Origin of the sequence: Frankia sp. ACN1ag, assembly GCF_001414035.1 — a bacterium.
Classification (GTDB): Bacteria; Actinomycetota; Actinomycetes; order Frankiales; family Frankiaceae; genus Frankia; species Frankia torreyi.
Genome location: NZ_LJPA01000027.1, coordinates 57,672 through 108,703 on the forward strand (window position 1 = coordinate 57,672; position 51,032 = coordinate 108,703).

Below are 51,032 nucleotides of genomic sequence, written 5' to 3' on the forward strand. Positions count from 1 at the left end.
GTTCTCCAGCACGACGTCCTCGTATTCGAAGATCACCTGCACGCCCCAGGAGCGCAGGGTCGCGATGTTCGCGAGGAACGCGGGATGCTTCGCGTGGGTCGGGTTCGGCGGCAGCCCGATGATGATGGGGATTCCCGAGCAGATGGTCTCGTTGAGCAGGCTCAGCGCGAGGGTGTCCGAGATCCCACCGGCGAACTTGTTCACCGTGTTGAAGGTGGCTGGCGCCACCACGATGGCGTCGGGTACCGGGCGCTCCTCGTTGTCGTCCTCGACCAGTGCGTACTCGCTGCGCACCCCGTGGCCGGTGAGGCTGGCGAGCAGCCCGGTGTCGATGAACTTCAGCGACGACGGGGTGGCGACGACCCGGATGTCCCAACCGGTGGACTGCGCCTGCTTGACGAAGACCGGGAGGTCGTCGGCGGGATACCCGCCGCCACAGACGACGATGTAGAGCGCGCGATGTCCGACAGTCATGGCGAAGAAACCCATCTCGAGGCCGCGGAGATACCGGAAGCATTTGTTCCAGCCGTCATTCTCCCGGCGATTCGGCCACTTTCCGGGCGGAGCTGCCGAACGTCGGGTGCGGACGGTCCGAAGGTCCCGCCGCACCCGGGCACCGGCAGGGGGACAGGGACAGGGGCAGGGGCAGGCGCGGTTGCGGGTCCGCCGCGGTTGCGGGTCTGCCGCGGTTGCGGGTCAGATGCGGGTGAAGGCCTCCGCGTCCCGGCGGAAGCGGTCGAGTTCGGTCAGGCTGATCGTCGGTCGGGCCTGCCGGGCGGCGTCGAGCAGGTCCTGGGTGCCCAGCGGCGTGGTGGCGGGATTCTGACCGCCGTCCGGGCCGGCCTCGTCCGAGCCGGGCTTGCCGTGCAGCCAGGTGTCGTCGGCGGCCCGGTGGAAGGCCGCCGCGGCCGAGCGCTGCACGACCGCGGAGAGGTCCGCCGGGGTGAACAGGTCGGTCGCGGCCACCACCGCGTCCAGGTCGATCTCCGCCTTGTTGGCGACCCGCTCCAGCAGCCCTGCCAGCAGCACGCGACGCCCGCTGGCGTCCGGCGGCCCGACCGGAAGTACCAGGTCGAACCGGCCGGGCCGAACGAACGCCGGGTCCAGCGCCGACACCGCGTTCGTCGCGCAGATCAGCAGCCGACCCTGCACCCCGCGGAACAGCGGGATCGCCTTGAGCAGCTCGTTGACGACCGACTGGTTCTCCGGCCGGGTCTCGCGGGACTGGGCGATCTCGTCGACCTCGTCGATGAACACGACGACGCGCTCGACGCCCATCAGGTCGTTGATCGCCGACCGCAGCTCGGCGGCGAGCCCGGCCGCCCCCGAAGCCAGCCGCGACGGCAGCAGCTCCACGAACGGCCACTCCAGCCGGGCGGCGACCGCGCGGGCGAACGACGTCTTGCCGGTTCCCGGCGGCCCGAACAGCAACATCGCCGTCGGGATGACCACCCCGTACGCCTCGGCCAGCTCGCGTTCCCGCACCGGCAGCAGCAGCCGCTGCTCGATGAGCTTGCGCTCGTCCTCCATGCCCGCGAGGTTCGACCACTCGGACGTGCTCAGCAGGGCCCCGCCCCAGCGCTCGACGGTCGACACGTCCGCCGGGCGCAGCGGGATCTGCTTGTCGTAGAGCACCTGCCCGGTGGCGCTGAAGCCGCGGTTGAGGAACGCCTCCTCCCCGGACTGGCCGGGAGTGATCAGCGTGGTGATCCGTCGGCAGCCGGCGTGCAGCAGCAGGTTTTCCACGCTCTGCAACAGGCCTGAGCCGATGCCGTGATGGCGCCAGGCCGGCGCAAGCGCGACCGTGAGAACCCGACCCGCGCCGCCCTCCTTGCGCCCGATCGCGGCCCCCACGATGTGCTCGCCGGCGACGGCGACCACCACCGGGGACTCGGTGTCGGGCGGCTCGTGCCGCAGCGCCAGCACGGTGTCGGTCAGGTTGATCGGCGGCCCGCCCGGGGTGCTGTGCACCTCTTCGAGTAGCCGCACGGTGGCCGCGTAGTCGACGGTCTCGTAGGGACGGATGTGCCAGATGGGCACGCTGGCTCCTTCAGGTCGGTCACCGACGGATCGTCGAGACGACTCTGCCTGGGCGGTCGCTGCGAACCCGTCGGGACTGATGGAGCTTTGCGGGGGGACCTAGGGACCGGCACCCGTTGACGAAGGCAGTCCGTGTGCCCGGGGGTGCTCCCCTGAGAAGGGTCGCCGTCTCGTTGCCCGAGGGCGCCCGACGGTGCCCGCCCGGCTGCGTGGCCGCTGGTGGTCGCGCGGCACCGAGCGATGGTGACGCTGCTCGCCAGGCACCTTCGACGGGCGGCCCGGCGACGCTCCTTCGGGCGCCCACATCGTGGACCCCGCCACGCCCGTCCGGGGGAGACCGGTCCTTCCCGGGCCCCCCGAACGGGTGAATCGGCCGGTGCTGTGTATGGGAGCGGCGCAACCTGTCTCCTCCACAGGGACACAACGGATGCCGAACCCTGTGGAAGAGACATGGAGGCGCTGTCCCACGCATCCCGCGGGAGCGGTCGGTGTCAGGGCAGGGGCGCGGCGAGGGTGAGCACGCGGGTGATCTGGGCGGCGGCGAGGTTGTCGTCACTGATCAGCGTGAGCGTCGCCGGGCCGCGGCCGGCCGGCGGCGCCGCGGCGACGGCGAGGCCCTCGTAGTTGTCGAGCAGCGGGTTGAGCTGCGGTTCCCGGCTGGGCGCGCCGAGAGTCGGGCAGCGGACGAGGTCCGCGACCGGCCGTTTGGCCACGATGTCGGCGGCCGGCGCGGTGGCGAGATCGGCGATGCCGCCGACATCCGGTGCCCGGTCGGCGCCGGTGACGGCGTAAAGGGTCGCCGTGTTGCCGACGTTCGCCGTGAACGATGCCTCCAGCACGACCAGCCGCCCGTCGCCGTACGCCGTCGCCTCGGCGATCCGGTTGCCCGGGTCGACCTGATAGCCGATCTGGCGGGTCAGCCGGAACCCGCCGGGCGTGCCGGCGTCGGCGGCGTAGACGAGGATCCGGCGGAATCGGGCCTGGCCGCTCCCGGGTTGTCCGGCCCCGGCCGGGGCGTCCCCGGCGAGCGTGCCCTCCATCGCGGCGTAGACGAACCGCCCCGACGGCGAGATCGACAGGCCCTCCAGGGTGGCGTTCGCCGTCGCCTCGCCGGCGGGTGCGACCGCGAACCGGGCCGGCACCGTGAGCTCCCCGGCCTGCCGGCCGTCCCGCCCGAACACCCGCACCGACGGCTCCGTCTCCGAGCTGACCAGGAACCGCCCGTCCGGCAGGACGGCGACGCCCTCCCCGTCGAAGCTCGCCGCGTCGTACGGGGTGCCGTCCGGGCGGCGCAGGGTCAGCGTGCCCGTCAGCCCGGGGTGGCGCGGGTCGCGGAAGAAGAACAGCCGAGCCGGCTCCGTCCCGCTGTGGTCCTGGACCGCCACGTACCCGCCGCTGCGCCGATCCGCGGCGAGCCCCGACAGCCCCCCGACCGTCACGCCGTCGATCGACGCCTTGTCCAGCGCGTCGCTGAACCCGACCGCGACCGCGGTGGGCGGGCAGGCCCTCTCCCACGGCACGCTCGGCGCTGTGGCGGCACCGGCCGCCGCGGGATTGCCGGTGGCCGTCGGTGCGGTGGCCGTCGGTGCGGCTGCCGTCGTCGGTGAGGCTGTCGTCGTCGCCGCGGCTGCGGCCGTGGCGGCGGAACACGCGAGTGCCGCTGCCGCGGCGGCCGCCAGGACGGTGCGACGGATCGGTGTCATACCGTCACACTTTCCGGGTGGGGGTGACCGGCGGAAGACCTGTGAGGTGAACGGCGTCCGAACAGACGCCGTCTGTCCTTGTCGGCCAGGCGGGGGTACTCACGACCAGCCTTCGGCGGCGAAGTTCTCGCCGCGTCGGAACAGCTCGATGCCGGTACGGGACGTTCCATAGGTCCGCGCGGGGATCGCGTCGAGGGGGAACCAGGCGATTCCGGCGCACCTGTCCGGCTCGGCGTTGACCGGCTCACCCGTCCAGCTCGCGGGCCGGAAGACCAGGCCGACGCGCGCGATGCCGCGGTCATTGCGGGAGTGGATCGTGGCGGTGAGGGAGAGCCTGGACCGGTCGAGGACGAGGCCGGTCTCCTCGTGGGCCTCGCGCACGAGGGCGCTGGCGGCGTCCTCGTTCTGTTCGAGTTTTCCGCTGGGCAAATTCCACCAGCCGTCGGCGAACCCTGTTCCCGCGCGCAGGGCCAGCAGCACCTGGTCGTCACGAACCAGGAGCAGTAACACGTCCACGGGACTCGTGTAGGTCATCGGATGTCCGGGGCCGGCGGATTCAGTTCTCGTCGACCGCGGGGTCGGCGGGGGAGCCGAGCAGGGCGGTGACGGAGGCGGGGATCTGGAAGCCGATGGCCTGGCCGGACTGGTCGTCGTAGACGGCGTCCAGGAGCGGCTCGGCGTCGAGCGGGATGCGCCCGCGGCCCTGGAAATAGGCGACGATGCGGCGCACGGGACGGGTGAAACCGCGCAGGCTGCGGTCCGCCTCGTAGCCGGCGATCCGGTACACCTCGTCCCGACTGATGAAACCGTCGGACGCGGCGGCCCGTTCGATCGCCCGTGCCTGCACCGCCGCCTCCTGGCGCAGCCGGCCGAGGACCGCGTCGACCGCCACCGCGGTCCAGCCGGGCTCCTGGTCCTCGGGCTCGTCGTCCCGATCGTCGCGCTCCTGCTGGAGTTGTTGGACGCGCCCGACGTCGGCCAGGGCGGCGGCGGGAACCTCGACGCTGAGTACCTCCCCGGCCAACCTGAGCAGCTCGTCCGGCCGGACCATGAACAGCGCGCACTCGGCGGTGTCGAGCAGCTCCCGGACGAGCTCGGGCCGCGGGCCGATGGGGAGTCCCTGGTCGAGGCGCCACCAGTCCTCCTTGACGTCCCCGGTGACGAAGAGGACGGGGCGGCGTCGCGTCGCGGCTTCCACCTGGATCTGCTTCCACAGCACGTAGTCGCCGGCCGGAGCGGTGCCCTTCTTCGCGCCGTCCTTGTAACCAGGCGGGATCTGCTGCTCGACCCGGCGCAGTCCCTCCTCGAGCGCCGCCTGATGCTCGGGGGGCGCCAGCGCGGGGCCGACCCGCCCCTCAAGGATGGTCGCCAGTCGCTTCACGACCGGGTCGAGATTGGAATCGGTGGAATACCGGGCCATTTCGCGGTCGTGGGCGGCGGCGATCTGCTCTGACACGTGATCGAATCCGGCGGTGAGCGCCTTGCGCAGGTCGGCTGCCTCCGCGGGATCGAGGGACAGCCGCTTGGCCCAGGTGCGGATCACCTGCTCGGCCTGGCCGCGCAGCTTGTCCAGGTCGTTTCGGGTCGCCGTCGTGCCCCGCGGATCGCGCAGCACATTGTTGCGCTGGGTCCAGAACTCCGCGATGACCTGATGCGGTGCCCAGACCCGCTCCCCGAGCCCGGTGAGCACGTCCAACAGGTTGTCGCGCGCATCCGGGTGATAGCGGTACAGGTTGAGCAGGACATTGGTGTCCGGCACGACCATCCCGGTGGTCAGGACTCGCCGGTAGTCCTCGACCGACGGCGTGCGGTACGCCTCGAACCCGTCGAACAGTCCGCCCTTTGACGGTGCACCGGGCGCCGAACCTCTCGAAGCCGTGATCGATTCCCCCATGTTGAAAGTCTAGAATATTGCTAGAAAGACAACGGCGGGGAGTCTCCCTGCATGGCCCGGTCGCTCAGCCTGGCGCCCAGGGTCGCGTCGATTATCTTGCGAATGAGTCGCTCCCGGTTCTCCTTGGCCAGATGCGGGATCCGCAGGGCGTCGGCCAGGGACGTCAGGCGGGCCACCGTGCCGAACCGATCCAGATGATCATGCGCCTCGGCGCGGCTCGCCATCGTCAGCAGCGTGCCTCGGACCGCGGCCGCCTCCTCCGCCAGGACGGGAGCGGCGGACCGACGCCCGGTGGTCAGGCGGTTGGGGCGCCCCGGTCGGCTCTCCTGACGCGGCGAGGCGGCCGGGGCGGTGCGGCCGGAGTGGGCCAGGTCCGCGGGCCCGGCGCTCGCCTCATCCGTCCGGGCTTCCACCGGTGTCGTCGGCGCGCCGAGGATCAGCTCGCGTCGGCCGGAGATGAGGTCCTGCAGCCCGTCGTCATCGAGACTCCCCACGAGGACGGCCAGCCGGTGCAGGAACGCCGCGAACGCCGCTGACCGATCGTCAGGCATGGCCCAGGGCCTCCAGTCGTTTGGTGAATTCCGTGGCCAGCCCCTGCCACTGCTCAAGCAGGTCGCCGGCCGGCGGCGGATCGGTGAGGACCAGCGGCACATTCTCTGCTGCCGCCCTTGCGTACGGGACCGGATTGTCGAAGATGACGGACTCGAAAGTCGGGTACTCCTCTCGCACCATGTGAATGAAGGTGCGCAGCGATGCGGACACCTCGTTGCCCCGTTGGCGGCGGGCCATCGTGAAGACCACGCCGAGGATTCGCGGCAGCAGCCGGGTGGGCATGCCGCGGCGGGCGGCCGCGCTGCCGCCCATGGCGTTGTACCGGGCCTGGAAATAGCCGAGACGCTCCCGGAGATGGCCGATTGCGAGCCTGGACAGCTCGTCCGGGCGGGCCGGCACCACGAGACCGTCGCTGGCGACGACCGCGGCGCGCGTCAGAACGCCGAAGTTCGGCGCACAGTCGAGCAGCACGAGGTCGTAGCCTGCGGCCCGCACGGATGCCACGGCGGCGACGAGCCGTCCGTAGACCCGTAGGAAAGGCGTGCGCGGGGGCGTCGGGCTGCCCAGTTCGTAGAGGAGCCGCTCCTCGGCGTCGCTGAGCTGGAGATCGGCGGCGACGAGATCGAGCCGTCCGCCGTCGAGGTAGAAGTTTGCCTGCTCCGGGGTCACCACGACGTTGGTCAGGCCGGGTGGATCCCCGCGGGATCGCCACGAGTTCAGCCAGTGCGCGATCGTCCGGTTCGGTCGCAGGCGATCGCCCCAGTGCTCGGGCGGATAGAAGGACAACGTGAGGCTGGACTGCGGGTCCAGGTCGATGAGGAGGACCTTGCGGCCCTCGCGGGCGAGCTGGGCGCCGAGATTGGCGGTGACGGTGGTCTTGCCGACGCCGCCCTTGTAGTTGACGACGGTGACCACCCGCATGTCCGCCTCCGACCGTGCCGCCCCCGCAGCGGGCCACGGGCCGAACGCTAATCGGCGGAGCCGGCGGCGTTCGGGCGTTCGGATCAGCCCGGACGTCAGTGTCATCGGGTGCCCGTTTGGCGCCCTATGCGCCTGTTTCAGGCGTGCGGATGCGTGAGATCTGTCGCTGCGGAACCGTCGACGGCGCGTGCCCTGCCGGTCAGTCGCCTTTGGCGCGGGCGATGACCTCCTCGTCGGTCAGGGGGGAGGCGGGGTGGTGGGTCAGACACAGCGGGGTGCGGATCTTCTCGAAGGTCAGTGCCTCGCTGGTGGCGTAGAACTCGCCGACGCCGAGCCGGCCGATGTCCGCCGCGTCACCGCCACTGGCGCGCGCCATCAGCCGGGCCGCGTCGATCTGGGTCGGGCTGTTGAGCCGGCCGAACAACTGCGTGGTCGCGTTCCCGGGGATGCCGTTGTGCAGGTTCTTCGGCGCCTGGGTCGCGAACACCAGCCCGAGGCCGTACTTGCGGGCCTGGGCGGCGAGCGCCAGCGTGCTGGCGGTGCAGGCGGTGGTCGGCCCGGACGGGGCGAACGTCTGCGCCTCGTCCATGACGAACAGGCCGCCGAGGGGACGCGCGCCCGCGGGGTTGCGCTTCACCCAGGCGAACAGGGCGAGCTGGAGCTGGTTGACGAAGCTCTGCCGCTGCTCGTCCCGGGGCAGCCCGATCAGGCTGATCACGGAGACGCGGGCGCGACGTCCCGGGGCCGGGCGAAGCAGCGCCCCTGGATCGACTGGTGCGCCCTGCCCGCCGAACAGCGGGTCGTTCACCATCGCCGCGCGCAGCGTCTGGGCCAGGCCCTTCGCGAGCTTGTCGGCCGGGTCGAGGTCGGTTACCCCCCCCGGCAGGTCCGCGAGCAGCTCGACGAACGCGGAGAGACCCGATCGGTTCCCCCCCGCGAAGTGCCGCACTGCGGCGGTGAGGATCGCCCGGCCGATGCTGGCCCGGGACGTTGTACCGGTCACTCCCGCGCGCGCCGCCAGGGTGGCCACGGCCGCGTCGACCGCCGTCTGGAACTCGTCCGGATCGTCGCGCAGGCCGGCGAAGTCGGGCAGCGGCTGGAAGCTCACCGGTCGGCCGCCGTCGCGCCGCGGTGTCCAGATGACCACGTCGGTGCCGGTGAGGTACTCGTCGGCGAGGCTCTTGTCCTCGTCCCGCCAGCCAGCCGGCGGACTCGGCCACGCCTCGCCCAGCCGGGCCAGGTCGTTGTTCGGGTCCAGCACGATCGAGGACACGCCCCGCAGCGCCGCCTCCTCGACCAACCGCCGGATCAGTACGGTCTTGCCCGACCCGGACCCGGCGAAGATCGCCACGTGCCGGCGCAGGACGGCGAGGTCGAGCCGGGCCGGCTCCGCCGAGACCAGCGAGGTGCCGAGGACGAAGGCGGACGGCGCGCTCGTCCGCCCGGCGGGGGCGGGGATGTCGGCGACCCGATCGGGGGAGCCGTCCGTCGATGCCGACCGGCCGGCCGCCGCACCTGTCCTGCCGTCCGTCCGACTCGCGGCGCCGACCCCGGGGTCCGCGGCGCCACCGCCGGGCAGGTCGCCGCCGCCGGGCAGGTCGGCGGCGGCGTCCTCAAGGGCCGTGCGCAGCAGGGACGTTCCGCTGGCGGGGCGGCGCGCGGTCAGCCATTCGCGCAGGTGGGGATGCTGGCGGTCGAACAGGGTCCGCAGCGCCGCGAAGGTGGCCAGATCGTCGCGGTCGAGGCGGTGCACGATGCCGCCCGCGGCGGTGAAGGCGGCGAGCGCCTCGTGCGTCTTCGCCCCGTGGCCCCAGGCGGTGTTGCGCAGCAGGAACAACCGTCGGCGCGGGTTGCCGGCGGCGATCCCGGACATGACGCAGGCGCTGGTGATGCGGGGCAGGATCGCCCGGCCGTGGCCGGAAGTGATCGCCCGGAACGACCACTGCGCCTGCTCGCCGGTCTCGGCGTTGAGGGTGTGGGACAGCCGGGCGTGCAGCGGCGGGCGGGCGCTCGGGCTCGGTTCGAGGCTGAAACCGCGGCGTGTCCCGCCGTTTTCGGTGATCCAGGCGGTGAGTCCCGCGTTCAGCAGCTCCGGCATGACGATGTCCTCATTGGCCGGCGTCACGCTCGGCACGGTCGCGACCAGCTCAGCGAACACCGCGTCAAGCTCCGCCAGGTACGGCCCGGCCGGCGGCGGTGTCACCGTGACAGGGGCGGGTTCGGCCGAGCTCTCGTCGGGATCCTCGGCAGGGGTCGCCTGCTCCTCGCCGGGCGGCAGGCCGGCCGACTTCTCGGCGCCGGCCTTCTCAGCGCCGGCCTTCTCAGCGCCGGCCTTCTCGGCGCCGGCCTTTTCGGCGTCAGGGGCGAGCGGCGTGGCGAAGTCGTCCAGCTCGCGGACGACGCCGGCGGACAGGCAGGTCTCCAGGTGCCGGTCGATGCGTTGCAGCAGCTCGCGCGGGGTGTAATGGGGGGCTCGGTCGAATGCCGCGCGCTTCACCGGCCAGGTCGGGTAGGGCGGGGTGAAGCCGATCCGGTCGAAGTCCTCCCGGAACCGCCGCTCGATGATCCGGACGGTGATCGCGGGATCCTCCAGCCGGTTCAGCGGCATGATCTCGTGGAAGCGGTCGCGCACGGACGTCACCGCGTTCTCCCGGAACAGGATCCAGCTCGCCGGCAGGCAGGCCAGCAGGCATAGCGTCCGCTCGGTTCGCTCGTGCAGCATGAGCAGCCCGTCGGCGAGCACGTTGAACGCCACCGACCCGCCGCGCCGCCCATCCGGATCGTCGTCACGGACCGCTGCCTCGGCCACGACCGTGTCGACCTGGTCCACCGCGATCACGCTCGGCCCGGTCAGGGCCAGCAGCCGGGACAGCTCGTGCACGATGTCGGCCGGGCGGCGGGTGGCGGGCCGGATGCCGCGGCGGGCCCGCTCGCCGGGCTCCTGTTCGTCCATCGATCGCAGGTAGGTCTCGCCAACGGTCAGTTCGTCGTAGTCGTCGGAGTTGTACAGCGTCAGGGCCCGCAGGGTGTGCTGGCACTCCCGGGCCAGCGCGCGGTCGTGGTCGCCCAGCGCGACGATGAGGTCCTTCAGGTATCCCGGCTCCAACGCCGTCTCGCCCACGACGGAGGCGGTCAGCTCCGCGGGCACGCGCAGTAGCTCGCACAGCGACCGCAGGAACCGTCGAAGCTGGGTCTCCCCGTCGACGGGCCGGAACAGGTCGGACAGCATCGACCCGACGACGCTGGCATGGAACGCCTCGCTGCTCGCGTGCCCGACCAGGAAGAAGTACCCGCCGAGTTCCTGGACCTGCTGACGGACCCAGCCGAGCAGGTGCGTCTTGCCCGCGCCGGCTTGGCCCTGCACGACGACGCCGAGCGGCTTGTNCGTGTCGGCCTCCATGAGGGAGGCGAGGATGCGTCGCCGCGGCTCCGTGTGCAGGCCGTCGACGTGGACCGGGGAACTACGCCAGACGTCCTCCAGTGCGTGCACCCAGTCCAGCCTGATGGCGGCCAGGGCGTCCAGTTCGGTGATCATGACGGTCCGATCAGCAGCAGGTGGTTGTCGTGCTCGCCGATGCGGACCGCCGCCGCGCGGTCCGCGGCGTTCAGCGACTTCTGGTCCTCGTCGGGCACGACCCGCACGTCCGGCTGGCGCGCCATCCGTCGCAACGCCTGATCGACCTGTGCCTTGGCCGTGCCGCCGAGAAGCGGGCGGACCTTTGCCAGCCGCACCCAGTCGTACGGCCCGGCGGCGAGACTGGCATACGCCGCCCGAATGGCCGCCTCGATGGCCACGCCGCCGTCCTCGTCGACCGTGCCCTCCGCGAGCCGGCCGCTGTCCGCAGGTCTGGCGTAGCCCGCGGGCCTGGCGTAGTCCGCGGGACCGGTCTTGTCCGCGGGCTCAGCGTCCGCGGTTGCCATCGTCGCTGTCGATGGAGCCGGCGCAGTGCCCGCGGCCGGTTCCGTGCCCGGGTCGGGCGGTGCTGGTGTCGTGGCACTCGCCGGCGGGGAATCGGCCGGCTCGGGCGGATCGGCGCGGAACAACTCCCCGATGGTGATCCGCTCCCTCCCGAGGAACCGGTGCAGGCCCTCGGCGACGGCGAAGAAGACCCCGGTGGGCAGGCTGCCCGCCTCGATCGCACGCGGCGCCAGCTCCTGCCGACCGCGCGCCCAGCCAGCGTCGGTGACCTGGTGGAACAGGAAGTTGCCGTGGCCGGGCACCTTGCCGCTCTCGACGAGGCGGAGCTCGTTGAGCCGGCGGCGCTCGGCGCCGACCAAGGTGAATCGGAACCGCTCGCGCAGTTCCTCGTTGGAGATCGGCCGGTCCTGTGCGAGCAGGGCCAGCAGGATCGCCGCCTCCCGGGCGGACAGGGCTGAGCGGTCGCGGCTGGCCGAGCCCGTGCGGCGCGCCGTGGCCGGGCGGCCCGCAGAGCTCTTGGGGGCCGCCGAGCTGGCGGGGGCTGGGGAGCTGGCGGTGGTCGGGGAGGNGGCGGGGGNCATGGTTCTATGCCTCTTTCGGAGTCTTCCGGCGTGCCTCAACGCATCGTTCGATCTGGCTCGCGACGGCGTCCACGTCGTCGAGCACCTGGTCGTTGGTGAACCGCAGGACCGCAAAGCCGTCGAGGACGAGTTCGGCGTCCCGCCGGCGGTCCGATTCGTAGTGCGCGACCCCGCGGTGTTCCGGACCGTCGACCTCGATGACCACCCGCTCGGCGGACCAGACGAGGTCGAGGTAGTGCAGCCCGGTCAGCGGGCCGGGGCGGTGGGGCTGGTTCCAGGCCCGCCCGTGCGCCCACTCCCGGGCGCGCAACGCGCCTTCGAGCCGCTTCTCCGCCCGGCTCGCCGGATGCGGCCGGCCGACGACCGCGGGCAGCACCACCCGCTCCTGTCGGCCATCACCGCCCGCTGGCGTAGCCGGCTCATCCGTCGCCGTGGCCGTCGCCGTCGCTGGCGCCGGCTCCGTCTGGTTGATCTCGGCCGGGGTCCGGGCCGCCCGGGTCGGCGCTGCGGCCTCGCCCGGCAGCGGGGACGCCGTCGTCTCGGATGCCCGGTCGGCCGGGGCCGGGCGCCCGCTTGCGGGGCAGGACACGGTCCTGGCCCGGTCGGCGTCCGGGCCGTCGGGGAGCCCGGTCAACCACACGCCGACGCGTGCCGTGTAGGCGAACCAGGCCAGTGCGTCGAGGGCGGTCCGTCGGTCGCGGGGCCGGCCCCCGGATGCCTCCGGATCGACGAGCAGTGCCAGCCGATCACGGCCGTACCCGGCGGCAATGGCCTTCGCAACGCCCGCGGCCCGCACCTCGACGGTGAACCGTGTCCCCGTCGGCACCCCGCGCAGCGACCGCTCGGCCAGATCCGCCAGGTACGGCCCGAATACATCGAGCGCGGCGGCGGCACGGCCGGCGAGGGCCCGCGCCGCGGCCACGCCGGCCCCGCCCGCCGACTCGATCACCTCGGCGCCCGGCAGCCAGCCGGGGAACAGCGCCACCGCGACCGACTCCAGATCGGCGAGTAACGCCCGTTGGCAGGCGGCGAGCGACGGCCGCGCGGCCGGACGGTAGCCGAGGACGGCGGGCGCGTCGGCGGGCAACGGGTCCAGCGCGGCGCGGACCGCCGGTTCGACCGTGTCGGCCAGCCGGATGACCCGATCCGTGGGCAGCATCGCCCAGGTTCCGCCGCGCCTGACCCGGGGCCTCGCCGCCGGCCGACCTGACTCCTGCGGCGGGTTCGCGCGTGGTGCGTCGCGGGCGGCCTGTTCTGGATTGCGGGTAACTGAGCCTGAGCCTGGGCCTCGGGCGGCAGGGCCTGGGAGCGGGGAGGCTGGGGCCGCGTCCGGAAGGGAAGACGCCGAGACAAAGCCGCTGCCCCCCGGCCGGATCGCCAGCATCGTCGCGGGCCGCGGCTGCGTGGTCCGGGGCGGACCGCCGGGTGCGGCGGCCGGGGGGCGAGGAGTGTCGGCAGCCTGGTTCGCCCTTCGCCGCCACGCGGACGCCGCTCTGCCGGTCGGCGGTGTGGCCGGACTCCCGGCCTGGGAGCCACCGCCAGCCGAGGCCGGCGGAAAGGCGGGTTCGGTCAGCCGGGTTTGCGCCCGGGCTGGGAAGGCCGGTTCGATGCTCGGCTTCGCGCGTCCATCGATCGCGTGCCGGACCAGGGCGATCAGCGTGTCACGAGCGGAATCGGCGGGATGGTCGAACAGGTCGATGGGGGCGAGCTGCTTCAGCAACCCGGGCAGCTCGCATTCCTCGACCCGGACGGGTAGGAGTCGCCGGCCGGCTCCGGACGGGTCGGCGGCGAACGCCGCCTGCCATTCCGGGGTGTCGTCCAGGGAGCGCAGATACGCCGGCGACAGCACGACGATGGTGCGTTCCGCGCCGACGACGCCCTGCTGGAGATGCAGGCTCCAGTTCGATCCGGGCACGAAGTCCCAGGCCCGGATGAGCACCCGGTAATGCGCGGACTCCAGCTGCCAGGCGAGCCACTCGGCCCACTGGCGATCTTCGGCCGCATACGAAAGGAAGAAGTCCCATCGTCCCGTGGCCGACACGCCGTCCTCACCCCCGTTTCGGACTCGGCGACGATTGTGCCACCGGGCCGCAAGGCCCGTGACGGCCGGTGGTTCCGGTACCCGCGGGCCCGCCTGTAGCCCGCCGGCCGCCACCCGCCGCCGGCTGTCGAACGGCCCGTGCTATCGCGGCGCCTTCTCCCGCGACCCGACCGATGCGGGGTTCCTGGAAACCGTCAAATTCCGATGTGAAAAGCTCGGGATGTTTGCTGGGAGAACAACGGCGGGGGAGTCATCCCGTACCGCGTGGATGTTCCGCCGAACGCATCCCGCCCGCTTCGGGGACCGCGGATAGGACACCGACGGTAATCCCCGGCCGGCCACGGGCGGTGGATCATGCTGACGGCCAGGTCGGTACCGGCAGGTGATGCTGAGTTTCGGGAAACGCTGGTGGCCCCAGCCTGGGAACGCGGACGCGAAACTGGTCCTCGTCGCCCACTCCATGGGCGGTCGCGGCACCCTCACCGACCTCTCGCCCGGCGCCTGAACCCTGCACGCCGGCCGGCCGTTGCCGGGTGGACGGCTCGTCGACACCCGTCACCGTCCCCGTCGTCGTCCTTGCCCCGCGACCCCGACCGCTCGGCGGCGGAGCGGCCGGAGGGGCCGGAGGGGCTCGGTTATAGTCGGCTCACGGATGATCCCGGCCTGGTGGCGGGCCGGAGGCGACGGGGGAACGCGGCGGACGCGGGGTAGCGCGTGATCGTGCAGGGGCACGTCCAGGCGGTGCTGCCGGACTACGAGATCGGGGCCGAGCTCGGCCGGGGCGGGTTCGGCCGCGTGTTCGCCGCCCGGCATCGCCGGCTCGACCGGGACGTGGCGGTCAAGGTGCTGGCGGTGCCCGCGCCCGCGCCGGAGCTGCCCGCCGACGGCGTCGACGCCGAGGCGCGGATCGTCGCGAGCCTCGACCATCCGCACATCGTCCGGGTCTTCGACTACGTGCGCGACGCGGACATGGCGCTCATCGTCATGGAGCTGCTGCCCGGCGGGACGCTGGCCCGGCGCGCCCAGGCGGGGCTCGCGCCGCCGGCCGCCTGCGCCATCGTCGCGGCGGTCGCCGTCGCCCTCGACCGGGTGCACCGCGAGGGCCTGCTGCACCGCGACATCAAGCCGTCGAACATCCTGTTCGCCGCGGACGGGGCGCCCAAGCTCACCGACTTCGGCATCGCGCGGCTACTGGAGGCGACGGGCACCGCCACGCCGACGAGCGTGGTCGGCTCGACGCCATACCTGGCGCCCGAGCAGTTCGACCTCGCCGCCGCCGGGGTGGCCGCCGACGTCTATGCCCTCGGCGCGGTGCTGTACGAGCTGCTCGCCGGCTCGCCGCCGTTCGGCGCCGACCCGCGGCCGCACGTCATGGCCGAGCGGCACCGCCACGCCGTGCCGCACCCGCTGCCGCGGATCCCCGCCGAGGTGGCGGCCGTCACCCTGCGGGCCCTCGCGAAGGATCCGGCGGACCGCCAGCCGAGCGCGCTGGCCTTCGCCGCGGACCTGATCGCCGCCACCAGGTACGCGTTCGGACCGGACTGGCTGGCGGGCACCGGGATCAGCTTCCGCGGCGACGAGGACCTGCGCCGCCGCAGCCGCGGCCCGCTCCCGCCGACGCGGCGTTACCGGCCGGCCGATGCCCGCCTCTCGGCCGATGCCCGCCTCTCGGCCGACGGTCGGCTCGCGGCTGCAGGTGGCGGCGGGTCCGGCTCGCGGTACGCCGGGGTCCTGCGGTCCTTGCGGGACCGGGTCAGGCCGGTGCGGGCGCGGGTGGGGAAGCCCGGCTGGTCCGCGTCGGCGCTGATCGCGGTCGTCCTCGCCGTCGCCGTGCTGCTCGCCACCGGCGTCCTGCGCGTCGGATCGGGCGGCGGCGGACCCGCGGCCGCGCCCGTCCGCCCGAGTGCTCCGCCGGCGTACCCGGTCAGCGCGCCGCTGCCGCTGCGTGGCCTGGTCAGCCTGGCGGCGGACGGCGGTGGCGGCATCCTGCTCGCCGACTCCAGCCAGCACGCGCTGACGCTGTTCGTCCGGGGGACGGCCGGCACCGTCATCGGGCGGGCCGCCGCCGACCGCAGCGGCCAGCCGGGACCGGCCCGGGACGAACCCGCCGCGGTCGCCGCGCTGCGCCGCCCGGCCGGCATCGCCGCCGGCGGCGGGTCCGTCTTCGTCGCCGACGAGTGGAACTGCGTCGTCCGCCGGGTCTACCGGCCGGCGGGTCAGCCGTGGCGGGTCGAGACCGTGGCGGGGCGGCCGTCGACGGAGGCGGTGGACCGGGTGCTGGCGGGGGCGGCCGACCGCGGCAAGTCGGTGGCGCCGGCGACGATCTGCCCGGCGGGTGGCGCGGACGAGCCGAAGAACGTCGGCGCGCAGATCGGCACGCCGACCAGCGTCGCGGTGAGCCCGAGCGGGATCCTGTACTTCACCACCGGCTACGCCGGCCAGGTCTGGAAGATCGATCCCGCTGCCGGGACCGGTGACTACCGCACCACCGCGGCGCGGCTCGTCGCCGGCACCGGCATCGCCACCGGCCGCGGCTACCGGGCGGCCCACGAACGCCGGTACGACGACGGCACCGACCGGGCGACCGAGGTCCCGCTGGCCAACGCCTACAGCGTCGCGGTCGACGCCGCCGGCCGGGTGTTCGTCCTGTCCTACGCTGACGGGCACGCCCGCATCCACGTTGTCGAGAACGGAACGATCAGGACCGTCGTCGACCGCGGCCTCGACGACGCCGACATCACCAGCCTCACGCCGGCCCCGGGCGGCGGGGGAGTGCTGTTCACCGACGCCCGGCACGGAACGGTGTGGCAGGTGACCGACCGACCGGGCGGCAGCGGCAGCGGCACCGCCGGCCCCGACACCGCCGCCCCCGGCTCCGACACTGCTGCCCTCGCCCGGCCCGTCCTGCGGCAGGCGTGCGTCGGCGACACCGAGCGGTTGTTCGGCGTCCTCGCCGACCCCGGCGGCGACCTGTACTACACCTGCAACGACGCCACCCAGGCGTCGCTCTACCGGGTGTCCGCGCGGGCGCTCGCCGCCGGTGGATCCGGTCCGGGCCAGCGCATCCTGTACTGATCGCGGGAGGGTGGTCATGACAGCCGACGGTCGGGTGCTCTACCTCGTCGCGTGCGGTGGGTATCCCGCGGCCGAGCTGCCGGCGTTCGTCGAGCATGCCCGGTCCGCCGGGTGGGACGTGTGCGTGATCGCCACGCCGGCCGCGATGGCGTTTCTCGACGCCGGGCGGCTGGCCGAGCTCACCGGCCATCCGGTCCGCTCCGCGTACAAGCGGCCGGGGGAGCCCGACGTGCTGCCGCCGGCCGACGCCTTCGTCGTCGCCCCGGCGACGTTCAACACCGTCAACAAGATCGTCGCGGGCATCTCGGACACCCTGGCGCTGGGCCTGCTCAACGAGGCTCTCGGCGCGGGTCTGCCGATCATCATGGCGCCGTATCCGAACAGCGCCCTGGCCGGTCACCCCGCCTACGCCGCGAGCGTCGAGGCGCTGCGGTCCTGGGGCGTGCGCCTCGTGTTCGGCCGGCCCGGCGACCCGCGCGGTGGCGCCGACCAGCCCGGCCGGGAGAACACGGCCTTTCCCTGGGACGACCTGCGCGCCGTGCTCGCCGCCCTCCCGCCGGGTCGTGCCGGGGCGGGCTAGTGGTCGTCGCCTCGGAGGTTCGTTTCCTGTCCTGCTTTCACCCGTGACGTCGCGGTGTGGCTGCGACTGGGCGCTACAGGGGCGACGGCCCGCGGTTCGGGGCGGATGCGTGGGAGAGCCGCCACCGTGGTTCTTCTGTATGGTTCGGCGTCCGATTTGTCCATGCGAAGCAACCACGTGGCTCCGCTCCCATGCACGCCTCTCGCGGAGCGGTTCCGGCGGACCGTCCGGCGGCGAGGCGAGCGCCGTCGGACATCGCAGGCCGTCACCGAGCGGAAAGGCGCATGCGAGCGGCTGCAGCAGTGCTGTGACCGGGTCGCTTCTGCGGGTGCATGAGGCGGGCTGCGGTGCGTTGCGCACGGTCCGCCAGTGTTTGGCGGCGAGCCCCCGCGGAATGCCAGGGGTATCCGTTGCGACCTCCCGGAACTGCGAGAAGGAGGCATCTCTGATGGCGACTGGTGAGACCGGGTTCAGTGACATCGTCCACGACCTGATCACGGTGCAGTACCACGCCCTGAAGGCCGGGCACGACTACGACCAGTTCATCCGCGATGCGGAGAACGCCGACGAGCGGGAGATCGCCGAGTTCTTCCGCACTGTGATGAAGGAGGACGCCGACCGCGCGAGGGCCTGCCATCGGTACCTCGCCCACCTGTCCGGCACCCCGGCCGCAGGTTCCGCCGTGACCTGACCGGTTCCGGTTCCGGTTCGTTCCGGTTCCGGTTCCGGTCCGGTCCGGTTCGGTTCGGTCCGGTTCGGTCCGGATGAGGCCAGGCTCCCGCGCCATACCCGGTCGATCCGGTCGAATTCGGCGACCCCGGGAGGCCGGGCGGGGCGGATGCTGCGACGATGAGCCGTGCGTCGGCGCCGACTCATCCGTCTTGTGGCCTATGTCTGTGTGATCGGATGCGGGTTCGTCCTCGTGGGATGCGTCGGTGGCACGCCCCCGCCGCGCCGGTCCGAGGCGGCCCGCCTCCCGACGACCGGCCCCGGCGGCGGCCCGTCCGGAGGCTTCGATGTCCGGGCCGAGAACGCCCGCCCGGGGGCCGAGTGCGGCCTGAGTCAGCTCGGCCCGCAGAACGCGGTGGAGGGCTGGCTCGACCACGCCAGCATCGCCGCGGGCACGCCGGTCCGACTGTTCGCGTCCACCACGGCCCCCTCGCTGACGATCTCGGCCTTTCGCACCGGGTGGTACGGCGGACGGACCTGCCGCCTGATGACGACGGTCGGGCCGCTTCCCGGCCGCCGCCAGGCCGGCCAGACGCACAGCCCCGCCACCAACACGATCTCCGCGGCGTCCTGGGCGCCCACCACCACCTTCGCCACCGCCTCCTGGCCGCCCGGCGACTACCTGTTCCGACTGGACGCCTCCGACGGCAACCACCGGTACGTGCCGCTGACCGTCCGGGGGCCGTCCGCCGCGGGACGGGTGGTGATCCTCAACGCGGTGACCACCTGGCAGGCCTACAACGCCTGGGGCGGTTACAGCCTGTACCACGGTCCGCGCGGTTTCGCGGACCGGGCCAGGGTCGTCTCGTTCGACCGGCCGTACGACTACGGCGACGGCGCGGCGGACTTCACCGGCAACGAGGAGCCTCTCGTCGCCCTCGCCGAGCGCCTCGGCCTGCCGGTGTCCTACGCCACCGACCTCGACCTGCACGCCGACCCGCATCTGCTCGACGGCGCCCGGGCGGTGATCTCGCTGGGCCACGACGAGTACTACTCCCCGGCGATGCGGGCCGCGCTGAGCGCCGCCCGCGACCGCGGCACGAACCTCGCCTTTCTCGGCGCGAACGCCGTGTACCGGCGGATCCGCCTCGACCCGTCGCCGCTGGGACCCGACCGGCTCGAGACGGCCTACAAGGTGGCGCAGGAGGATCCCCTCTACGGCCGCGACGACGCCCACATCACCGCCAACTGGCCCTCCCCGCCGAACGCGAGCCCGGAGAGCTCGCTGACCGGCGGGATGTACCAGTGCAACCCGGTCCACGGTGACATGATCATCGCCCGTCCGCAGTCGTGGCTGCTCGAGGGCGCCGGGCTCACCGCGGGCGCCCGCCTGCCCGGTCTGATCGGTTCCGAGTACGACCGGGTCAACCTCGCCTACCCCACCCCGCGGCCGATCGAGGTGATCGCCCACTCGCCGATCACCTGNCGCGGCGTCCACGACTTCTCCGACGTCAGCTACTACACGACGCCGTCCGGGGCGGGCGTGTTCGACAGTGGGACCAGCGCCTGGGTCTGCCCGCTGGCCGACGTCTGCGGGCCCGGCACCGGTGGCCCGGCCATCCAACGGGCGATCACCCAGATCACCACGAACCTGCTGACCGCCTTCGCCGCGGGTCCCGCCGGGCTGCGCCATCCCGCCGTCGACGCCATCCCGGCCGAGGACCACGGCGGCACCGCACCGGGAGAGAAGAACTGACCGCCCAGAGTCGGGCGCGGTAGCGGGGGCCGGCGGTGTATCTGGCGGGACGGCGCCCGCTGCCCGAGCCCGCACCCAGCCGGACGGGCCGTGCCGACGCCGGCGACGACCTGAGCGGCGAGGTCGATGCCAAGGCCGGCGCGGGCGCCGATGCCGGCGCCGGCGCTGGCGCTGATGTCGATGCCGGCGCGGGGGCCGATGCCGGCGCGGGGGCCGCGGCGTCCGCCGTGTCCGGCAACGTCCTGTTCCTCGGGCTGACGAGCCTGGTCACCGACCTGTCCGCCGAGATGGTGGCCTCGGTGCTGCCGCTGTACCTGACGGTGCGCCTGGGCTTCACCGCCCTGCAGTTCGGCGCCGCCGACGGTCTTCTCCAGGTCGTCGCCGCGGTCACCGCGCTGGCCGGGGCGCTGCTCGCCGACCGGTGGCGGCGCTACCGCGAGGCGGCCGGCGCCGGGTACGCGCTGTCGGCGGCCTCCCGGCTGGGCCTGCTCGGGGCGCACGGCTGGCTGCCCGTACTGGCCTGGCTCGGGGCCGACCGGCTCGGCAAGGGAATCCGGACCGGTCCCCGCGACGCGCTCATCTCGCTGTCCGCACCCCGCGGGCGGCTCACCGAGGCGTTCGGGCTGCACCGGGCGTTCGACACCGGCGGTGCGCTACTCGGGCCGCTGCTCGCCGTGGCCCTGCTCGGCGTCGCCCCCGGTTCCTACTCGACGGTGTTCACCGCGGCGTTCCTCATCGCCGTCGTCGGCCTCGCGGTCCTGGCCCTGTTCGTGGAGAACCGCCGACCCGCGGACGCCGCGCCGGAGCCCGCGATCGCACCGGCCGGCAGGGCGCCTGGGCGGTTGTGGACTCCTCTCGCGGAGTTGTTGGCGAACCGTGCGCTGCGCCGGCTGCTCGCGGTGGCGGCCCTGCTGAGCCTGCCCGCGGTGAGTGACTCGCTGCTGTTCCTGGCGTTGCGCCACCAGGCCGGGGTGGACAGCCGGTTCTTCCCCTCCCTGTTCGTCGCCGAGTCGCTGGTCTACCTGCTGTTCGCGGTGCCGATGGGTCGGCTGGCCGACCGCGTCGGCGCCGGGCGGGTGCTGCTTGGCGGCCAGGCGGCGCTCGGCGGCTGCTTCGCCGTCCTGCTCGCCCCGGCCCCGTCCGGGTGGAGCGTGCTGGCCCTGCCCCTGCTGCTCGGGATCTACTTCGCCGCCTCGGACGGCGTGATCGCCGCCCTGACCAGTCAGACCGTGCCCGCGTCGGCGCGCACCACGGGGCTCGCCCTCGTCGGTGTCGTGCTGGCCGCCGGGCGGGGGACGGCGACGTTCGGCTTCGGCGCGGTCTGGACCCGGTCCGGGCCGGGCGCCGCCCTCGCCGACGCGCTCGTGCTGACGCTGGTGAGCGGGGTGTTCGCGGCGGTGCTGCTGCATCCCTTCCGATCCGGACACCCGGCGCCCCACCCCGCCGACGCCGTTCTCGCTCCTCGGCCCCCCGCATCCGCGATCCCCGCGTCCGCGATCCCCGCATCCGCCGTTGTCGCGTCTGAGTTCTCCGCGTCAGAGTTCTCCGCAGCCTCCCCGGGAGCGCCAGTCCGCGGCCAGGGCCTGGTGCGGGGACTGCGCTGGCCGTCGGGCCCGCGGGTGGGGGCTTTTGCCCTGGTCGTCGCGGTGTGCCTGACCGGTGTGGTGGCGGTGAGCGCCCGGGACAGGCAGCGAGAGGCGGCCGCCACACAGGCGTCGGCCACGCCCCGGGCCGCAGGCTCGGCGTCGCCCGGCGCCGCCCGCCCGGTGCCGATGACCGCGTCGCTGCCGGCGTTGCTGGCCCGCCCGCACCTGCTGGTGCTCGACGCCGCCGAAGGTGCGGGCTTCGGCCGGGTCGAGGCCGCCGACGTGCGTGATCCGGCCGGGCCGCGCGCGTCGACGGCCCTGACCTGCGACCGGGTGGACGAGCGGGCCGGGCGCGGCCTCTGCCTGCGCGACGACCGGGCGTCCGCCCGCGCCGGGATCGCCGTGTTCGACGACCGGCTGCACGTGCTGTTCCGGCTGCCGATCGCGGGGCTGGCCAGCCGGACGCGGGTGGCGCCGGACGGGCGGATCGGCGCGGTGACCACCTTCGTCGTCGGCGACGCCTACAACACCGACTCGTTCTCGACCCGGACGCTGCTCGTCGACCTCACCGCCGGCCGGATCGTCGCCGACCTGGAGGACTTCGCCGTGACCCGGGCCGGGCGCCGGCTGTACGCCATCGACGAGAACCTCTGGGGGGTCACGTTCGCGGCGGATTCCGACACCTTCTACGCCACCCTGCACACCGGCGATCACTACTACCTGATCCGCGGGCACGTGCACGACCGGCGGGCGGAGATTCTCCGCGACGGCGTGGAGTGCCCGTCGCTGTCCCCGGACGAGCACCGCATCGCCTACAAGTCCCGGTTGAGCCACGGCTTCGCCCCCGCCACCTGGCGCCTGCACGTCCTCGACCTCGTGACCGGCGCGGACCATCCGCTCGCCGAGACCCGCAACGTGGACGACCAGGCCGCCTGGATCGACGACGACCACGTCAGCTACGCCGTGGCGAACCTCGGCTCCGGCGTGCCCCTCGCCGACACCTGGACGGTCCCGGCCGACGGCACCGGGCGCCCGCGGCTGCTCGTCCCCGCCGCCCAGTCCGTGGTCCCGGTCGCCCCGCCCGCGCCGGGCTGATGCCTGCCACCTACCGGCGGGCAGCCCTGCCGGCGTCGGTCAGGGCCGCAGCCTGGGGTAGTAGTTCTCCGGGCCGACGGCGCGCAGGTCGTGTTCCATCGAGCTGGTGTAGCGGTCCGGCTGGCCGTCGGGGCCGTATTCGAAGCGCCAGGCCTGGCGCTTGTAGGTCCAGTTCAGCGGCTGCAGCTCGTGCGCCCGCCGCCAGTGCGCCACCGCGGCGAGGTGGTCGCCGTGGCGTTCGAGATGCTGGCCGAGTTCGAAGTGGGCCGCGGCCGTCGCGACGTCGGGCGGGCGGGGCGCGGAGCGTTCGACGACCTCGTGCGGCGCCAGGACGTACTCGCTGCCCGCGCCCTTGTCCGCCCAGTCGAGCAGCATCCGCAGGTACAGCTCCGGTTCGGCGTGGTCGGCGATGATCCGGGTCATCTCGACCAGCGAGACGGTCGAGTCGGACAACCCGTCGTCGCTGCGCAGGACCTCGCGCATCCGGTCGAGGGTGCCGGCGCTCGCGGCGGCCTCGCGTTCCAGATCGGCCTTGCGTAACTCGTCGAAGATGACGACCCGGCCGGGGAACGCCGGCTCGGCCGGGCGCACGATCATTCCCGTCTCGTCGATCCACACCCCGCTCGGCACGTTGACGACGCCGAACAGCCGGCCGAGGCTGTGCTCGGCGTCGATCGCCGCCGGGTGCCGCGGCGCGGCCCGCTCCACGAACTGCCGCCCGGCGTCGGGACCGGCGACGTCCATCGCCACCGTGACGATCTCCAGGTTGTTCCCGCGCAGCCGCTCCCGCAGCGCGGCCCACAGCGGCAGGTCGTGGGCGCAGCCACACCAGGACGCCCAGGCGACGAGCAGCACCTTCGTTCCGCGCAGCCGCGAGAGCTGGAACGTCGCGCCGTCGAACGTCGGCAGCGTCAGCTCCGGCGCCTCGGCGGTGGACAGCATCCGGCCGGTGACGGCGGCCTCGGGGCCGACCGCCGTCAGCCCGTGCTCCGCGTCGACGACGAGCGGCATCCCGAGCCGGCGGGCGACCACCTCGACGACGACGTCACCGGCCGCGTCCCGGGCCTCGGCCGGCAGGGGCACGCAGTGCTCGCCCTTGCAGGCGCCCTGCGGTTTGATCGACCATCCGGTGCCCGCGGTGAAGACCGCCGGGTCCATGGTGTCCGTGCTCACCAGCATGCGTTGCTCCCTCGGATCAGGGCTGGCGTGGGGTCGCATCCAGGCTCGGGCTCGCGTCCAGGCTTGGGGACGCGCTCGGGCTCGGGGTCGCGTTCAGGTTCAGAGGACGACCTTCGCGAGCGCGTACTGCTCGAGCCGCTGCCGCATCGGGACGGCCTCGGCGACCCGCGCCTCGGTCTGGGCGGCGAAGTACTCCAGCAGGGCGAGGTCGTGCTCGGGCCCGGCGGCCAGCACGAACCGCTCCAGCTCGGCGTCGGCCGCGGCCTGGTCGGCGGGGCGGTGGCCGAGCAGGACGGCGGCCTGGTCGAGGTCGCGCTCGACGTTCGCCGCCCCCACGGCGACCATCGCGGCCGCCCACCGGGCCAGGGCGAGCGCCGCGCTCTGGTTGGCCTCGTCGACCGGCGTCGCCGGCACCATCCGCCGCACGGTGCCCTCGAGCACCGTGGTGATCCGGGCGGGATAGCCCGTCGGGAGGGTCACCGGCGGCGCGGGCTCGATCTTGACGCCCTCGACCTCGGCGATCGCCCACAGCATCGCCCGGCGCACCATCAGATCCCAGGTCAGGTACTCGGCCTGCTGATCGGCGGGGCGCAGCTCGGTCAGCGGCCCGCTGAGCGCCATCACCGCGGTGAGCATGTACGTGGCCGTGTAGAACGACAACGCCGAGGGGTCGACGGTCGTGCCGGCCACCCGCTGGTAGTGGCGGATCATGTGCTCGATGTCCGCGCCGAGCGGCTCGGTGCCGGCCCGGGTGCGCAGCCCGGCCAGGTCGGACAGCGGGTCGCCGATGTGCGCCGCCTCGAAGTCGTAGACGCAGGTGATCCGGCCGTCGACGAACAGGAACTGGCCGGTGTCGCCGTGGATGAACCGGGCCCGGTTGCCGGCGGTGGGCAGCCGGCGTCGCGCCCAGCGCAGCGCCCACTCGACGAGCGGTTCGGGAGCCTTCTTCGTCCGCCGGTACAGCCGCTCGTTGGCGTCGACGAAGGCGAGCTGCGCGCCCTCGGGCGTGGTCGGCACCTCGATGCCGGCGGCGGCGAACTCGGCCACGTCGATGCTGTGCATCCGGGCGAGGATCTCCATGTACTGCTCGGCGATGCCCCGGCGCTGGGCGTCGTCCGCCGCCTCGGCGACGTCGCGGGTCCCGGGCACCCGGTCCATGATGATGCCGATCGGATCGCTGCTCATGCCGTGGACGTGGGGGACCGGGACGCCGTTGCGCTCCAGGATCCGCAGGATCGCGGCCTCGCGGTCCAGCCCCGGGTAGGGCTCGGCGTCGATCTGCTTGTCCCCGCGGACGTACAGCGCCAGCTCGATGCCGTCCCGGTCGACGGTGAGGTACCAGGCCTTGCGCCAGCGGGGCTGGCGCTCGATCGCGGTGACCGTGCCCCCGATCAGCTCCTCGACCCGGGCGACGAGGCGGTCTTCCTCCGCCGTCCTGGTCACGGCTGGATCTCGGGGTAGTAGTTCTCGGCGCCGAGGGCGCGGACGTCGTCGAGCCAGCCGGTGCCGTAGGCGTCGATCGTCCGCACGGACTCCGGTTCTTCGAGATTCCAGGCCTGGCGCTTGTACGTCCAGTTGTCGGGCTGCAGGCGGTGCGCCTCGCGCCAGTGGGCGACGGCGGCGGGGTGGTCGCCGGCGCGGTGGACGTACTCGCCGAGTTCGAAGCGGGCGGCCGCCCGGCTGACGGCGCCGTCGCGCGGGCGGGCGCGGTCGAGCACCTCGTGCGGTTCGAGGGCGTACCGGCTGGCCCGGCCGTTCGCCACCCAGTCCCGGATCATCGCCGGGTACACCGCCGGGTCGATGGCCATCTTCCCGATCTCGGCGCGGACGTCACGGTGGTCGGCGGGCAGCTCGTCGAGCGACCGCGCGGCAGTCTCGGAGCTGGCGTGCGGATCCTCGATCCACGCCGGCTCCGCCGGCCGGACGATGACGCCGTCCTCGTCGATCCACAGCCCGTTGGGCACGTTGACGACGCCGAACTTCGCGCCCAGCTCGTGGCGGGCGTCGATGAGTGCGGGATGGCTGCCGCCGGCCTTCTCGATCCAGGGCCGGGCGGCGTCCGGACCGCCGGTGTCCAGCGCGACCGTGACGACCTCGAGGCCCCGCGGGTGCAGCTGTTCGCGCAGCGCGGTCCACAGGCGCAGGTCCTCCCGGCAGCCACACCAGGAGGCCCACGCGACGAGCACGACCTTCTGCCCGCGCAGGCTGTCCAGCCGAAACGGCGTCCCGTCCAGCCGGGGCAGTTCGAGCGGCGGCGCCTCGGCGGTGGTGAGCGCCCGGCCGGTGACCGCGGACTCCGGGCCCAGCGCCCACACGCCGTGCGCCTCGTCCGCGACCAGGCCCATGCCGAGGCGTTCGGCGAGCCCGGTCACGTCGAGCCGGCCGTCGGGACGGCGCACCGAGCTCGGTAACGGCACGCACACGTCGCCCTTACAGGCACCCTGCGGCTTGATGGCCCAGCCGGTGCCGGCCTGGAAGCCGGCGGGGTCCACGGTGAGATCGTCGAGGATCACGCCGTCTCCAGCCCCATCAGGCCCAGCATGGTCCCGGGGTCGACGCCCATCCGGTGCGACAGCGACAGGGCGTCCCAGTACTCGCGCCACGCGACGATGCGGCCGTCGTCGTTGACCTCGAAGATGGCGAGCAGGGGATTCGACACCCGCGTGCCGTCGTGCAGCATCGTCACATGGTCGATCCGTTCGGTGACGACGTGGCGGTCGTCGCTGACCACGGTGAGGATCTCGCAGACGCAGTCGGTGTAGTCGCCGGCCTGCCGGGCCAGTTCCTTGGCGATGAGCTCCCGGCCGCGCAGCGCCTCCCGGCCGGGGACGCTCATCTGGTACGTCGCGTCCTCGGCGAACTGGGCCAGCAGCCGGTCCATGTTGCCGACGAAGTCGCCCTCGTCGAACAGGCGCAACAGTTCGCGGACGGGTGCTTCCTGCCGTGTACCCATGGGCGGGGAGCCCTCCTCGGAGGTCGGGTCGGCCCGCTGGGTCGGCTCCTGCAGGGCCGCACGCCAGGTGTCCGGCGAGGTGTCCGGGGGCAGCGGGTTCCTCCGGGCAGGCCCGGAGGAACCGTAACCGCCGCCCCCGACGATCCGCAAGGATCAGGTTGATAAATGAACTCAACTGCCTATCTCATGACGCCTGCGTCCCCGCCCCGGCGGACGTGGCGGACGTGGCGGACGTTGCGGATGTGGCGGATGTGGCGGATGTGGCCGGGAAGACCAGCGGCAGGGCGTCCAGCCCGAGCGTGCCGCGCGGCCACTTCACCTGCGGCGACGCACCCGGGGCGAGATCGTAGTCGGGGATCAGCCGGTGCCACTCCTCGAGCACCAGGCGCATCTCCAGGCGCGCCAGGTGCGATCCCAGGCAGCGGTGCACCCCGGCGCCGAAGCTCAGGTGCGGGCTCTCGCCGCGGTGGAAGTTCACCTCGTAGGGGTCGGGGTGGCGCAGCTCGTCCCGGTTGGCGGCGGCGAGGTTGGTGGTGACCCGGGTGCCCGCGGGCAGCGTCCGCCCGTCCAGCACGGTCTCTTCGGTGGTCACCCGCGGCACGAACGGCGCCGGCGGGTCGAGGCGCAGGAGCTCCTCGATCGCGGCCGGGATGAGCGCGGGATCGTCGACGATCTCGCGGCGCCGGGCCGGGTTGCGGATCAGCCGGTCCATGCCGAACCCGAGCGCGTCCACGACGGTGTCCAGACCCGCCAGGACGAACAGGAAGCACAGGCCGATGGCCTCCTCGTCGGTCAGGGCCTCGTCGCCTTCCAGGCAGAGAAGCTGGCTCAGGACGTCGTCGCCCGCGACCCCGCGGCGCGCCGGGACGAGGTCGGCCAGGTAGCCGAACAGCCCCAGCGCCGTGGTCATGGCGGCCTCGGTCGCGGCCTCGTCGAGGGCGGTGTTTCCGGAGGGGTCGCTGAGCCCGAGGATGGCGTCCTTCCATTCGATGAACTGGTCGCGCATCTCCAGCGGTAACCCGAACAGCGTGAGGAACACCTGGACCGGGAAGATTCCCGCCACCTCGGAGACGTATTCGCACCACCCGCGTTGCACCAACGGCTCGATGATGTCGACGATCTGCCGGCGCAGCTCGTCCTCCAGCGGTCGGATGGCCCGCGGGCTGAAGAACGGCTGGAGAATGCGCCGGTAGCGGGTCTGGTCGGGCGGGTCGAACGCGATGGGCACGAGCGGCAGCGGGCTGCCGAGGACGTCGAACGCCTTCTTCGACGAGAAGACCGTGGGCTGCCGTAACACGGTCTCGACGGTCTCGACGTCGGTGGCCGCGACGCCGCCGTCGAGCTGCACCGTGCGGCCGTACTCGCGCATCTGGCGCCAGGCCGCGTCCCGATCCCGTGCGATCGGAAGATTGTGGATCGTGAGCTTCCCGCTGCTGTTCTCGTCGGTCATCGCCGTCTCCTCGAATCGTCCACCGGCGCGCCGTGTGACCCACGACTCATCCCGGGCATGTGAGGCAGAGTGCCTCATATCTCTTATGTGAGTCAAGGTGTCTCATAGAATTTCGAGTCGTGGAGACGACGGTCGAGGACGCCCGAATCGCCCGCACCCGCGCCGCGGTGCGCGAGGCCGTGCGGTCGCTGTTCGAGGAGGAGGGGCCCGCGGCGCTGACGCATCAGCGCGTGGCGCAGCGGGCCGAGGTGGGCCGGGCGACGATCTACCGGCACTGGCCGCGCCAGGTCGACCTGATCACCGAGGCGCTGAAGATCACCGAACAGCCGCTGCTGCGTGCTGGCGAGGGCCCCCTGCGGGAGTGGCTCAGCCGCGAGCTGATCCGGTCCGGGGCCGATCTCGCCCAGCCAGTCGCGCGGCAGTTCCTCACCACCGTCATCGCCACCGCCGACCAGAACCCGGCCGTGGCCGAACTCCGCGACGATCTGCTGCGGCGCATCTCGTCGCTGCTGCGCGGCGCGATCGACCGGGCGATCGCCGCCGGCGAGACGGTGGCGGAGCGCGACAACGACGAACTGCTCGCCCAGATCCTCGGCCCGTTGATCTTCAGAGCGACGATTCAACGCGCCCCCGTCGACCGCGCCTTCGCCGACCGCATCGTCGACGCCGCCCTCGGCCCCCCGGCCTCTTAGCCAGGACGCGTAGCCGTTTGGACCGCTGAGCGAATCTCGGCGCCTGCCGACGGGCGGGTTCCTGTGCTGGCCGCAGCCGTTTCAGGGAACCCGCCCGCCGGGATTCGAGTGGGTCAGCCCTTGCCGTTGCTGGAGCGGGCCGCGAAGGCGCGGGCCCGCTCGGCGACCTCCGGCGAGGAGAACGACTCGCTCTCGGTCGACAGGGCGTAGGGCAGCACCTTCAGGGCGGCGTGCTGCAGGTGCAGGTTGAGGGAGCGCTTGGTCTCCTGCAGCGCCTGGGCCGGCTGCTGGGCCAGCTTCTCCGCCAGCGCCATCGCCTCGTCGAGCAGCTTCTCGTGCGGGACGACCCGGTTGGCCAGGCCCAGCTCGACGGCGGTGGCGGCCGGGATCCGCTCGCCGGTGAACAGGTACTCCTTCGCCTTGAGCAGGCTCATCATGAACGGCCAGGTCACCACGCCGCCGTCACCGGCGACGAGCCCGACGTTGACGTGGGTGTCGGCCAGGAATGCCTTCTCCGACATCAGCACGATGTCGCAGGACACCGCGATGCTGCAGCCGAGGCCGACCGCCGGGCCGTTCACCGCGGCGATCACCGGCACGTGGCAGCCCAGGATGTGGTCGACCAGCAGCCGGGCGGTGCGCATGTTGGACCGGCGATGATCGAGGTCCTCGACGCAGGCCAGGAAGCCCGGCACGTCGCCACCGGCGGAGAAGGCGCGCCCGGCGCCGGTGAGCACGACGGCGCGGACCTCGCGGTCGCGCATGACCTTCACCCACACGTCGGTGAGCGCTTCGTGCAGCGCGTCGGTCATCGGGTTGAGCTTGTCGGGGTCGTTCAGCGTGATGACCCGGATCGGGCCGACCGACTCGTAGCGCAGCAGGTCGTGGGCGTCGTCTACCACTGGGGTTGGTCCACTTCGTGAGGACGGAAAGGGAGGATCGGAGCTGGCCGGAGCCGCCCGAGGGTCAGAGCAGCTCGAAGGCCCGAGCAGCTCGAGGATCAGAGCAGCTCGAGGGTCAGAGCAGCTCGAGGGTCAGAGCAGCTCGAGGATGGTGGCGTTGGCCTGACCGCCGCCCTCGCACATGGTCTGCAGGCCGTACCGGATGCCGTTGTCCCGCATGTGGTGGACGAGCGTGGTCATGATGCGCGCGCCCGAGCCGCCCAGGGGGTGGCCGAGCGCGATCGCGCCGCCGTTGGGGTTGACCGTCGCGGGGTCGGCGCCGAACTCGGCCAGCCACGCCAGCGGGACCGGTGCGAACGCCTCGTTGACCTCGAACGCGCCGATGTCGCCGAGGGACAGGCCGCTGCGCGCCAGCGCCTTGTGGGTGGCCGGGATGGGACCGGTCAGCATCATGACGGGATCGGAGCCGACGACGACCGCGGTGTGCACTCGGGCGATCGGGGTGAGCCCGAGCTCGGCCGCCTTCTCGGCGGTCGTCAGGAGCAGGGCGGCGGAACCGTCGGAGATCTGCGAGGCGTTACCGGCCGTGACGACGCCACCGTCCGGGCGGAACACGGTCTTCAGCTTGCCGAGGGTCTCGACCGTGCCGCCGCGGCGGATGCCCTCGTCGGCGGCGAACACGCCGCCGCCCGGCAGGTCGACGGGGGCGATCTGCGCCTCGAACCGGCCGCCGTCCTGGGCGGTCGCCGCCCGCTCGTGGCTGGCGAGGGAGAACTCGTCGCAGTCGGTCCGTGAGAAGCCCCACTTCTCGGCGATCATCTCGGCGCCGACGCCCTGGTTGGGACGCACCCCGCCGCAGTACTCGATGAACCTGGCCGGATGCGGCTTGGCGTCGCCGACCGCGGAACCCATCGGCACCCGGGTCATCGACTCGACGCCGCCCGCCACGACCACGTCGTAATGCCCGGCGATGAGCCCGGCGGCGGCGAAGTGGACCGCCTGCTGCGACGAGCCACACTGCCGGTCGACGGTCGTCCCGGGCACGTGCTCCGGCCACCCGGCGGTGATCACTGCCGTGCGGGCGACGTCGAGGGCCTGCTCGCCGACCTGCGAGACGACCCCCCACACGACGTCGTCGACCAGACCGGGGTCGATCCCGCTGCGGGCGGCCAGCTCCGTCAGCACGTGCGCCGACAGGTCGCCGGGATGGACCCCGGCCAGCGCCCCGTTCCGCTTGCCCACCGGCGACCGCACCGCTTCGACGATCACTGCATCCCGCATGACCCCACCACCTTGCCCATAGTCGTCCGTTTCTCGTTACCGGCCAGCGTCACACGCGAGGGCGTCACAGGCCCGCGGCCAGCGCCTTCGCCTCCCGGCGATGGGCGTGCAGGATCGGCTCGGTGTAGCCGTTGGGCTGCCGGGCGCCGTCGAAGATGAGGCTGGTGGCGCAGCGGAAGGCGACACCGTCGAAGTCCGGGGCCATCGGCCGGTAGGCCGGGTCGTCGGCGTTCTGCTTGTCGACGACGGCGGCCATCCGCTGCAGGCTGGCGTGCACCTGCTCCGGGGTGACGACGCCGTGGCGCAGCCAGTTCGCCATGAGCTGGCTGGAGATCCGCAGGGTGGCGCGGTCCTCCATCAGCGCGACGTCGTGGATGTCGGGCACCTTCGAGCAGCCGATGCCCTGGTCGATCCAGCGCACGACGTAACCCAGGATCGACTGCGCGTTGTTGTCGATCTCCTGCTGGCGGTCCTCGGCGCTCCACGCGCTCGGGTCACCGAGCGGGATCCGCAGGATGTCGCCCAGGTCCGCGCGGGGCCGCTCGGCCAGCTCCCGCTGGCGGGCGAAGACGTCGACCTGGTGGTAGTGCAGCGCGTGCAGGGTCGCCGCGGTGGGGGAGGGCACCCAGGCCGTCGTCGCGCCGGCCCGGAGCTGGCCGATCTTCTGGGTCAGCATGTCGGCCATCAGGTCGGGCATCGCCCACATGCCCTTGCCGATCTGGGCGCGTCCCGACAGGCCGGCTGCCAGCCCCTGGTCGACGTTGTTGTTCTCGTAGGTGGTGATCCAGGTCTGCGTCTTCATGTCGGCCTTGCGCACCATCGGCCCGGCCTCGAAGGAGGTGTGGATCTCGTCGCCCGACCGGTCCAGGAAGCCGGTGTTGATGAACACCACCCGCCGGCGGGCCGCCTCGATCGACGCGGCGAGGTTCACCGTGGTGCGGCGCTCCTCGTCCATGATTCCGATCTTGAGGGTGTCGGCGGGCAGGCCGAGCAGCTTCTCGACCCGGGTGAACAGGTCGACGGTGAGGGCGGCCTCGGCCGGACCGTGCATCTTCGGCTTGNCGATGTAGATCGAGCCGGTGCGGCTGTTGCGCCGGGCCGCGTCCGCGCGCAGGCTCGGCAGCGCCGCCAGGGAGGTGATGATCGCGTCGAGGATGCCCTCGAACACATCCGCGCCGTCGGCGTCGAGGATCGCGTCGGTGGTCATCAGGTGCCCGACGTTGCGGACCAGCAGCAGGGCCCGGCCCGGGAGCACGACCTGCCCGCCGTCCGGCGCGGTGAACGTCCGGTCCGCGGCCAGTGCGCGGTCGAACGACGACCCGCCCTTGGTCACCTTCGCGGTCAGGGTGCCCTGGTTCAACGCCAGCCAGTTCGCGTAGGCCGCCACCTTGTCCTCGGCGTCGACCGCGGTGATGGAGTCCTCGAAGTCGACGATCGTGGTGATCGCGGCCTCGAGGACGACGTCCTGCACCCCGGCGGGGTCGCCGGCGCCGATCGAACCGGCGCGGTCGATCAGGATCTCGACGTGCAGGCCGTGGTGGACCAGCAGGATCCCGCTGGGGGACGCCGCCTCGCCGGTGTAGCCGCGCAGCGCCGAGGGGTCGACGAGGCCGGTCTTCGGGCCGGCGGTCAGCGTGACGACCAGCTCGCCGTCGATGACGGCGTACTGCGCCGCGTCGGCGTGGCCGCCCTCGCGCAGCGGCGCGACCTCGTCGAGCAGCGCCCGCGCGTGGGCGATGACCTTCGCACCGCGGACCGGGTTGTAGGGCCCGTCGCGGTGCGCGCCGTCGTCCTCGGCGATCGCGTCGGTGCCGTAGAGCGCGTCATACAGCGAGCCCCAGCGCGCGTTCGCGGCGTTGAGCGCGTACCGGGCGTTGAGGACCGGCACGACGAGCTGCGGACCGGCGGTCAGCGCGATCTCGTCGTCGACGTTCTCGGTCGTGATCTGGAACGGCTCGGGCTCGGGCCGCAGGTAGCCGATCTCGACGAGGAAGTCGTGGTAGGCCTGCGCGTCGTGGTCCTTGCCGGCGCGGGCGCGGTGCCAGTCGTCGATCTTCTCCTGCAGCTCGTCGCGCTCGGCGAGCAGGGCCCGGTTGACGGGCGTGAGCGCGGTGATGATCTCCTCGACGCCCCGCCAGAAAGCCGCGGGCTCTACTCCCGAGTCGGGCAGGGCGGCGCTCTGCACGAACTCGTGCAGGCTCGCCGCCACCTGGAGGGCGCCGATCTGGATCCGTTCGGTCATCGTCTGTCCTTGTCGTGTCGTGTCGTTGCGGTGCCGAGCGGCGCGGGCGGGATGTGCGGCGCGGTTGGGATGTGCGGCGCGGTCGGGATGTCCGGGGCGGTCGCCCGCCGGTGGCCCTCGCCGTCAGGGGAAGATCGCCCCGGGGTTGAGGATGCCCAGAGGGTCGAGCGCCCGCTTGATGCGCAGGGACAGCTCCATCACCTCCGGGCCGAGCTGGTCGGGCAGCCAGGCCTTCTTGAGCCGGCCGACGCCGTGCTCGCCGGTGATCGTGCCGTCGAGCTTGATGGCGAGGTCCATCACCTCACCGAAGGCGAGTTCCGCCCGCCGGGTCATGTCCTCGTCCGCCGGGTCGAAGACGACGAGGGGATGGGTGTTGCCGTCGCCGGCGTGCGCGATCAGCGCGATCGTCAGCGCGCGGTCGGCCGCGATCGTCTCGATGCCCCGGACGAGTTCCGGCAGCCGCGGTAACGGCACGCCGACATCCTCGAGCAGCAGGGTGCCGCGCCGTTCCACCGCGGGGATGGCCGCGCGGCGGGCGGCGACGAACGCCTCGCCTTCGTCCGGGTCGTCGGTGGCCAGCGTCTCGGTGGCGCCGCTGGCCACGCAGGCGTCGAGCATGATCTTCATCTCGCGCTCGGCGGCGAGATGCTGGCTGTCGGAGCGGGCCACGAGCAGCGCGGCCGCGTCGCGGTCGAGCCCCATGTGCAGGACGTCCTCGACGGCGTTGATCGACGTCTGGTCCATGAACTCCAGCATCGCGGGCCGGATGGCGGACGTGATCGCCAGGATGGCCGCGGTGGCCGCCTCGGTGGTGGGGAAGGTGGCGACCAGCGTGCTCGACGGGGGCTGGGCCGGGATGAGCCGCAGGGTGGCCTCGGTGACGATGCCGAGCGTCCCCTCGCTGCCGACGAACAGCTTGGTCAGCGACAGCCCGGCGACGTCCTTGAGCCGCGGGCCGCCGAGGCGCACCGCCCGCCCGTCGGCGAGCACGACCTCCAGCCCGAGCACGTAGTCGGTCGTGACGCCGTACTTCACGCAGCACAGGCCGCCCGCGTTCGTCGCGACGTTGCCCCCGATGGAACAGATCTCGAACGACGACGGGTCCGGCGGGTACCACAGCCCATGGGCCGCGGCCGCCGCCTTGACCTCGGCGTTGAGCAGACCCGGCTGCACGACGGCCATCCGGGTGAGCGGGTCGACGCGGATCGCGCGCATCCGCTCCGTCGACAGCACGATGCCCCCGGTGACGGCGGTGGAGCCGCCGGACAGCCCGGTGCCCGCCCCCCGCGGCACCACCGCGACGCGGTGCCGCGCCGCCCACCGGACGGCGATCTGGACATGTTCGGTCGACTCCGCGCGCACCGCCGCGAGCGGCTGCCCTGCCAGCGGGTCCGCCGCGCGGTCACGACGGTACTTGTCGAGCAGGTCCGGCTCGGTGACGACCACCCCGGCGGGCAGCGCGTCGACCAGCTCGGCGAGCTTGGCGATGGGGACGTCCTCCACGGTCACAGGGGCCAGCCTTTCCGAGGGGAGGGTCCGCACGACGTCGCTGGCGACCCTACCGGGTTCCACCATACGGAAAAAGAAATCTGTATCGTGATAAGAAGGTAGGGCGGGACGGCCGTCTCGGTCAAGACGAGCGCCGACAGGCAGGCAGAGTGGGGGCGAAGCGCCGGCCGCGTGCGGGCCACGTGGGCCGAGTCGGCCAGGTGGGTCGAGTCGGCCAGGTGGGTCGCGAGTGGGCGGAGTGCGGGCCGAGGCGCGGATGCCCGGGGTCGACGCCCGGGGCCGACATCCGGCCCGAGGTGACCCGAGGTGACCCGAGGTGAGAGGAAGGCGTGCGGGAATGCCGGTCGAGCAGCGTGTGGCAGGAGTGCAGTCGGTCCAGCGTGCCCTGGACATCCTCGAGGTGGTCGAGGCGGCGGGCGGCGGCTGTTCGATCAGCGCGATGGCTGCGGCGACCGGCCTGCCGCTGCCGACCATCCACCGGCTGGTCCAGACCCTCACCACCCGCGGCTACCTGCGCCGCCTGCCCGACCGCCGGTACTGCCTGGGATCCCGGCTGGTCCCGCTGGGCGCCGGCGCGAACGCGCTGCTCGGCGAGCGGGCCGCCCCGATCCTGCGCGAGCTCGCCGACGGGCTCGGGGAATCGGCCAACCTCGCGGTCCTGGCCGGCGAGCGGGCCGAGTACGTGGCCCAGNCTCCCGGGGTGTACTCGATGCGCACCTTCACCGAGGTGGGCCGGCGGGTTCCCCTGCACTGCACCGGCGTCGGCAAGGCGCTGCTGTCGACGCTCGGCGACGACGAGGCCCGCGCGATCCTCAGGCATTCGACGCTGTCCACCCACACCGCCACGACCATCGTCGAGGTCGACGCGCTGCTCGACGAGCTGGCCGGCATCCGCGCCCGCGGCTACGCCCTCGATGAGGGCGAGATGGAGGTCGGGGTGCGCTGCGTCGCGATGCCGGTGTCCGTGCCTGGAATGTCGCCGATGGCGCTGTCCGTGTCAGGTCCCGCGGTGCGCATGAACGACGACCTCGCCGGGCGTGCGGCGCCGGCCCTGTCACGCGCCTGCGCCGCCCTCGCCGCGGCCCTCACCTGAACCTGAACCACCAGCAGCCTCGCGCAGGAGCGGGAGGAGTTCGGCGAGCCGGTCGAGCTGGTCGCGGGCGGACCTGAGGTCGACGGTGCCGATTCGGCAGACGAGGTGCCGCGCGCCGGCGGTGATGTAATGCCCCAGGCGCGCGGCCACCTGCGCCGGCGGTCCGGTGATCACGGCCTGGATGGCTTCGAGGTCGCGCAGCGCGAGCCCGTAGTTGGCCCGGCTGTAGTCCGCCAGGGTGTCGCGCCCGCTCTCCTCGGTGTCGGCGATCAGCACTGACACGAACAGGGCAGGCGTGATCGTGCCCGGGACGCGGCCCGCGTCGGCGGCTGCCCTCCGTACCTCGGCCAGACCGCTGCGGTAGTCCGCCGGGTCGGGCGGGTAGGGCAGCCACCCGTCGTAGCGGCGGCCGGTGCGGGCGAGTGCCGCGGGGGCGGCGCCGCCGAGCCAGATCGGCGGGCCACCGGCCTGGCTGGGCGCCGTGGCCGGCGGGATCTCGTCGAAGTGCAGGAGATCGCCGTGGAAGGAGGTCGGGCCGTCGGCGGTCCACAGCCGGCGCCACAGGGCGACGGTCTCGTCGAGCCGGGTGAACCGGTCGGCCCAGGCAACCTCGGACAGGTCGTGCAGGGGTCGGCCGAACCGGCCGGGGAAGCCCGCGCCCACGGCCACGGTCAGCCGGCCGCCGGAGAGCAGGTCGAGGGAGGCGAGGGTCTGCGCCGCCTGCACGGGCCGGCGAAGTACCGGCAGGAGCGTCGCCGTGCCGAGGGGGATGCGGTCGGTGACCGGTGCCACGGCGGCAAGCATGGTCAGCGCCTCGATGCGCGGGCCGAGCAGCGAGTCGTTGACCCACAGCGAGTCGTAGCCGAGTTCCTCGGCCCGGATCGCGAAGTCGACGAGCTCACGTGGGTCGGTTCCCGCACCCCACTGGGCCTTTCCGATCGGGACGAGCACGCCGAGGCGGATGTCATCGGTCATCCGCCTGTCATCGGTCATCCGCCTGTCATTGGTCATGCGCCGCATCGTGCCGGCGGCGGTGAAGGGCGGCAATTCCCCGGGAGGAATGGCCGGCGGGCGATCCCGGGCGGTACAACGGGGTTCGTGGACTTCCCGCGGGCGCTGCGCGAACGTCGGCTCCGCCGCCGGCTCAGCCAGCTCGAACTGGCCGAGCGGGCGGGGACCACCCAGCGGCACGTCAGTTTTCTGGAGAACGGCCGGTCGGAACCGGGCCGGGCCATGGTCGTCCGGCTGGCGGAATCCCTCGACCTGCCGCTACGGGAGCGCAACGGTCTGCTGCTCGCCGCGGGCTATGCCCCCGCCTACCCGCGCACTTCGTTGGATGACCCGCAGCTGGCGCCGGTGCGCGCCGCGCTGACGCACATCCTGACCGGGCACCTGCCCTACCCGGCGATCGTCGTCGACCGCCACGGCGACCTGGTCGCCGCCAACGAGGCGTTCGCCCTCCTCGCCGACGGCGTGGCGCCGGACCTGCTCGGGCCCGGCACCAACGTCTACCGCCTCGCATTGCATCCCGCGGGCCTCGCGCCGCGCATCGTGAACCTCGCCGAATGGTCCCGGCACATCCTCAACGGCATTCACGCCGAGATCCTGCGCAATCCCGACGACCGCCTCAGCGATCTCCACGCCGAACTCGGCCGGTACGTGCCGGCCGAGCCGCTCAGGCCGGACCATCTCGGCTTCGCGGTTCCCCTGCACCTTCGCTCGGCCGCCGGGGAACTACGGCTCATCAGCACGATCACCACGTTTGCCACGGCCGTCGACGTCACCATCGCCGAACTGAAGCTCGAGGCCTTCCTCCCCGCTGACCAGCCCACCGCCGCCCTCCTGCGCCGCACGGCCTCCCGGTAGCGGCCTGGGCGTGGCTGTACTACCTCTGACCGACGGCGTTACTTCCGGCCGGCGGCGAACTCGGCCTGGGGAACGAGGGTGTTTCCGCCGCCCGACGTCGGCAGCACCTTGGCGAGGACCTCGTCCCACCAGGCGATGAACGCGAGGTCGTAGAAACCCGCCCCGGGCAGATCGTCCTGCGGGTCGAACGACTTCACGGCCGGCGTCACGGACTGCCGGCCATACCACTGGTCGACCACGAAGCAGCCGCGACCCCAGGTCCGATAATCGGTGGGGGTGCTGTCGATCGCGCGGTTCACGACGGTGAACATATGCTTGTCCGAATGTATTCCCACGATGCCGTAGAGCTCGACCCGGGTGCCCTCGGGTAGCAGCGGTGCGTACACCTTCAGGGCTGGCCGCTTGAACACCTTGGTGACGAGCGCCCCGTTCACCGCCCACGCGCAGTCGTTGCACACACCGTAGAAGAATCCGGCGGTCGGGTCCTTCTCGAACTTGGCCAGGCCCTCGGCGAGGTACCTGGTTCGGGCGTTGCGACCGGGGCCGATCGACTCCGGCAGGTAGGTGCAGGTGTCCGGCGTCGGTGGCCGGAGGCTCTTCGCACCCGGCGCCTTCAACTCGTCCCGGGTCTTCCGCTGGCCCACCGGCGCCTTGTCCAGCACCGCCGAGAAAGCGTTCTCCACATAACTGTTGGCCCCCAGCACCGAAACGCCTATCGCGTCGTTCACGCGCCGCATCGTCTCCGGCCAGGTGAACTGCTCCGGATTCGCCTCCGCCATCTGTTTCCCCCTGGATCCACGCTGCTGTGCTCGTCGTCAAAACTAGCAGTCACGGTCGCCGCGGGGATTGACTTCGGGGTAAGCCGGCGAGAGAGGACGGGATCGAGGCAGCCCGGACGACTCCAGCCCGGCGGGCCCTGGAGCCGGTACGGTCCTCCAGACGGTCCTGACCTCCACCCGCCACGTCACCACCCGCCACGTCACCAGGAGCGGCACATGCAGGTTCTGACCAAGCAGCCCACGACCAAGGGGCCGGCGGAGGTGTTCACCGGGGACGTGTGGTTCGACGTCGTCGCCAGGGGAGAGGAACCCTCCCGGGTTCGCGTCAACACGGTGCGCTTCGCGCCCTGCGCCCGTACGGCCTGGCACTCCCACGCCGTGGGCCAGACCCTCTACGTCACCGAGGGCGTCGGCTACGTGCAGGCCCGCGGCGGCGAGGTCGTGGTGATGCGTCCCGGCGACGTGATCTACACGCCGCCCGGCGAGGAGCACTGGCACGGCGCCGCGCCCGACCACTTCATGACACACATCGCCATCTGGGAGGCCCCCGCCGACGGTCCGGAGGTCACGTGGGGCACCCACGTCACCGACGCCGAGTACAACCGCAGGTAGCGAGTCCGACGCCGCCGCGGCGCGCGACCCGCACCGCACCGCACCGCGGGCGAACGGCGCGCGGGGAGGACTGCGGTGCGACGCGCACGATCCGCAGGCGTCAGACCGCGCAGAGCGCACCGCAACGGGCCGCGCCTCGGGCGGCGAGCCGGTGAAACTAGGCCCGGGCGACCGCCTCGCGGACGGCCGGCACGACCTCGCCCGCCCAGGTGCCGAGGGCGAGGTCGGTCGACGTGCCGTCCTGGACCGGGAAGTAGACGAAGCCGGCGGCGCCGAACGTCAGCACGGCCGCGGTGAGTTCGTCGACCCACTGGGCGACCGAACCGCCGATCCAACGGCCGGCATCGTCGCGGGTGGCGGTCAGCGGCGTCGAGGTGAAGCGGCCGGGGAGGTTGTAGATGGTCGCGATCTCCGCCGGGTTCCGGCCGGCCGCCGCGGCCGCCGCGTCGATGAGGGGGCGCGACTGGGCCACCCGCACACTGCGCCAGTCGGCGGCGTAGCCGGGAATCCAGCCGTCGGCGAGCCTGCCCGTGACCGCCAGCGACGCCGGGCCGCCTGAACCCGTCCAGATCGGCGGGGCCGCGACGGACGCCGGAACGAGGCCCGCGACCTGGTAGAACTCCCCGTCGAAGGTCACCGGGTCCCCGCCGCCGCAGAGCGACTTCACGACGAGGATCGCCTCCTCCATCGCCCGGACGGCCTGCGCTGGAGAACGTCGAAGGATGCCGAGCCGGGCCATGTCGTCCCACAGCCCGCCCGCCCCGATCCCGAGCGCGACGCGCCCGCCGGTCAGCGCGGACAGCGCGGTGACCGTGCGGGCCAGCATCGGTGCGGGTCGGCTCGGCACGTTGGTCACGTTCACCGCCCCGGTGACCCGCGCCGTCCGGCCCAGGACGACACCCAGGACCGCGTAGGCGTCCAGCCGGTCGGCGAAGTACGGATGATCCGACAGCGTGACCAGGTCAAGCCCGTCGCGATCCGCCTGCGTCGCGTGCGCGAGCAGGGCGTCCACCTCGCCGACGCCGGTCTCGAGGCCGAATCCGAACAGAACCTTCTCGTGGGTCACCGGCGATCATTCCTCTCCACTTCGGGCCTCGGCACGGCGGTCAGGTGAGGTCCCGCCGGGCCCGGCGAGGACCGTCGAGGTCCCCTCCCGCACCCTCCGTCCCGGCGCGGAGCGCGGGAAGACCGGGCCGGGGCTGGTAGGGATCGGGGCTGGTAGGGGCCGGGGCTGGTAGGGGTCGGGGCTGGTAGGGCCCGGGCTGGTAGCGGCAGAGCCACGCTTGCGGGGCTCGGGTTCAGGGCACGAGGCACGGGGCAACGACGGTCGCGGGCACTTACCGGGGTACCGCACCGAGATCCGTCCCCGTGACCTTCGAGTGTCGGATCATGGGTGGCGGAGCGGGCGGCGGGATCACGGTCGCTCCTCGGTCGTACCGTCCGTGCTCGGAAGGGTCTGGTATGGGTATGCGTGTCCGTTCGCCGGAATTCGACTTCACCGACGTCTCGCCGCGCTGGGGCGCGAACCTGGAGGCCGTCCATCTCGTCAACGCGCAGGGCATCATCCCGGCCTACATCGAGCCGTTCCTCATCAAGGTGATGCGCCGCGCGGCGGAGGAGCTGGATCCGCTGGTCGACGCCGAGCTGCTGCACGACATCGACCTGTTCAACCGGCAGGAGGGCCAGCACTACCGGCTGCACCGGGCGTTCAACGCGATGGTCCGCGACGGCGGCTACCCGGACATGACCGACTACGAGGCCGTCTTCGAACGGGACTACGAGCACTTCCTGCGGACCAGGTCGCTGCGCTGGCTGCTCGCCTACTGCGAGGGCTTCGAGACCATCGGCTCGACCGGCGCGGAGCTGTGGGTCGACGGCCTGATGGAAACCGAACTCGGCGCCCCGCCGTCACCGGNGGTCGACCTGTGGAAATGGCATCTGGCCGAGGAGTACGAACACCGCACGGTCGTGAACCGCGTCTACCATCGCCTCTATGGCCGCCCCCGGCTGGTCGCGTGGTTATACCGGGCCCGAGGCATCGTCACCGCCTCCCGGCACCTGAACCGGCGCACCTCACCGCTGCGGAGATATCTGCTGGACGTGGACCGGCGCGGGATGACCGACGAGCAGCGCCGACAGTCCGAGGAGCGGGAGGCGGCCACGGCCAGGAAACTCGGCACGGCGAACCTCCGCCGGCTCGCCCGGGCGTTCTCGCCGTTCTACGACCCGGCGACGACGCCCCCGCCGGCGGGCCAGCAGGCCATCCTGGCCCGCTACCCCGCGGCCGCCGCAGGACGAGGACGGTCCACAAGCACGTGACCCCGAGGCTCGCGCGCTCGGGGTCCGGCGGCCGGGTCCAGAACCGGGCTGGCGGTCAGGCCCAGCGGATGACGTCGGCGGGGTCGAGCCGGGGGAGCCGGTCGAACCAGGGGTTCTCCCCGGGGTGGCCGATGTTGATGACGAGCAGGGACTTCCAACGGCCGTCCGGGAAGAACTCGGCGTCGATCGCCGCGGCGTCGAAGCCGGCCATCGGCCCGGCCACCAGGCCCTGGGCGCGGATGGCGAGGATGAAGTAGCCCGCCTGCAGCGGCCCGTTGACCTGGGCCATGGCGCTGCGGGTGGCCTCGTCCGCCTCGAGGGCGTCGCGCATCTGTGGCCGGATCGGCAGCAGCGTGGGGGCGTGCTCGTGGAAGCGCGAGTCGACGGCGAGGATGGCGGTGACGGGCGCCGAGGCGGTCTTGACCCGGTTGCCCTCGCTCATCAGCGGCAGCAGCCGCTCCTTGCCCTCGGGCGTGCGCACGAAGGTCACCCGCAGCGGCTGCAGGTTGGCGCTGGTCGGCGCCCACCGGGTGAGCTCCCAGATGGCGGCGAGCTGCTCGTCGCTGACCGGGGTGTCCGCGAAGGCGTTCCCCGTCCGTGCCTCGGTGAACAGCAGGGCGCGCCCCGCCTCGTCGAGGACGGGAACGTCCGGCGCCTCGATGCTCTCGACGGCAGAGGTCATGCGTGAGCTCCCTGAGTATGTGTAGCGCCTCGTACTGCAGGCGTAACTCTAGCCAGGCGCTTCAGTGTTCCCCGCCCGGTGTCCGCTGCGCCACATCCGCTCCCCCCGGGCATCCCCGATCTCACGCGCGGTGGCGGTCGACCGACCTTCGCGTCCACCGCGTGCTCAGTGGACGCCCTGTCCGGGCTTTGGCGGGTCGTCCCCGCGGAGAGGTCACACCGGTCGCGGCGGGTAGCCCATGCCGGTGGTGGCGTCGAGCGCTCTGATCCGGTCGAGCACGCTGTCCGGTGAGGGTCGCGTCAGTTCGTCGACGATCCTGCCGTCCGAGAGGAAGACCACACGGTCGGCCTGCGCAGCGGCGACCGGGTCATGCGTCACCATCACAATGGTCTGACCGAACTGGCGTGCGCATAACTGAAGGAACGAGAGGATTCCAGCGCCGGCGCGGGAATCAAGGTTGCCGGTCGGTTCGTCCGCGAAGACGATGTCCGGCCGTCCCATCAGGGCTCGGGCACAGGCGACTCGCTGCTGCTGACCACCGGAAAGCTGGGAGGGCAGATGGTTCAGCCGGTCCGCCAGACCGACGGCGCGAATCACGGCGTCGAACCAGCCGTTGTCCGGCCTGCGCCCCGCGATGGTCAGCGGCACCGTGATGTTCTCGGCCGCAGTCAGAGTGGGAATCAGGTGAAAATTCTGGAAGATGAACCCGATTCGGTCTCGGCGAAGGCGGGTGAGCTGCCGGTCCGTCATCCTCGACAGCTCCACCGGACCGATCCGGACGGAGCCGGACGTTGGTCGGTCGAGGCCGGCCAGGCAGTGCATGAGGGTGGATTTTCCGGAACCCGACGGGCCCATGATGGCAGCGAACTCGCTGCGGCCGAAGGCGACGGACACGCGGTCCAGTGCCAGCACCCGGCCATCACCGTACCCGTAGACCTTGGTGAGCCCCATGGCGGCGGCGACTGTCGTGGCCGGGGGTGCTGGCGGTGGCATGCCAGGCCAGACGCGGGGCCGAGTCACAAGGCGATCTCCGTCGGAGTGTCCGGTGGTTCACCCCGCCGCAGCTCGCCGGGTGGTTCATGACCGGCGGCGCCGACAATGCGAGGCCGAAGCCCGGTCGCAGCACCCATGAAACCGAGTGTACCGGCGCCGAGGCGGCGAGCAGCGTTACCGGAGCGACCATAGTGACCGCTGCTGTCGTGATGGTCCAGGAGAATGGGTGCGGATCCGGTTGTGGCCCCTTGCAGGGCGGCGCACAGTTTCCAGGCATGCCAGGCTGGCACGCGTTCGTCATTGCCTCCGGTGACCAGCAGGATCGCGGGGTAAGGTGTGCCCTCTTTGACCTGGTGATAGGGGGAATAGGCCAGGAGCCCACGCAGGTCCGCAGGGTCGGTGGGGTTCCCGTATTCTTCCCGCCAGAGGTCGCCGAGACCTCCGACGGTGTAACGCGTCATGTCAGCGAGCGGAGCCGCGCAGACCACGGCGGCAAACAGGCTCGGTGTCCGGGTCAGTGCGGCGGCGGCGATCAGACCGCCGTTGCTGGCAGCGAGGACCGCCAGCTGACCCGGCTCGGCCTCACCGCGCTCCGTCAGGGTGGCGGCCGCCGCGCACAGGTCGTCGACGACGGCGTTCTTGCCCGTTCCCCGCCCGGCCGCTGCCCAGGCGGGCCCGAACTCGCCGCCGCCACGGGTGTGGACCCAGGCCACTCTTCCGCCCGCGTGCAGCCAGGCGGCGATCAGGGGATCCCAGGTGGGTTCCAGGGCGATGCCGAAGCCGCCGTACACGGTGACCACTGTGGGAGCGGGACGATGCCGGGCGTGGGGGTTGGGATCACATACGGTCACAGGCACCGCGGTTCCGTCCCGGCTGGCGATCGTCAAGGTGCGTAGTGATGTTCCTTGGCCGGGTGCCGAGAAGCCCCTGAGGTCGACATGGGACGCGAGGCGGCGGCTCCAGGTGCCCTGACGCGGATCGTCGGCGAGAATCCACAGCGCGTCACCGCCGCTGCCCGCGCTGGGTGTGGTCACCGGCCCGAGCCTGAGCCTGGCCTGCCAGGTGAAGCCGCTCCCGGGGGCGGGGGCGCCCTCGGGAGCATGCACGTCGAGACGGCGCGTGACGCCGGTCCGCCGCAGCACCACCAGACGCGGCGAGGCCTCCGGCCCCATCACTCGCAGGGCGGACACCGTCGACGCCGCCTCGGTGTCCGGCGAGCCCACCGGGAGCAGCGGGGCGTCCTGACCACGGGCAAGTCGCGCCAGATCGATGTCGAACACCCGTCCCGCAGCGAGATAGCACCTGCTCCAGCCCAGAGCGAGCGCCGTGACGGGGAGGTGGCCGACGTCCAACGGCTGCCAGTCCGGGACGGTCTGGCCGGTCCATCGGGTCACCCACCAGGTCAGGCCGTCGGGGGTGGCGGGAGCCGCCGGGCGGATACGCAGCACGAGATATTCGCCCCAGCCGGCATGGAGGGACAGCCGGACCGGTCCATCAACCGGAACAGCCACCTGGTGGGCAGCGCCGGAGTCGAGTCGGCGGGCGGCCAACCGGTGCTGCGTCCTGGTGCCGGCGGTGTACAGCAGCCAGTCGCCGACGAAGGCGACTGCGGGGAAGGGCGCGGCGTCGGCGAGACTCTCGCCCGGTGCGCCGGGGTGGGATGGGATCAGCCGCAGTCCGCCGTTCTCGTAACCGTCATGGTGACGCTGTACGGCGACCAGATCACCGGTGGGGGAGGGCTGCCAGGCTGCGATCCGGCCCGACGTGGCGGAGTCGACCAGGGTATGCCGGACGCCGTCTGGGGCCTGGACGATGAGCACCTCCGCGTCGGTTTGGTGCTCGTGGCGGAACAGGAGCCCGCCGGCCTCGGCCGGCGGGCTGAGCAGCCGCCCGTGCGCCGCGCGGTCGATCCGGGCCAACAGCGCAGCCCAGCCAGGATCATCGGTCTGCCGCCTCACGTCCCGTAACGCCAGAGCCTGGCGAGTGAGCCAGGCCCTCGTCCGAGGGCCGACGGCGTCCTCCAACCACCGGTATGGATCCGCCGGCTCATGCGGCCCGTCGGCGGGGCTATCCACGTCCGGTCACCACCGGGATGCGCGCATCGGCGGTGGTCGGGTCAGCCTGTCGAGCGGCGACCAGGCCGCCGGCGAGCGCGAGGAGGACGACGGCGAGCGCGGCGCCGCTCACGGTCGCGGTGAGTCCGAAGGCGCGCACACCCAGGCCGGCGAGGACTGATCCCAGCGGCGAGACGGCCTGGGCGAGGAATCCGATGCCGCTGTGTACCCGGCCCTGCATCTCGTTCGGAGTGATGCCGATCTGGACCGTGGAGATCACCACCGTGATCACCGGTCCCGCCGCCGCGGCGACCGCGAGTGGGATCGCGGCCGCCCATGTCGCGCGAACCAGTGTGAACCCCGACAGCGCCAGCGCCACCACAGCGGTGCCGAGCGCGATGCCCCAGGCGGGCGGTAGGCGTCGCGCCACCGATGCCGCGATCAGGGACCCCCCGAAGGCGCCCGCACCCAGCGCGGCGGTCTGTATGCCCACTCCGATGCCGGCGCCGGTTCCTGCGCTTGTCGAGGCGATGATGACGATGATCAGGCCGTTGAAGACGACATTGATCATGGCTGCGTTCACTGCGGCATAGCGCAGAAACGGGGTTAACACGATGAAGCGGATACCTTCCGTGGCGGACCGCAGCGGATGCCGTCCGGCCCTCCCCGGCCCGGCGGGTGCGGCTGGCATGGCGGGCAGCAGGGCCATGCAGACGACGGAGACCAGGTAGGCGCAGGCATCGACGGCGAAGAGTTCCTGCGCATTCACGCCGAGGAGGGCCATGCCGGCCAGCGGGCCCGCGACCATCGCGGTGGCCGCCCGGGTCTGGATCAAGGCCAGCGCACTGGGCAGGAGATCGGGCTGAACGATGGTTCGCAGGGTGACGTTCTCCACCGGTGCCAGGGCGCTGCCGATCGTTCCCACCAGGAATGCCGCCGCCAGCAGCACGGGCAGCGACGCTCGGTCCACCGCTGTGAGCAGGGCCAGACTCGCGAGCACCAGCACGCCGAGCGTGTTGCCGGCGAGGGACAGCAGCCGACGATCGTATCGATCGGCGACCACACCTGCGGGTAATCGTGCGAGCACGATTCCTACCGACAGTGCGGCGCCGGCCATGCCCGCCTGCCGGACGTCGCCCGTCGACCGCAACGCGACTACCGGCAGGGCCACGGCGGTGGCCGCCGTGCCCATCGCGGAGGTGGATTCCCCCGTGTACAGCAACCAGAAGCGTCTACCCAGGCCGCGGGTCATGGCGCGCCGGTGGCGAACTGCCGGTCGATTCCGCGCATCGGGTGGGTCGCCAGCAGGGTGGGGACGGTGACCGCAGCGAACGCGGCGGCGAGCACCCCCAGGCTCCAGGGAACATCGAGGATGGGAAGCGGCCCCAACCCCAGCGCCAGGGCGAACGGGGACAGGCATACCAGTGCGGTGCCAGCCGACAGCCCGACGCCCACCAGGGCTGCGCCGAGCACCTCGTAGAGCGCGCAGCGGGCCAGTTGCAGGCGGCTGAGGCCGAGCGCCCGCAGGTGCGCGCGCTGCGCCCGGCGGTCCCGCTGGGCGAGCGCGCAGATGTTGGCCGCCGCGAGCAGCGCGTAGCCGGAAACGACGGCGACAACGAGGTGGCCAGCGAGGTTGTCCTGCGGGCTGCGCGGGGTCAGCCGGTCGAGATACTCCGCGCGGGACGACAGTTCCTGCCCGGGGAGCCGGGGCCAGCCACGGATGTCTCCCGACAGCAGGATCTGCTCGGCGTGCGGGTGTGCGGTGTGGGCGAGGGCACTGGAACGGGGCAGCAGGAACTCGGGGAAGGCGAGGTCGCGGCGGTAGACGGCGACCAGCCGCAGCGACTGCACGCGCCCGTCGGACAGCCGCAGGGCGACCGGCTGGCCCAGTCGCCAGTGGTGCTGTTCGGTCTGGGCGGCTCCCGCCGCGAAGGTGCCCTCCCGCAGGTCTGCGAGCTGGCCGTGCTTCACTCCCAGGTCCAGGAACTGCCCCAGGGACCCGCCTTCCACCCCCCACGTCCTGGCGGCCTCGGGCTGGTCGTCCAGGGTTGTCGCCNGTGGAGTCAGCTCCGTGGCCACCAGCGCGGTCGCGGTGGCTCCCCGGATCGCGCCCGGGGTGATGGGCAGCCGCGCGCCGGGTTTCGCAGCCACGACACCGTCGGCGAGCAGGCCCTGCTCTGTCTGCCGCTGGATGGCGGCGCCCATGGTCGCACCGGAACCAAGCAGGCAGACCGCGGTGCCGACCGACAGGAGCACCGGTACGGCGATTGCTGCGGTCCGCAGCGGCGCCGCCCGCAGTCCCGCCGCCGCAATCGGCCCCACCCGGCGGTCGAGGATGCGCAGGGCTGCGCACACGGGTCGGGTCAGGGTGGGCATGATCCAGGGGGCCAGCACGGCCAGGCTGGGGATGATCATCAAGGCCAGTCCTGAGGCCAGGGCCGCCTTGTACACGCCCGGCAGGCTCAGGAAGGTCAGCAGCACCAGGATCGGCAGGCACAGCATCGCCGCCATCACCAGCCCCGCCACCAGGCGGACCGGATTGCGGCTCGGTGCCATCGCCAGCCCGGCATCGCGCAGCAGGCCGATCGCCGTCACCCGGCCGGCGGCGAAGACGCTGCCCAGAGCGGCAAGTACTGCGACCGCGGCGCTTCCCACGCAGACCCCGCCCATCACGGCCAGGCACAGAGCCGCCGACGGCAGATGTGCCGAGGAGGGGAACAACTCACGCCCGATGAGCAGCCGCCGACCCAGGTACGCCGCCGGCAGTGTCCCCACTGCGGCCCCGAGGGCGGCTGCGGGCAGGGCGAGACGTGCAACGTCGCCGCCCACCAGCCACCGCAATCGCTCGGCCGTGACACCGAGGGCGCGGAGCACCGCGAACTGCTCCAGCCGCTGCCCGGTCCATAGCGACACCGTGGAGCCGATGACCAGCACCGCTCCCATCAGCAGCAGCGACAGCAGCAGCGACAGCAGGTTCTCCGCGTCCTTCGCCGACGCGGCCGCAGGGGAGTCCGCCGGGTAGCCGGGGCTGTTCACGGCCAAGATGAGCAGGAGGCACGCGCCCACCCCCGCCGCGGTCACCGCGCAGGCCGCCGCGGCGCCGGCCACCCGCCCGGGGTAGGCACGGATCTCGGCGGCGAATAGTCGATGCGAGCTCATCGGCCGGCCCCGGTGGTCCCATGGTCGAGTGCCGCGATCACAGTTTCCTCTCGACAGGTGTCCAGTACGCTGGATGCGTTCGGGGAGGCCACCCAGACCGTGGCCTCCCCGAACTTACTTCTCGACCATTTCTCGCCCGATCCTGGATCAGTGGCAGGCGAAGTAGCTGATCGAGCTGAACGGGGCGTCGACGACGATCTCCTCGTCGAGCTCCTGGAGCGCCAGCACGTACATCATGGGCAAATCACCTCCCGTCAGGCGTGGGGTCATCCCGGATACCGGGCGCTTCATTCCTGGCGGCGTTCACCCGTACATCGAGGTGTACGCCTGGGAGTAGACGCTGCCCGGAGCTTGTGGTGGCTTCCACCGCGAGCAGAGCTCCGGCGGAGCCCGTCGCCAGATCGACCGACAGCCGTACGAGCTGATCCCCGTGCAGAACGTGGCCATCGTCACGGGCAACAACGTGCAGGGCGAGCAGTTGCGACTGCTCGTGCGCGGCTGCCCGCCATTGTGGCTGACGGTTTGCGGCGTGGGCAAGAAAGTAGACCAGGCCGGCACGGCCATTGAACAGGCCACCCTGGATGACGATCTGGACCGCGCAGGCTCGGGCTGCGCCGGAGACGATGCGATCGACGTCGAGGGTAGCGGCCTGCGCGGCAGGGAGGGCCATCGCGGCGAATGCTACGCCGGCCGATCCCTCGGCCAGATAAGGCAGAAGGCGGTGGGAACTCTCCATCTGCAGCATCTCGCCGACCAGGCGAGCCCGGCGAAGATCGCAGCGAATCGCCTTCTCAGCAGCCTCTGCCCATTCATCGTGCCCGGTCACCTGATGGCAACGGGCGAACAGGATCGCGGGTCCCGACCATCCGTGCATCAGGCCTGGGCGGTCCAGTACGCCCGGCTCGCCAATCCTCGCGNCTGTCTCATGGGCGAGCCGCAGAGCCTCGTCCTGCGCCCCCACGTCCAGCAGCATCTGGGCGATTCCGGTCAGTCCGCCGAATAGCCCGGGTGAGCGTGGCATTGGCGCCGCGATGATACGGTCGACCAGGTTGGCCGCCTCCGGGTGGTGCAGACGGTGTAGTAGCCAGGCCGCGCCGGCCAGCCCGTCGTACAGCCCGGTGGGTATCCCGTCCGGAGCCCGTCGCGCCGCTCGCACCACCCAGTCGACGTGGTCCGGGTCCAGCTTCGCGCCGGCCACATCTTGGGCCAACAGCACCCCGGGCGCGCCGAAGGCGAGTCCGAGGGACCCGCCAGGACGGTGCAGGGCGATATCTCCCGGATAGAGGCGGTCGAGGCGATGAGGAGTCGCGGCAGCCAGCATGCCGCGGACAAGCTGTCCGCGCTGTGGCTGAGGCGGAGCCGAGGNTTTCCCGCCACCGGACGCGAGTAGCAATGCCACTAAGATAAGATCGGAATCTTGATCGCAAGTTTCGGAACAAAGATCACGCCTCCTCCCGGCGTCAGCTTGGTCGGGAACGTGTGCCGGTTTCCTCGCTTGCTTACGCGGGGGTAGCGTCGCGGTCTGCGTTCACGCGTGATCCTTTCAAGAATTTCTGCGATCGTCCTCGCGGCCGCCTTGGCGAGTGTCGAGGGGGGAAAAGGCCGCCTGGTCTGTGACCTGGCGGCGGACGATGTTCAGGGTCCTTTGGAAGGAAAGCCGGTCCGGGTCGATTCCGCCGCTGTCCGCGGCCTCGACCATGAGTGCGCGGATCGCGTAGTGGGCGAGGAGGAGCCCCCAGAATTCCTGGCGGACCATGGCCGGGGACTTCGAGCGCAGCCCTGCGCCGGGTGCGAGCAGTTGTGTCTCGATCTCCTTGAGGGACAGCTCGTACTCCCAACGCTGCTGGTAGGTCGCGGCGAGCTCGAGGGCGGTGGCCTCGGCGGGGTCGAGGATCGTGGTGACCAGGCGGAACGTCTCGGACGATCCGCCGTCGCCGGTGTCGACGGTGTATTCGATGACCCGGACCGGTATGTGGCTGGCGTCCCTGGGGTCGGCGACCGCTGCCAGCGGCATCCGCCAGGAGCTTCCCCGGTTCTTCTTCGACTTGATGGTGGACAGGTAGGAGCCGTCGGGAAGCAGCGACTCGGCGGGAAGTTTCATGTGGGCGGAGACCCGCCAGAGCAGTGCGGCCCCTGTCACCATGAACTCCGCCCACAGCTCGAAGCTGAAGAACCCTCGGTCGGCGGTAATCAGCATGTCCGNCTCGACGGAGCCGAGAAGCCCGGTCGCGAGGTCCCTTTCACCGTCCCGCATACTGCCGGTCGTGGCCGCCAATACCGCGTGCGTACCACATTCCACCAGCCCTACCGACCTGATCTGCGGAAAAGGCCGCCGGGTACCACCACGCGCTTTCTCGAACGCGGTGAGGTTTTCCGCGGTGTCCGGAACGTCGATGTTGACGCCGTCGATGGCCATGAGCCGCCATGAACGAAGCCACGCACCCGCCGTGCCCAGCTCCGCGAGTGGGACCGCGACCCGTTCGAACAGCAGCTTCAACGGCTCCTCACCGAGGCGCTCACGTGCCTGGCTGAGCGCGCTCGTCGACGGCACCGTCCACTCATCCCGCCAGACCGCCATGAACCGCAGACCGCCCACAAGGCGGCGCAGAACCTCCTCGTAACCGTCCCGGAAAACCGCAAGCGCGACCACGAAATAGACGACGACGTGTGCAGGAAGTAGTCGGACCCGTTTCTCCCGCCTACCGGTCTCGGTAAGGACCTCGTCCACGGCATCTCGTGGGATAACTCGCGCGAGCACACCCACAGAGATGTGGTCCGTAAGACGTCCCGCCAGTGACGGCTCCTCACCTGAATCCACGCGCCATTATATCGCGGCGATCCCTCGCGGAAGAATG

The 51,032-nt window shown here is 72.3% G+C and carries 37 protein-coding genes and 6 pseudogenes (1 of these 43 only partly in view); 13 read left to right on the plus strand and 30 right to left on the minus strand.

What is annotated here, in order from left to right:
• From UK82_RS22180 to UK82_RS22225, 9 genes and pseudogenes are all read right to left on the minus strand, one after another.
• Window positions 1-489, minus strand: a pseudogene (locus UK82_RS22180) (flavoprotein) (its annotated part extends 55 nt beyond the left edge of the window); the annotation flags it as partial.
• A 207-nt stretch (window positions 490-696) separates the two neighbouring features.
• Complete coding sequence (locus UK82_RS22185; RefSeq protein ID WP_044887000.1) at window positions 697-2,040, minus strand: ATP-binding protein; 1,344 nt, start codon at window positions 2,038-2,040, stop codon at window positions 697-699.
• 491 nt (window positions 2,041-2,531) lie between these two features.
• Window positions 2,532-3,743, minus strand: coding sequence for an esterase-like activity of phytase family protein (locus UK82_RS22190; RefSeq protein ID WP_055409072.1), 1,212 nt, complete (start codon window positions 3,741-3,743; stop codon window positions 2,532-2,534).
• Between the two features lie 99 nt (window positions 3,744-3,842).
• Window positions 3,843-4,277 (minus strand): NUDIX domain-containing protein, encoded by a 435-nt coding sequence (locus tag UK82_RS22195; RefSeq protein ID WP_044886998.1) that lies wholly within the window; start codon window positions 4,275-4,277, stop codon window positions 3,843-3,845.
• Between the two features lie 22 nt (window positions 4,278-4,299).
• On the minus strand, window positions 4,300-5,637 hold the full coding sequence (locus UK82_RS22200) for a PIN-like domain-containing protein (protein ID WP_055409074.1): 1,338 nt from the start codon (window positions 5,635-5,637) through the stop codon (window positions 4,300-4,302).
• Between the two features lie 20 nt (window positions 5,638-5,657).
• Window positions 5,658-6,188: a hypothetical protein gene (locus UK82_RS22205; RefSeq protein ID WP_055409076.1), complete on the minus strand. Its 531-nt coding sequence runs from the start codon at window positions 6,186-6,188 to the stop codon at window positions 5,658-5,660.
• Window positions 6,181-7,110, minus strand: coding sequence for a ParA family protein (locus UK82_RS22210; protein ID WP_055409078.1), 930 nt, complete (start codon window positions 7,108-7,110; stop codon window positions 6,181-6,183). Before UK82_RS22210 ends, UK82_RS22205 begins: the two co-directional genes overlap by 8 nt.
• 199 nt (window positions 7,111-7,309) lie before the next feature.
• Window positions 7,310-10,494: ATP-binding protein (locus UK82_RS42065; protein ID WP_396230614.1), on the minus strand; the 3,185-nt coding region annotated here is incomplete at its 5' end.
• 1,120 nt (window positions 10,495-11,614) lie between these two features.
• Entirely contained in the window at window positions 11,615-13,651 is a 2,037-nt protein-coding gene (locus UK82_RS22225; RefSeq protein ID WP_044886992.1) for a TIR domain-containing protein, read from the minus strand.
• 714 nt (window positions 13,652-14,365) lie between these two features.
• On the opposite strand from UK82_RS22225, the gene UK82_RS22230 reads away from it, so the two are divergent.
• From UK82_RS22230 to UK82_RS22250, 6 genes and pseudogenes are all read left to right on the plus strand, one after another.
• On the plus strand, window positions 14,366-16,726 hold the full coding sequence (locus tag UK82_RS22230) for a serine/threonine-protein kinase (RefSeq protein ID WP_044886991.1): 2,361 nt from the start codon (window positions 14,366-14,368) through the stop codon (window positions 16,724-16,726).
• Window positions 16,727-16,742: 16 nt separating this feature from the next.
• Entirely contained in the window at window positions 16,743-17,306 is a 564-nt protein-coding gene (locus UK82_RS22235) for a flavoprotein (protein ID WP_044887009.1), read from the plus strand.
• A 448-nt stretch (window positions 17,307-17,754) separates the two neighbouring features.
• Window positions 17,755-17,997, plus strand: a complete 243-nt coding sequence (locus tag UK82_RS22240) for a hypothetical protein (RefSeq protein WP_044886990.1) — start codon at window positions 17,755-17,757, stop codon at window positions 17,995-17,997.
• 393 nt (window positions 17,998-18,390) lie between these two features.
• Window positions 18,391-19,460, plus strand: a 1,070-nt coding sequence (locus UK82_RS42070) for a N,N-dimethylformamidase beta subunit family domain-containing protein (protein ID WP_313949826.1), incomplete at its 3' end; no start/stop codon positions are given.
• Window position 19,461: 1 nt separating this feature from the next.
• Window positions 19,462-19,731, plus strand: a pseudogene (locus tag UK82_RS42075) (hypothetical protein); the annotation flags it as partial.
• 35 nt (window positions 19,732-19,766) lie between these two features.
• On the plus strand, window positions 19,767-22,412 hold the full coding sequence (locus UK82_RS22250) for an MFS transporter (protein ID WP_052681291.1): 2,646 nt from the start codon (window positions 19,767-19,769) through the stop codon (window positions 22,410-22,412).
• A gap of 39 nt (window positions 22,413-22,451) precedes the next feature.
• Here the strand turns inward: UK82_RS22250 and UK82_RS22255 are convergent, their stop codons facing one another.
• The 5 genes from UK82_RS22255 to UK82_RS22275 form a co-directional block, all read right to left on the minus strand.
• Window positions 22,452-23,591: a ResA-like WAxxUGC motif-containing protein gene (locus UK82_RS22255; protein WP_044886988.1), complete on the minus strand. Its 1,140-nt coding sequence runs from the start codon at window positions 23,589-23,591 to the stop codon at window positions 22,452-22,454.
• Between the two features lie 99 nt (window positions 23,592-23,690).
• Complete coding sequence (locus UK82_RS22260) at window positions 23,691-25,034, minus strand: phosphotransferase family protein (RefSeq protein ID WP_236706290.1); 1,344 nt, start codon at window positions 25,032-25,034, stop codon at window positions 23,691-23,693.
• Entirely contained in the window at window positions 25,031-26,104 is a 1,074-nt protein-coding gene (locus tag UK82_RS22265; protein WP_044886987.1) for a ResA-like WAxxUGC motif-containing protein, read from the minus strand. The genes UK82_RS22260 and UK82_RS22265 overlap by 4 nt, the downstream gene beginning before the upstream one ends.
• Complete coding sequence (locus tag UK82_RS22270; protein ID WP_044887006.1) at window positions 26,101-26,544, minus strand: nuclear transport factor 2 family protein; 444 nt, start codon at window positions 26,542-26,544, stop codon at window positions 26,101-26,103. Before UK82_RS22270 ends, UK82_RS22265 begins: the two co-directional genes overlap by 4 nt.
• Window positions 26,545-26,728: 184 nt before the next feature.
• Complete coding sequence (locus tag UK82_RS22275; protein ID WP_055409086.1) at window positions 26,729-27,994, minus strand: cytochrome P450; 1,266 nt, start codon at window positions 27,992-27,994, stop codon at window positions 26,729-26,731.
• Between the two features lie 119 nt (window positions 27,995-28,113).
• Here UK82_RS22275 and UK82_RS22280 point away from each other — a divergent pair, with 119 nt between their 5' ends.
• Window positions 28,114-28,686 (plus strand): TetR/AcrR family transcriptional regulator, encoded by a 573-nt coding sequence (locus tag UK82_RS22280; RefSeq protein WP_044886985.1) that lies wholly within the window; start codon window positions 28,114-28,116, stop codon window positions 28,684-28,686.
• A 113-nt stretch (window positions 28,687-28,799) separates the two neighbouring features.
• Here UK82_RS22280 and UK82_RS22285 read toward each other — a convergent pair whose 3' ends face one another.
• The 5 genes and pseudogenes from UK82_RS22285 to UK82_RS22300 form a co-directional block, all read right to left on the minus strand.
• The gene (locus UK82_RS22285; RefSeq protein ID WP_044886984.1) at window positions 28,800-29,588 is read right to left on the minus strand and encodes an enoyl-CoA hydratase/isomerase family protein; all 789 of its coding nucleotides are present in this window, start codon (window positions 29,586-29,588) and stop codon (window positions 28,800-28,802) included.
• 132 nt (window positions 29,589-29,720) lie between these two features.
• Window positions 29,721-30,869: an acetyl-CoA C-acyltransferase gene (locus UK82_RS22290; protein ID WP_044886983.1), complete on the minus strand. Its 1,149-nt coding sequence runs from the start codon at window positions 30,867-30,869 to the stop codon at window positions 29,721-29,723.
• 64 nt (window positions 30,870-30,933) lie between these two features.
• A partial coding sequence (locus UK82_RS39455; protein ID WP_236706291.1) for a malate synthase G occupies window positions 30,934-31,930 on the minus strand: 997 nt, incomplete at its 5' end.
• A gap of 1 nt (window position 31,931) precedes the next feature.
• Window positions 31,932-33,111, minus strand: a pseudogene (locus UK82_RS39460) (malate synthase G); the annotation flags it as partial.
• 123 nt (window positions 33,112-33,234) lie between these two features.
• Window positions 33,235-34,620, minus strand: a complete 1,386-nt coding sequence (locus UK82_RS22300; RefSeq protein WP_044886981.1) for an FAD-binding oxidoreductase — start codon at window positions 34,618-34,620, stop codon at window positions 33,235-33,237.
• Window positions 34,621-34,957: 337 nt separating this feature from the next.
• Between UK82_RS22300 and UK82_RS39465 the strand changes: the two genes are divergently transcribed.
• Both UK82_RS39465 and UK82_RS39470 read left to right on the plus strand, forming a co-directional pair.
• Window positions 34,958-35,311 (plus strand): IclR family transcriptional regulator (locus UK82_RS39465; protein ID WP_396230616.1); only part of this gene is annotated, 354 nt, incomplete at its 3' end.
• An 18-nt stretch (window positions 35,312-35,329) separates the two neighbouring features.
• Window positions 35,330-35,713, plus strand: coding sequence for an IclR family transcriptional regulator (locus UK82_RS39470; RefSeq protein WP_236706297.1), 384 nt, complete (start codon window positions 35,330-35,332; stop codon window positions 35,711-35,713).
• On the opposite strand, the gene UK82_RS22310 is transcribed toward UK82_RS39470, so the two are convergent.
• Window positions 35,675-36,688 carry an LLM class flavin-dependent oxidoreductase gene (locus tag UK82_RS22310; protein ID WP_236706293.1) on the minus strand — a complete coding sequence of 338 codons (1,014 nt, stop codon included), beginning with the start codon at window positions 36,686-36,688 and terminating at the stop codon, window positions 35,675-35,677. The genes UK82_RS39470 and UK82_RS22310 overlap by 39 nt on opposite strands.
• A gap of 123 nt (window positions 36,689-36,811) precedes the next feature.
• Here UK82_RS22310 and UK82_RS22315 point away from each other — a divergent pair, with 123 nt between their 5' ends.
• Window positions 36,812-37,579 (plus strand): helix-turn-helix domain-containing protein, encoded by a 768-nt coding sequence (locus UK82_RS22315; protein WP_044886979.1) that lies wholly within the window; start codon window positions 36,812-36,814, stop codon window positions 37,577-37,579.
• A 38-nt stretch (window positions 37,580-37,617) separates the two neighbouring features.
• Here the strand turns inward: UK82_RS22315 and UK82_RS22320 are convergent, their stop codons facing one another.
• On the minus strand, window positions 37,618-38,307 hold the full coding sequence (locus tag UK82_RS22320) for a hypothetical protein (RefSeq protein ID WP_152989983.1): 690 nt from the start codon (window positions 38,305-38,307) through the stop codon (window positions 37,618-37,620).
• Window positions 38,308-38,574: 267 nt separating this feature from the next.
• On the opposite strand from UK82_RS22320, the gene UK82_RS22325 reads away from it, so the two are divergent.
• A complete protein-coding gene (locus tag UK82_RS22325; protein WP_055409094.1) occupies window positions 38,575-38,970 on the plus strand; it encodes a cupin domain-containing protein in 396 nt (131 codons plus the stop codon).
• A gap of 157 nt (window positions 38,971-39,127) precedes the next feature.
• On the opposite strand, the gene UK82_RS22330 is transcribed toward UK82_RS22325, so the two are convergent.
• Complete coding sequence (locus tag UK82_RS22330; RefSeq protein ID WP_044886976.1) at window positions 39,128-40,036, minus strand: LLM class flavin-dependent oxidoreductase; 909 nt, start codon at window positions 40,034-40,036, stop codon at window positions 39,128-39,130.
• 401 nt (window positions 40,037-40,437) lie between these two features.
• Between UK82_RS22330 and UK82_RS39475 the strand changes: the two genes are divergently transcribed.
• On the plus strand, window positions 40,438-40,885 hold a 448-nt coding region (locus tag UK82_RS39475; RefSeq protein WP_236706298.1), incomplete at its 3' end, for a metal-dependent hydrolase.
• 1 nt (window position 40,886) lies between these two features.
• A pseudogene (locus tag UK82_RS39480) lies at window positions 40,887-41,289 on the plus strand (metal-dependent hydrolase); the annotation flags it as partial.
• A gap of 55 nt (window positions 41,290-41,344) precedes the next feature.
• Here UK82_RS39480 and UK82_RS22340 read toward each other — a convergent pair.
• The 8 genes and pseudogenes from UK82_RS22340 to UK82_RS39490 form a co-directional block, all read right to left on the minus strand.
• Window positions 41,345-41,971, minus strand: coding sequence for a malonic semialdehyde reductase (locus tag UK82_RS22340; protein ID WP_044886974.1), 627 nt, complete (start codon window positions 41,969-41,971; stop codon window positions 41,345-41,347).
• A gap of 213 nt (window positions 41,972-42,184) precedes the next feature.
• Complete coding sequence (locus tag UK82_RS22345) at window positions 42,185-42,964, minus strand: ABC transporter ATP-binding protein (protein WP_044886973.1); 780 nt, start codon at window positions 42,962-42,964, stop codon at window positions 42,185-42,187.
• Between the two features lie 23 nt (window positions 42,965-42,987).
• Window positions 42,988-45,039: a prolyl oligopeptidase family serine peptidase gene (locus tag UK82_RS22350; RefSeq protein ID WP_110431494.1), complete on the minus strand. Its 2,052-nt coding sequence runs from the start codon at window positions 45,037-45,039 to the stop codon at window positions 42,988-42,990.
• Window positions 45,032-46,270: an MFS transporter gene (locus tag UK82_RS22355; protein ID WP_161849155.1), complete on the minus strand. Its 1,239-nt coding sequence runs from the start codon at window positions 46,268-46,270 to the stop codon at window positions 45,032-45,034. The genes UK82_RS22350 and UK82_RS22355 overlap by 8 nt, the downstream gene beginning before the upstream one ends.
• 805 nt (window positions 46,271-47,075) lie before the next feature.
• Window positions 47,076-48,177, minus strand: a pseudogene (locus UK82_RS43085) (FtsX-like permease family protein); the annotation flags it as partial.
• Window positions 48,178-48,324: 147 nt separating this feature from the next.
• The gene (locus tag UK82_RS34420) at window positions 48,325-48,414 is read right to left on the minus strand and encodes a class III lanthipeptide (RefSeq protein WP_199865459.1); all 90 of its coding nucleotides are present in this window, start codon (window positions 48,412-48,414) and stop codon (window positions 48,325-48,327) included.
• A gap of 1,306 nt (window positions 48,415-49,720) precedes the next feature.
• Window positions 49,721-50,379 (minus strand): transposase (locus UK82_RS39485; protein ID WP_396230615.1); only part of this gene is annotated, 659 nt, incomplete at its 5' end.
• Between the two features lies 1 nt (window position 50,380).
• Window positions 50,381-50,995, minus strand: a pseudogene (locus UK82_RS39490) (transposase domain-containing protein); the annotation flags it as partial.
• Window positions 50,996-51,032 lie beyond the last annotated feature (37 nt).

Bases quoted from the DNA above. Each gene is read 5' to 3' on its own strand.
- UK82_RS22210 (WP_055409078.1), bottom strand. From the start codon at position 7,110: ATGCGGGTGGTCACCGTCGTCAACTACAAGGGCGGCGTCGGCAAGACC.
- UK82_RS22310 (WP_236706293.1), bottom strand. From the start codon at position 36,688: ATGACCGATGACATCCGCCTCGGCGTGCTCGTCCCGATCGGAAAGGCC.
- UK82_RS22325 (WP_055409094.1), top strand. From the start codon at position 38,575: ATGCAGGTTCTGACCAAGCAGCCCACGACCAAGGGGCCGGCGGAGGTG.
- UK82_RS22240 (WP_044886990.1), top strand. From the start codon at position 17,755: ATGGCGACTGGTGAGACCGGGTTCAGTGACATCGTCCACGACCTGATC.
- UK82_RS22190 (WP_055409072.1), bottom strand. From the start codon at position 3,743: ATGACACCGATCCGTCGCACCGTCCTGGCGGCCGCCGCGGCAGCGGCA.
- UK82_RS22275 (WP_055409086.1), bottom strand. From the start codon at position 27,994: ATGACCGACGAGAACAGCAGCGGGAAGCTCACGATCCACAATCTTCCG.
- UK82_RS22270 (WP_044887006.1), bottom strand. From the start codon at position 26,544: ATGGGTACACGGCAGGAAGCACCCGTCCGCGAACTGTTGCGCCTGTTC.
- UK82_RS22290 (WP_044886983.1), bottom strand. From the start codon at position 30,869: ATGCGGGATGCAGTGATCGTCGAAGCGGTGCGGTCGCCGGTGGGCAAG.
- UK82_RS22235 (WP_044887009.1), top strand. From the start codon at position 16,743: ATGACAGCCGACGGTCGGGTGCTCTACCTCGTCGCGTGCGGTGGGTAT.
- UK82_RS22205 (WP_055409076.1), bottom strand. From the start codon at position 6,188: ATGCCTGACGATCGGTCAGCGGCGTTCGCGGCGTTCCTGCACCGGCTG.
- UK82_RS22200 (WP_055409074.1), bottom strand. From the start codon at position 5,637: ATGGGGGAATCGATCACGGCTTCGAGAGGTTCGGCGCCCGGTGCACCG.
- UK82_RS22340 (WP_044886974.1), bottom strand. From the start codon at position 41,971: ATGACCTCTGCCGTCGAGAGCATCGAGGCGCCGGACGTTCCCGTCCTC.
- UK82_RS22195 (WP_044886998.1), bottom strand. From the start codon at position 4,277: ATGACCTACACGAGTCCCGTGGACGTGTTACTGCTCCTGGTTCGTGAC.
- UK82_RS22345 (WP_044886973.1), bottom strand. From the start codon at position 42,964: ATGCCACCGCCAGCACCCCCGGCCACGACAGTCGCCGCCGCCATGGGG.
- UK82_RS22255 (WP_044886988.1), bottom strand. From the start codon at position 23,591: ATGCTGGTGAGCACGGACACCATGGACCCGGCGGTCTTCACCGCGGGC.
- UK82_RS34420 (WP_199865459.1), bottom strand. From the start codon at position 48,414: ATGATGTACGTGCTGGCGCTCCAGGAGCTCGACGAGGAGATCGTCGTC.
- UK82_RS39470 (WP_236706297.1), top strand. From the start codon at position 35,330: ATGCGCACCTTCACCGAGGTGGGCCGGCGGGTTCCCCTGCACTGCACC.
- UK82_RS22355 (WP_161849155.1), bottom strand. From the start codon at position 46,270: ATGACCCGCGGCCTGGGTAGACGCTTCTGGTTGCTGTACACGGGGGAA.